This window comes from Bradyrhizobium sp., assembly GCF_035570375.1.
GTDB lineage: Bacteria > Pseudomonadota > Alphaproteobacteria > Rhizobiales > Xanthobacteraceae > Bradyrhizobium.
Genome location: NZ_DATMLW010000250.1, coordinates 1 through 56616, shown reverse-complemented (window position 1 = coordinate 56616; position 56616 = coordinate 1). Strand labels below are relative to the sequence as shown.

Sequence of the window (56616 nt, the reverse complement as noted above, 5' to 3'; positions counted from 1 at the left end):
ACAAGATCAAGGACGCTGGCGCGACGACGCAATGTGGCGAGCGGATCGATTTGTCAAAAGTGAAAGCACCGATCTACCTTTTGGCCTCGCGCGAGGACCATATCGTGCCGTGGCAGAGCGCGTTCCGCTCCAAGGACATCATCGGAAAAGAACCGCGGTTTGTTTTGGCGGCCAGCGGTCACGTCGCGGGCGTCATCAATCCGCCCGCCCGCAAGAAGCGCAGTTATTGGGTCAACGATGATCTGAAAGGTGTGGCCGAGGATTGGCTGGACAAGGCCGAAGAGAAGCCGGGAAGCTGGTGGCCCGATTGGGATCGCTGGATGAAACATCATTCCAGCGGCACGGTCGGCGCGCCATCGCATCCGGGCAACGACAACTATCAGGTGATCGAGCCCGCCCCCGGCCGCTACGTCAGGCAAAAATCCAATTGACCTGCTCTCGTCGTGGCCGTGCGTGAGGCTTGCGGACCGGACCTTGGCGCGAGTCCGCAAACTCATTCGAGTCGAATGCACGAAAGAATCGGGACGGGAGGCCGGCAGATGCGGCGGACAAGGCTTATTCGATCACCTCGTCGGCCCGTGCGAGGAGGGTGGGCGGCACCACGATGCCAAGCGTTTTCGCTGTCTTCAAATTGATCGCCATCTCGAATTTCGTCGGCTGCATGACCGGCAGATCGGCGGGCTTTTCGCCTTTGAGAATTCGCCCGGTGTAGGCGCCGGCCTTGCGGTAGGAATCCGTCAGGCTCGATCCATAGCTGATGAGTCCGCCCAGGACGACATTCTCGCGCCAACTATACATCGCCGGCGTGCCATGTTTCGCGACCAGTGCGACAATGCGAGATCGCTGGCTGTCGAAAAAAGGCTCACCCGCCACGATCAGGCCGTCGGCACTGGGCCATGAGGCGAAAATGCTCTCCAGTTCCGATTCCGTGCTCGCTTTGAGAACCTGCACTTCGATCCCCGCGGCGCGCGCCGCGGCCACGGCGGAGGCTACTTCAAGCTCGCCGCTCGGGTTGCTCGGGTTGACGAGATAGACGAGCGCCTTGATGGTGGGTACCAGCTCTTTCAAAAGCTCGACTTCCTTGGCGCCCAAGTCCGCCGTGAATGTGCTCATACCCGTGAGGTTGCCTCCAGGGCGCCCCAAGCTGGTGACAAGGCCGAGCCGAACCGGATCCGGTACCGCTGAAAACACCACAGGTATGGTTGAAGTTGCCGCCTTCGCAGCAAGTGCTGCAGGCGGTCCACCGGCTGCAAAAAGCACGGCGACACGCAAGGCGATAAGATCGGCCGCCAGCGTTGCGAGCCGCTCGTAGCGGCCTTCAGCCCAACGATAGTCGACCAGGACGTTTTCGCCAATGACGTATCCGCTTTCGCCGAGCCCCTCGCGAAATTTGGACACCACGGCCTCGGATTCACCGGGTGATCGGCTGCTCAAAAACCCGATGACCGGAAGGGTGGATTTCTGCGCGAATGCGGGTAGCCGCAGCGTGGCGGCGATTGCCAACCCCGCAATGAACTCGCGCCGTTTCATTGCCGCACCGTGTTGGAGTCACGGGGCATCGTAGCTTGTCATGCGAGAGCCGTTAAGGCCGATCCGATGTCGGCTTTCGATGCTGGCAGAAATGACGTGCGGCAGGCTCGCGTCAAAGGACAGGCGCAGCCCGAGCACCTGCGACAATCAGCCTTGTCGCGTTTGCATTACTTCACGCGGAAAGCGGACGCGCGAGGTGCCCCCAGCGTCCTAGTGCCACTGCACGGACTTGGTCACCGTCTGCCGGACTTCGGCGCCGCAATCCGAGCATTCAAAGATGAAATCAATCCTTGACATGTTCCAGTGCGGCTCGACGTCTCTGACGTACATCGGAAGCAATCCCATGCAGCCAGGGCAGATGACCGGAGCCGTCTCGACGATATGATGATGTTGAACGTAGGCTGGCATATCGGCTCTCCCCACAAGCAGAAGTGCGCTAGACCCAACCCCCAAATCGGAGCCTACCGCAGAGCACAAAAGGTGCCTCATTAACTCTGCCGAACGTTTGAGGAACGTCCTGCACAATATTTGTGCTTGTGACATATCAGTTACATTTCCACGGCCGGTGCCGGTATCGTGCTATAGGCGGAACTCGATTTCAGATGACGAAAACCATCACGGGGAAGGAAATCGAGGGATGACACTCCTGCAGCCAAGCGTCCCCGGCGATGTCGACGTCGCAACAAGGGCTGCGAGTGATTCGCTGCTGCAAGGTGCCGTTCGAAAGGCCGCGATCAGGTTCGTACCGCTTCTCACCATCGCGTACCTCTTCAACTATCTCGATCGCACAAGCCTTGGCTTTGCTGCACTGACCATGAACCAGCAGCTGGGGCTGACGGCGCATCAGTTTGGACTGGCCGCCGGCATTTTCTTCGTCGGCTATTCGCTGTTCGAAATACCGAGCAACCTGTTGCTCTATCGTGTCGGCGCGCGGCGATGGCTCGCCCGCATCATGATCAGTTGGGGCCTCGTGTCCGCGGCGACCGCGTTCGTGGTCGGGCCGAACAGTTTTTACGGCTTGCGTCTGCTACTCGGGATCGCGGAAGCCGGCTTCTTTCCCGGCGTGACGTTCTTCCTCGCCGCATGGTTTCCCGCCCAGTACCGCACGCGCATGCTGGCCTGGTTCCTGGTCGGCATTCCGCTGTCCTCGCTGATCGGCGGACCGGTGTGCGGCATGCTGCTCCAGATGGATGGAATCTGGGGCTTGAAGGGATGGCAATGGCTGTTTCTCTTGGTGAGCCTGCCCTGCGTTCCCCTCGGCTTTGCGACGCTGAAATTGCTTTCCGATCGTCCGCAAGCCGCTCTCTGGCTCACGGGCGAGGAGCGCGACGCGCTCGTCGGCGTGCTGGCTTCGGAAGTGCGGGAGCGCCCTCACACCTCGCTTTGGGCGGCGCTGAAGGATGCGCGCGTCCTGATCTGCACCGCGATCCAGTTCGGCTTTACGCTGGGATCCTACGGCATCGGCATCTGGCTGCCGCTGATGCTGAAGGAATATCACCTGACGAATCTTGCGATCGGCTGGATCACGGCGATCCCTTATCTCTTTGCATCCGTCGGCATGATCCTGTGGGCGCGCTATGTCGATGAGAAGGGCCGACGCATCGTCAATCTGGCGCTTGCGTGTCTGCTGGGTGGCCTGGGACTTCTGGCGCCGATCGTCTCCGGCTCGGTGACGGTGGCCGTGATCGGGTTCAGCCTCACGCTGATCGGCGTGACCGCGGCACGCGCGATCTTCTGGAGCATTCCGACGCGCTTCCTCACCGGCGTTGCCGCCGCGGGCGGGCTCGCCTTCATCAACAGCATTGCGACCGTCGGCGGCTTTGTCGGACCTTTCATGATGGGCTGGCTGAAGGAGTTTTCAGGCTCCTATGTCGTCGGACTGCTTGCGCTCGCCGCCATCATGGTGGCGGCGATGGTGGCCTCACTGTCGCTGAAGCTCTTCATTACGCAGGAGTGAAGCGGAATTCCTCGAAGACGTGTCGGGATCGATCGTCATCACAGCGGCTTGCCGCTGTCCAATGACGGGAGGCCCGAGCTCTGCCGTTCCCTGGTTTCGTAATATTCGGCCGAGAATTTGATGGACCAGCGCGAGAAGAATGAACGGAATTTCCGGGTGGGTTTTTCGACGCCGAGATGTTCGGCCATATGCGCCGAGCGCAACCACCTCACCGCCGATGCAAGGCCGGCGGTGCGCTCGAGCCGCTCAATCGCCGCGACGCCGGCGGTCTCCACCTGCCGATAGCGGAATCCGACCTTCTGGATCACATACACGGACTTGATGGCTTCATAGCCGCTGATGACCCGCTGAACGAGCGGATGTTTTTTGGCCTGTGGCCAGGCTGCGGGGTACACCGGCAGTACCAAAAGCTTGCTCTTGGCGATGATCGTCGCCAGCGGATGCAACAGTTGCGTCCACGCCGGCCAGGACGTCACCTTGGCAAGCAATACCGCGTGCATTGCGGTCGCGGCCGCAAAGGAGATCGGCAGCCAAAGCACCGCACCGAGGATGACGAGCAACGCGGTGTTCGGCGTGAGATGCCGGCATTTTCGGAACACCCACGCCATGCCGCTTTCAAAGGCACGATGCACCGCCTGTTCGAACGCTCGATAGCTGATCTTCCGCCGCAACCAGGACCAGTTCCTGCGGATCGACATCCGCCACAGCCGACGTTTGCTCTCGGAAAGCGGAAGGAAGAGCAATGCTCCGCTCATGACGATGACGGCGACATTGCCAAGGACCCTGATTGCGAACAGTGGAAGCCAGACGATCTGCATGGCCAAAGGGAAGGCATAGTCGAGCAGCCGCATCAGGATCCAAAGGATGAATCGCAGGGTCTTGCTTGCGGCGAGCACGACAAGAACAAGCGGGATGATGATCACATCATCGACTGCGCCGCGGAAGCGGCTGTCCTCGCTCCATGCCGGCTCATGATCATCGGTCACGGCGCAACGTTCCAGGCTGATGGCAGAGTATCGTGCCGGCTCAACCTAGCACAATGTGAGGGCGAGCGGGCGATCTCGCGCAGGGCGAAAGACCACGAAGGCGCTTGCGCGTTGCCGCTGACGATCGGTCAAATCCGGAAGCTAACTTCAGTGTCAGAATCTGTCGCCTTTTTCATTTGAAATCACCGGCTTGTCTGGTCTCCTACCTGGCTCTCGTCCTGCGACGGGACTCGTCGCTGCAATTCGATGAAGGAGGAATTAGGATGGACCGCAAGCTCCTGAACTGCCTGGCTGCCGGGGCGCTCGGCACGGCACTTGCTCTCGCCGCACCGGCTTTCGCCCGAGGCGGATTTGGCGGGGGCATGGGAGGAATGCACGGTGGCGGCATGGGCGGCATGGGAAGGGCAATGCCGGTCGGCGCAATGGGCGGAGGAATGCGCTTTAGCGCGGCAAGCCCGCAGTTCAACGGCGCGCGCTTTGCGAATGCGCGCTTTGCAAATGCGGCAATCTCGCCTCGTTTCGCAAGCTCCGCATTCCATCACGGCTTCCATCACCGCTTCTTCCATCACCGCTTCAATCGCTTTGCGTTCTTTGGCGGACCCTTCGTCTACGCCGCCTACGATAGCTGCTGGAGCCAGGTGTGGACGGCCTACGGACCACAGTGGGTCAATGTCTGCGCGAACTACGGGTACTAACCGCCCGTGATGGTCGCGATCGCTCGCGATCTCCGACACGATTGAAGGGGTGAGAGTGGTCGCGATCATCACGCGCATTTGCGAATCGGCTTACGCGGCTTCGAACTAGTGTGGCGGTTCAGAAGTCCGTATCATTGCAGCTCGCGGGTTCGTCATACGGACTTCTGAACCAAAAGCCACACTAGAATCACAGATTTGCAGTGTCCCTTCGGTTCCGAAGTTCGTTAAACGAGTACGCCGCACAATGATACGAACTTCGGAATCGGGACACTAGTATTACTCGATGATGCAAGCTGATCGATTTGCGATTTCGGCCGGACGAACTCGCCTCGGCCGGTGGTTCGGAGACTGAAGGCCATGATGGGAGGTCATCGTCGTATTCTCGTAGTCGAGGACGACCCGGAAACCGCCGGTCAGCTCATGGAACAGCTCGTGACGAGCGGTTACCGGGTCGATCTGGCCACAACAGGCAATGAAGCGCTGAGCCGGGGAACGACGAGTGACTATGCCGTGATCACGATCGATCGCATGCTGCCGGACATCGACGGAATTACCGTCATGCGTCGATTGCGCGATCGCGGCGTCGGCGCGCCATTCCTGATCATCAGCGCACTGGGAGAGGTCGACGACAGGGTGCGCGGTCTGCGCGCCGGCGGCGACGACTATCTGGTGAAACCTTTTTCTTTCGTCGAACTTCTGGCCCGGCTCGAGGCGCTTGGACGACGCAGCGACACCATTGCCAAGGAGACCATTTTGCGCGTCGGCGATCTTTCGATCGACCTGATCTCGCGGTCGGCCAGCCGGCATGGCAAGGAAATCACGCTGCTTCCCAGGGAGTTCCAGCTCTTGGAATACCTTGCGCGCAACGAAGGCCGGGTCGTATCCCGGGCGATGTTGCTGCAGCATGTCTGGGATCTTCACTTCGATCCATCGACCAACATCATCGACGTCTATGTCGGGCGCGTGCGGCGGAAGGTCGACGAACAGCAGGCTTATCCGTTGATTCACACAGTTCGCGGCGTCGGGTATTGTCTCCGTGCTCCTGGCTAAGACTTTAGCGTCCTCGACCTTCAGGCTGGCGCTGATCGGAATCGCCGCCTTCGGGCTGATCGCGTCGACCATATTTCTCTACGTCTATTTCGCTACCGCCTCTTACGTGCGTGGCGGGTCGGATCGCGCGATCAGGAGCGAGTATTTGCTGCTTAGCAATGCCTATGAGCGATCGGGTCGCGATGGGACGATCGAACTTATTCGACAACGGATGGCCGACAAGACGCTTGCGGACCACATCTATGTTCTCGCCGATTCCTCTCGCGCCATTCTGGCCGGCAATCTCAGGCAGTGGCCGTCGGCGGTCGCCTCGTCCTCGGGCTGGACGGAATTTCGCGCCACAGGGTCGCCGGAGTTCACCCGGCCGCCACTGGTGCGCGGACTGCTCCTGACATTTCCAGGCGGCGATCGATTGCTGGTCGGGCGAGATATTGCCGACCTCGAGAGCTTTACCGCGTCGATCTGGACCGCGGCGATCTCGGCCGTCTCATTGATGTTTGCGATCGCGGCTGCGGCGAGCATCCTGGTGACCCATCGGACGGTGGGGCGAATTGAGCAGATCAACGCCACCAGCCGTGCCATCATGCTCAGCGGACCAGACAAGCGTATTCCGCTTCGCGGCAGCGATGACGAATGGGATCGCGTGGCGGAGAACCTCAATTTGATGCTTGACCGCATCGAAACCCTGATGGGGGAAGTCAAGCAGGTGAGCGACAACGTTGCGCACGACCTGCGGACGCCGCTGACGCGAATGCGCGGCCGGCTCGAGAAGGCCTATCACAGCCGGCGAAGCGCCGAGCTTGATCAATCGCTGATCGGCGACACGATCACCGATCTTGATGCCGTGCTGCGGATATTTTCGTCGATCACGCGGATCGCCCAAATCGAGGCCCAGGCAAGAAAGGGCGGGTTTCGCAATGTCAACCTGGTCGAAATCGCAGGCGAGGTGGTCGAACTGTACGACGCCGCGGCCGAACAGAACGGCACTCGTCTCTCGCTTTCCGGCGATCGCGAAGTGCTGGTGACCGGCGATCGCGATCTGCTGTTCGACGCCATCGCCAATCTGGTCGACAATGCCATCAAGCATGGCCGCCCCGGAGGGCACGTCGTCGTGACCAGCGAATACGCCGATCGCTGCCCGGTGATCTCGATCGCCGATGACGGACCTGGAATTCCCGCCGACCAGCACGAACAGGTTTTCAAGCGATTCTATCGGCTCGAGCAAAGCCGGTACGCTTCGGGAAACGGTCTCGGACTGAGCCTGGTCGCAGCCGTTGCCCGTCTTCACGGCGCGCGGATCGAAATGCTCGACAACTCGCCCGGTCTGCGCTGCAGGCTCTGGTTTTCGGTGCCAGGCTGCCAGCAGGTCAAGTGAATGGGGCTGTCGCATCGTCTATCCGCTCAGGCCGAATGTGCCTCCGCCTGCCGGAGAGCCGCTTAGACCGGCTCGTGCTTGCGCAGATCGCGCAAATGATCGAAGCGGTCCGCCTGAAGGTCGGCTTCCCGGCTTTCGATGGCGGGGAGGGCGGCTTCGGCCAGGATTTCCTCGGTGACGTCCTCCACGGTGGAATCGGCGATCTCGTGGATGAAGCTGATATGGCCGTATTCGCCGGAGGCGATGCGCGAGACGACTTCGCGCCGTGTCACTTCAGGATCGACGATGGCCTCGCGCCCGCGCCGGCCATAATCGATCATCACGACGAAATACTGCATGCCTTGTCCAATACTCCGCACCGGGTGTGGTCGCCGGCCAGGAGGTATTGTTTCGGAAAATCAGAAAAAGGTCAATTGTTTATTTCTGAAAATCAGAAACAAATTGAGCAAAAGACCTTCCTCAACCGGGGCGGGCACGCGAATCGTTGACGAAAAAGCCGTGGTCATTTAGCGCCAGGCTTGCCATCCCGCGGGCCGCCGTGACCTCGCACCGTCTTGCGCGAGCGGGCGGCGGTTCTCGCGCGCAGCCGTTCGATCTGGCCTCGCGGCAGCGTGACGCAGATCTCGCCGATCCATTCCAGCTTCACGCCCGTGATCGGCTTGGCGTTGAAGCTTGTCAGGTTGACCACGTTCGCGGCATTGCCCCGTTCGACGGTTTTCAGATAACGCTCCCCGCTTTTCAGGCGGACCGCGGCCTCTTCGCCATAAAAGCTCGACAACGGGTAGCGCTGATCGCGATAGACCACGATAACGTCGCCGTTTTCGTATTTCGGCAGCATCGAATCGCCGACCACCTCGAATGCGACGGTTTCCTCCGCGATCGGGAAAGGGAGCTCGATTTCGCCGAGCCCTTCCGGCGGCACCTGCTCGTGTTCCGGCCCGATCGCCGCGCCCGCGCCGACCCGGCCCATGATCGGCACGGCATTGAGCTCGAGATAATCGATGATCGGCTGGATCTCCGAAGCCTTGATCAGGCGGGCCTCGGCCAGGATCTCGGAAACCGCGCCGGGGCGAACGCCCATCGCGGCCGCAAGAGCGCCCTTGGTCTTGCCCGGCTTCTGCAGTCCTCGCTCGATCATCCTGACATCCAGCATGGCGCTTCTCTCTCCGAATGTTGAAAACATAGCAATTCCGATTATCCGAAATCAAGCTTGACTTTCATTTCGGAATATCCGAAATATCTGGAAACAACCACAGGGTGTTTCGGAACGTCGAATGCAATCAAACTGGGCGGAGCAGCACTCGCAGGCGTTGCGTGAATATCTTCAGAAGGGGATGACCTATTCGGAAGCGGCAAGGGCGATCAACGGGCGCTTCAACACTTCCTACAGCCGTAATGCCGCGATCGGTCGCGCCAAGCGCATGGGGATCTCCGGCGCAGGCCAGCCCGATCGTGCCGGAAGAGCGAAAAAGCCCCGGCCACCAAGCCTTGGGCGGCTGTTCAAGAAGCGCGCGGGTCTTCTTAAGGCCCCCCGGCGGCTGGTGAAGGTTTTGGCGCGCGCCGCGGCCCTGAATCTGCGCTGCGTCGCCATCGTGCCGCGCCACCTTTCCCTCCTCGACCTTGAGAACGGTGATTGCCGCTATCCCTATGGCGGCGATGCGGAGGGGGAGGCGATCACCTTCTGCGGCCATCCGCGTCGCGACGGTTCGAGCTACTGCGTTTCGCACTTTCATCTGACCAGCGGCCCTCCGACGGCGTCTGAACGCAGCGCGGGCAGGGTCCTTTTGCGCCTGGTGGAGGCGGCATGACACGGAAGGCTGCGAACACCTTCGAGAGGATGAGGGTGCTTCCGCTTCGGCTGCGCCTCGCGCATCTCACGGCGTTGATCCGGCGGGAGGGATGCGGCTCGGCGCGGGCCGAGGCGCTGGCCGTGCGGCTGCGCGATCAATTGGCGGCTTTGGCCGAAGACGAAAACCGCGCCGTATGAAACGCCCCTGGATGCCTCTTTATGTCGGCGATTATCTCGGTGACACCGGCCACCTCACCACGGCGCAGCACGGGGCCTATCTGCTGTTGATGATGCATTACTGGCGCAAGGGCGAGTTGCCCTACGACGACCGCCAGCTTTCGAAAATCACAAAACTGCCGCTGAAAACCTGGTGCGAGTACCGGCCGACCCTGCAGGATTTCTTTCACAGCGGGTGGAAGCACAAGCGGATCGACGCCGAACTCGAACGGATGATGCGGGTTTCGGAAAAACGCGCGATCGCCGGGCAAAAGGGCGGCCTCGGTTCGGCGTTGGCGCGCATGAAGCTCGAAAACGCCTCGCGCTCCCGCTCGCTGCCGGTGCGAGCAATTGCTTCGCAGGGCTTGAGCGAAGCGCAAGGAAGCGCCGACCACTCACACCCACACTCACATTCGAATCCTTACCTGAGCGAAGCCGATTCGCTCGCTGCCAGGCCGCCCACAGGGAAAGCGGAAAAGACCGCGATTGCCGTCAGCGCGGAGCTTGCAGCCTATCTCGCAAAACAAACGGGTTGAGCCGGCCGGGCAGGAAGAACCGAAAACGACCTTCGTACCATTCCCGCTTTTGCAAAAAGGAGTGCTCCATCATGCCACGGGCCAAACGAAGCGAGGCGCAAAGATCTGCCAGAATTCATAACCGCAAGGCGCAGGATCTGCCGCTGAACGCGGAAGTGGCCGAAGTCGAAGTGGATGACCCGCTTGCGCTCGAACCGGGCGAGAAAATCGTCACGCTGCGCTCGATCCGCAACGATCCCCTCGCGCGGCTTCACAGCCACCACCAGATCGATGAGGCGCAGTTTCGGGGCGGACGCGCGTTTCAGGACGATTGGGAGAAGGCCGAGCGGGGCCCAAGAGCCGTCGACCCGACGCGGGAATATGTCGATGCCTCGCCGTCGCGCGAACCGATCACCGAACGCCAGCGCAGGGCGGTGCTGCGGCTCAACCGCGCGAGCCGCGAACTCGGCGCCGACGGTGCGGTGCTGGTGCATGAGGTTTTGATCCTCGGCCTGACCATGGAGAAAATTGCCGAGCGGCGCGGGCTCTCCGGCCAGCGCTGGATGGACTATCTCTCGAAAAGATTCCGCGAATGCCTGGATCGGCTGGCGCTGATGTACGGCTTTGCGACGCCGCGGAGATCGGGGGTGCGCGCCGGATGACGGCTGCGCGAAGTAAACCCGGCAATTCTTGTAGGCTCCAGCTTTACCACCGAGGTAATCGCCGCGCGTCGGTCGAAAGGCAAAGATCACATTCATCGCCCATTTGATTGAAGGATCGAAGCCATGAATCGACGTACCGTTCTGAGATCAGCCATCGGAGCCGGACTGCTCGCGGGTGGCACCCCGAAAGCGCGCGGCGCGCAAGAGGCATCCGCGCAACCAGTTTCCATGGAAGCAAGGGCGCGCGGGGGCGATTTCATCGACACTGCCGATGGCGTCAAGATCGCCTTTGCCGATTGGGGAAAGGGTCGCCCGGTTGTGTTCGTTCATGCCTGGGCGCTCCCTTCGCCGATGTGGGATTACCAGGTCGGCGCGCTCGCGCGAGAGGGCATGCGCTGCATCACCTATGACCGCCGTGGCCATGGCCGCTCGGGCAGGCCGAGGTCCGGTTATGATTGCGACACGCTCGCCGACGATCTATCGGCGTTATTGACTGAGCTTGATCTGAACGAGGTGACGCTGGTGAGCCATTCCTTCGGAAGCGCCGAGATCGTGCGCTACTTGACCCGCCACGGCGCAGGGCGCGTCGCCAAGATCGTTCTGATCGCGCCGGCGGCGCTCCCCTTCGTGATGAAGACGGAAGGTAATCCAGGCGGTGTTCCGGAAGAACAGCTTGAATTCTTCCGCGCTCGCGTTCTGCAGGTGGACTTTCCGAAATGGCTGGAGGACGGCAAGAAGGCATTCTTTCTGGACCACGCCTCGGCTTGTATGCAGGATTGGATCAAGGGCTTGATGCTGACGACGCCGCTGCCGGTTGCCATGGAGACCAACAGGCAGGTTACCTCGACCGACTTCCGCCGGGAGTTGCCCGGCATGACCGTCCCGACGCTGATCATTCATGGCGACAAGGACGCTTCAGCGCCGATCGAGTTGACCGGACGGCCGGCCACCGCGCTGATCCCGAACGCCGAACTCAGGGTCTATGAAGGCGCGCCGCATGGAATTTTTCTGACCCACAAGGATCGCCTCAACGCGGACCTCAAGGGTTTCATCATGGGTTAAAGGCGGAGGATCGCCGAATTCTCGCTTGCCTCAGCGCTGAGGCCCCATGAAGCGCTGCGCGAGCTCCGCGCACAGAATGTGATTGTGCAGATTGGCGACCCATTGCCGGCCGGAACTGGTCATGTTCAGATATCTTATTCCGTCCTCGATATGGGGCGAGACGCAGTTCCAGTAAAATGCCGGATATTTGTCGATGATGTCGGCTGGTGATGAATATCCGAGCTGACGGTTCATGCCGACCTCTTCGAACTCGCTGTATAGCGCGTTGGCCTTTCGCGGGTACATCGGATCGCCAAGCTGGCCGATGAGATCGGCAGCCTGGACCAGCTTTGGTTCGATGCAGCCGTTGAGCGATGGCGCGGTTGCGGCCGGGAAACGAGTCATCTCGATCGCGGCCGCGATCCGTGCCACGTCGAAGTGGGGCGATTTGGCGAGGCGCTCGGCGGCAAATATTTTCGAGCGATCGACGTGATAGGGCGAGAGCGCCGCATCAGAAGCGCCGCGGGGCAGGGTGATCTTGCCGCCGCTGGCATCCACCACGAATTCGTTCTCGGTGTCGCCGCTCAGGATGCCGCGCACGTAACCGATGTCATGAAGCAGACAGGAGACGATCAGATGCAGATAGTCCAAGGGTTCGATGCGCTGCGTCAGCGTCATTCCCGCAAGGATGTCACGTCCGACGATCGTGACCTGCAAGGTGTGTTCGTAATTGTGGTAGAGGGCGTCGCTTCTGGCCAGGCATTCAATCGTGCTGCGTGCGAATGAGCCCAGCCGCTCAGCCATCTCGTCGTGGGCCGGACCAAAGATGCCGCGAAAATCTTTGGCAATGAACTTGCCGAGTTTTTTGGCCGCAATGGCCGTGATCGTCTGCACCGGCCCCCTCCCAGACGGAAGATGTTATCACCTGCCAATAAAACGTGAAGCCTTCGGAGCTGTTTCGCCTCTGCCTCTCGGCGAACCGCGCCTTCAGTGCTCGCGATAGATCAGGGTAAGGATTGCTGACATTGGTCCAACCAGCGGCTTGCGGGAACGACAGCCGCGCCGTTCTTCGAACGGCTATGCCCCGGCCATGACAGGACCTGGCGGATTCGGCAATCGGTGGCGGATCAATTCCGGCTTGCGGCGGGGAGAAGGGCGGCAGCCGCTTCCAGCTGCCGCCGAACGTTTCAGCTGCCGGGCGGGCTGTAGGATGCGCGAAGCTTACTTGCCTTTTGTCGAACCTGTATGATCTCGTCCTGGGTGTACAGGCGCGTGAGCTTCACATTGTGGAGGGTGCCGGCTCCCACCACGATGCCCACGATCGCCGGTGCCGAACTGGGGTCGGGCACATCGAAGATGGTCAATACACCGGGGCCCTCGGCGGGCACGCTGTAGAACGAAACCAGCTTGCCGCCGGCCGACTCGATCAGTTTCCTGGCTGCTTCAGCGCGGTTGTTCGTGGGATTTTCCAAAAGACTGTTGATGGCTCGTGGCGTGTATTGTCCTGTCAGGCAAAAATGCATGGCGATCTCCTCGTGTTGGTGAGTTGTTCAATGAGGAAGCGCCCGCTTTTGACATCGTCGAAATGGGTTCGTCATCAGTTTTGGAAATAAATATAAAATAGAGAGAAAAGCCCGCCGTGGGCACGGACGCCGCCAATCTTTCGCGGGACTTCGGCACATCCCGAGGGGCGGCTCTTTGCTCAGCCTACATCAATCGCGCATGTTGCGGAAGCGCGCCGAGGTTGAGTCGCAAAATCGCCCGGTGCCGCCGGTTTGAAGCTTCTGCGTCACCAGCGGTTGCTGTACTCACGAACTTCGGAAGGCGGGTGCTAGTGTCCTGATTGCGAAGTTCGCATCATTTTGCGGTGATCTTGTTTGCCAACTTCGGAATCGAAAGGACACTAGTGGTCCCTTGATTCTAACATTCGCTCCCCATTGCGGCAGGCGCTTTTGCGAATGTTAGAATCAAGGGACCACTAGCAAATATAGGATTCTAGTGGAGTTTAGGATTTGACATTCGCTTAACGAGCTTGCGGCCCGGTGGGTAGCGAATGTCAAATCCACTCCATTAGTGTGGCTTTGGTTCAGAAGTCCGCATGACGAACTCGCGAGCTGCAATGATGCGGACTTCTGAACCGCCATGCTAGTCGGGAAAAGTACCGAAGATGTAAACCGCCGCGCGCAACAGATCGGGGCGTTCGCCGATGGCGGGGAACCATTTCAGGTAGATTTCGAGAATCTGCGGACTTGAATAGAGCTGCGAGAGTCCCTTGTTGACGGCCATGCGGAATGCCCAGTCGCCGCGGGGCAGGACGATGGCATAGGGTTCGTAGGAAAGGTTTTCGGGCAGCATCTTGTAAGCCGATGCGTCCGCAGTCAGGGCTCCGATCAAGAGAAGCTTGTCACTGGCAAAACCGTCGAACGCTCCGCTCTCAAGACCGGTCATTCCTTCTCGCCGGTCCTTGACCCGGATGAGCGAGGTCTGGAGCTGGCGACGCTGCAATTCCTTTGCAAGCGCGGCCTCGTTCGTGGTGCCCGCGATCACGGCAATGGTCTTGCCGCCAAGGTCGCCGACGCTGAAAATCCTGGAATTGGCGCGGACGACGAGGCCTGTATTCTCCATGAAGATGAAGCTCGAAAAATCCACCTTCTTCATTCGCTCGAAGGAAACGGTGGTCGAGCCGCACTCCATGTCGGCCGTCCCGTTCGCAACCGTCTCGATCCGGTTCTGGGTGTCCACGGGCACCCAGGTGATGGCGAGCCGGGCATTGAGTTGCTGCTCGAGAGACTGCACCACGAATTTGCAGAGGTCGACGGTATAGCCGTCGGGCTGGCCCTTCGCATTGACGAACGAAAAGGGATTGGCGTCGGATCGGTAGGCGAGCTTTACGGTCCCCCTTTCGCTGATCTGCTTCAGCCGCCCTTCCTCGCCTTGCGCCAAAGCCGGGCCGCACGCGCAGATCATTGCGACCAGGAACACAACAAGCCGACCCATGTGACTACTCCAAAAAAATCGATTTTTCTAAAATTGATTGTGCAAAAGACCAATGCTGCCGCCCTGGTTCGATATCGTCGAACCACGTCGCGACGAAGTCTAGCAGGGCGTTTCCCGCATGTCCGCATTCGGAATGTGGTATGGTCCGAAATCAATTCGCGTAACTGCTCCGCAAAATGCGGGGAGATGCTGGCGTCGTCCGGGAGCAAATGAGGGAGGGGCCATGACCAACGCCGAGCAGGCTTTTCTTTTTGCCGGGGGTTTTTCCTGTCTTTTGGGCGCCGTGATCGCGACGCTCTATTTTGCCGACCGCTTGCGATCCGACCTCCTGGCTGGCCTCAACGGGCCCTTCGAACACCGTCATTTTCGGCGGCGGCGATAAGGCGCCGCAATGCGGCCGAAAGAATCGGCGAAGTGCCAATGATTTCCGCCAAGGATTGCGGGCGGGGCATTTTTTTTGAATTCGAACGGTAACAAGGGCCGTGGGGGAATCGTCACTACCATCAGGAGCCGTGCAGCGTTCCTTGATCCGCGCTGGAGGGAAGAGATTCATCATGACCGTCAGCCCCCGCCTGGCGTTTGGAATTTCAGCCGCCGCGTTCGCGCTTGGCCTTGCGCTCAACCTCGCTTTCGCGTCGGAAGCCTTCGCGAGCGATCCGATGTCCCAGGATATCGACTTCAGGAACAGCGCTGCGGGCCAGGGCGGCATCCGGCGGGACACCCCGGTCAGGGAGATTGTACGGCGGGACACCCGGAAGAAAGATGACGGGCTGAAGAGTTACGGCAGTTCGAAATAGCGGCCATCGAAGCCGCAAGCCGGAGCCGGGCCTTTTCGTATCTGGTTCGTGACTTTATCGCCGCAACCGATTGATGTGTTTAGGCCCGCGATGAGATGAGGCCGTCATTGCGAGGAGCATGAACTCCGACCCGCCGTGGCTCGGCTCGCGCGACCCGTTTGTTCGCAATACGCTATTGCGGTGGCCTCACGCGCCTGGGATCCTGGGCCTGCACCCTGGCTTGCGGCGGAGGCGTCCTCGCGCCCCTGCGAACCGCGGCGGCGGTCGCAGTCGGCGCGGACGCCACCGGCTTCGGATGCGGCTTGCGCTCGGGAGCGGTGAGGCGGGTGAGTTGCTCCTGGTTCGTCTTGATCTGCTCGGAGAGTTTGCCCGTTTGTTCCTGACTGACCCTGAGCCGCTCGGCGAACTCGGCGCGCGCAGCCTTGAGATCATCGGCGAGGTCGGCATTTTGGCGAATGACCTGCGCCTGCGTCGCCTTGAGATTTTCCGCGATGTCGGCACTGCGCCGGGCCAATTCCTGCGCAGCCTTCAGCTGGTCGGCGATTTCCTCTTTATCGCGGATCATCTGCGCCCGTTCCGTCTTGAGCTGATCAACCGCCTGCTGAACGTCGGCCAGTTCGCGCGGCATCGTTTGCGGCGGCACCGGACTGGGAGTGGCTTGATTGAGCTGAGCTTCGCGTTGGGGCGAGGTTTGAGGTGAGGGTTGCGGAAGCACTGGCTCCGTCTTGGCTGCGCCAACGGATGGGGCGGGTTGTTCCGGCAAATACCTTTTCGCTGCAGAAATGGTTGCGGTGAAGATGGGGTCAAGTGCTGCCAGCTCACTTGACTTCTGCCACGCCAAGGCGGCCGCAACGACTCCTGCCGACGCCAAAAGACCCAGCAAGCTCCATAGCACCGGCCGGCGACGCCTCCGACGTCTTGCGCGTGGCGACGGTTCGGCAGCGGGCGACGACGCGTCGGCACGGTGGCGGGCGGCTTCCTTCTCGATTTCCGACCTCGAAGTCGTCTCATCGGGAGGCACGAGCCGTTGTTCGGCCTGCCCGATCTCACGATGCGCCTGCTTGAGGGCAGCAATGGCGAGATCACGCAAATTATCTTGTTGCGGCGAGGCCGTCACACTCATGGGAGTCCCCTTTGCGGTTGCTTGCGCAAGAGAAGATCGCCGTTGCCCGATTTTCCGCGAAGAGCCGTCACAACGCCAACGGTCGGATTCTAGTGTCCCGAATCCGAAGTTCGCACGCTTTTGCAGCCCCCGTTTTTGCCAATCGGATTCGAAAGGACGCTAGCAGCTTGTTTATTCTAGTGTAGGCTTTGGTTCAGAAGCCGCATGACAGACTCGCGGCAGTAATGATGCGGACTTCGGAACCGCCACACTAGCATTGGCTTGCTATCGCCGCGAACACTTTCGCCAATATCAGCTTCACGGCAAGACGCTGGCCTGAGGCGTTCTGAAATCGCAAGCCGTCGCGATGAATTCCGTAGCCTAATCGTCCCAGATGGGTTCAGCGTGACCGGCGTTGAAACAGCCGGGTCTCGCGGCCGTTGCGCGTGTTACGAAAACGGTTAGCAAGTCGAGGCTGAGCGCCCGATAGCCGCGAACGATCGCAATTCGGGGTCGGGTCGCAGGGTGCTTTCAGGTTCCCTCTGCCGGCGTCACCAAGGGGTCTGGCATCATCTAGCCAGCCGATTGCGCCGGCTGCTCACTCTCCAACAACCGACGACAATGTCCGGATCGTCACTCGGTTCCCGGCGAATCCTTCGCAGACCGGTGGCCCTCGGGACCGCGGCTGAAAACGCCGTAGTCGCTGGACTTGACGCCCGCGCTGCCTTCCACGCCAACCGCGGCCAAACCAAACTTCAACAGTTCCCTCACCGCTGCGGCTCTGGTCGGCATTCGATGCTTGAAGCGAAAATCATCGAGGGCAGCCAACTCTTCCGGAGAGAGCATCACCTGCAATCGTTCGCCACGCATTTCAGACACTGCGTACACCCCATCCTCAAATTCATTGAGTAATTTACTCAATCTATCAAGTCGAAGCATTTTGCCAAGTCCAAGCCAATTCTTCAACTTACAAAAAATAAGTTGGTTCCAGCGGTGATGGTTTCTGCTCAAAATTTGCAATATTATCAAGCAAAATCAATGATTTACTTAGGAACTGGAATGCACTAGTAAAAGTTTGTTGTCGGGGCGAAGGGCTTAATTCGCCATGACGGACAACATGAAAAGCAAAGTCGAATTGGTTGGGCAGGCCAAAGGCCAGCCGCTGCCCCGACGTCGCAGCTACGAGAAGGTCGTCGAGGACATTGAGAAATGGATCAACAGCAGCGGACTTCAAAAACCGACAGCAGGCCTCGACCCTTCTGCGATCTCGCGTTCCGCCAATGCTGGTTCCCGCCGCAGCTTCCTTGCCAAGGCTCGATGAAACCGGCGCTCAGGTAGAAAAAGGCCTGGAGAGTTTCGCAATGCCGATCCTGCGAATCTTGCAGAACTCTCCGTTGCACCCCGAGGACATCCGTCGCTTGGTCGCGGCCTATGAGAAAACACTCCAGGCCCTCGGACTGAAGGATCGCAGTGATCCAATCACCGAGATTGTTGCAAGGAAGATCATCGAAATCGGTCAAACCGGCCTTCGCGATCCCGAGCAGATTTCCCAGCGCGCGATCCAGGAGCTTGGGCCAGACGCCATCAAGAGCGAGGCCAGGGACACTCGCTCCAAGCGTGCAACTCTCGACAGCGAATAGCTGACGTCGTCACACGATACCGTCGTGGGCCGCGCACGGCGGCGCGCGGCCCCTTTCTACCCCCAGACGGAACCTTTACTATCCACCCTCCTTACCCGAGGGCGATATGGGGCAAGCGAGGAAAGGCCTTGGCAGAAAGGCGGGCCGCCGCAAGGCGGCGGTATCCCCTCGCCGCCGAGAAGCCGAATCCAAAACGCCGGGCCAATCGAAAAGCCGGGTCGTTCGGGCAGGTGCGGATAAAAATCAGAACGCAGAAGTTACCAGGCTTGCCAGGGAACTGAACGAAGCGCTGGCGCAGCAGTCCGCCAGTTCAGACGTGCTGGCGGTGATCAACTCTTCGCCGGGAAATCTGGCTCCCGTATTCGAGGCGATCGTCGACAAGGCGCTCAAGATTTGCGACGCCGGCTTCGGCGGATTGTGGATGGTCGAGGGCGAACTGGCTCGTCCCGCCGCAACCAGGAACGTGCCGAAAGCCTATAGCAAATTCCTCATGCGGCAGGCATTGCCGCTCACTGCGGCCTTCGGCAGCGGCATCGAGGACAAGCCCTTCAATCACGTCACCGATCTTTCCAAAACCGAATCCTATCGTCGGCGATTGTCGCTGACGGTCGCAAGCGTCGAGCTCGGCGGCATCCGCTCGTACCTTGCCGTTCCCTTGCGCGACGGCTGCGCGTTAACAGGCGTTCTCAGCGTCTATCGCAAGGAGGTGCGGCCGTTCAGCGCCCGGCAAATAGCGCTGCTGCAGGGCTTTGCGATGCAGGCCGAGATTGCCATGAAGAACGCGCGTCTTCTCAAGGAGACGCAGGAGGGGCTGAAGCGACAGACCGCCACTTCCGACATACTCAAGGTGATCGCGAACTCGCCTTCGAATGTGCAGCCGGTTTTCGAAGCCATGCTGGACAAGGCCATCTCGCTTTGCGGGGCCAAGTTCGGCAGCCTCTTTCTCTACGATGGCAAGGGATTCGCCGTCGCCGCCGATCAAAACTTGCCGCGGGAATACGCCAAAGCGGTACGTGGCCGATCGTTTTCGCCGGAAGCGAACGCCGGTTTTCGTTTCGTGGTCGAGAAAAAATCGACGCTTCACGTCCCAGACATGTTCGCTGACGCCTCTTACGCCCGGGGAGAGGCCGTGCGCAAGGCCGCGGTCGAGCTTGGTGGCGTGCGCAGTCTGATCGCGGTGCCGCTGCTGAAGAGAGGCAAGTTGATTGGCAACTTCTCGATTTACAAGAAGGATCCTGGCGGATTCGCAGAGAACCAGGTTGCGCTGGTTGAAAATTTTGCCAGTCAGGCCGTCATCGCCATCGAGAACGCGCGGCTGTTCAACGAGACGCGGGAAGCCTTGGCCCGGCAGACGGCGGCCGCCGATGTGCTGAGGATCATAAGCTCGTCGCCGCGCGATCTGGGGCCCGTATTCGAGGCCATGCTCGGCAACGCGATGCGAATTTGTGACGCGAAATTCGGTCACATCCTGCTCTACGACGGGGAGCGTTTTCACGCGACGCATTTGCACGATGTTCCCAAAGCCTACCGTGCGTTCTGGGATGAACACGGGCCGATACATCCCAGTCCGGATACCGGTCTTGGCCGGCTTGCGCGCACGAGACAGCTCATACATATCCCGGACCTCAAGGCTGATCCCGCTTACGCCGCAGGTGAGCCGTTGCGTATCGTTACGGTCGACCTGGCAGGAGCGCGATCCTTCCTCGCCGTTCCCATGCTCAAGGAGACCGGCTTGGTTGGTGCGATCGTAATCTACCGCCAGGAAGTGCAGCCATTCACTGACGACCAGATCGCGCTCGTTGAAAATTTTGCCAGCCAGGCCGTCATCGCCTTCGAGAACGCGCGCCTTTTCAACGAGACCCAGGAGGCGCTTGAGCGTCAGATCGCGACTGCCGAAGTGCTGAGGATCATCAGCTCGTCGCCGCGCGATCTGGAACCGGTGTTCACGGCGATACTGGAGAATGCTACGCGCCTCTGCGAAGCAAAATTCGGTCATTTGTTCCTTAGCGAGGAAGATGATTTTCGTGTGGTTGCACTGCAAAGTGCTGCGGCCAATTATCCCGATTGGCTGAAGCGGGGACAGAAACTGGCGCCCCTCGACAATCCGCACGGTCCGCTCGCCCAACTTGCTCGAAGCAAGAAGGTCGTTCACATCGCCGACCTCGCCGCTGAGCAGGCCTATATTGAGGGCAATGCGCGAATGGTTGCCCTCGTCGAATCCAGCGGTGCACGGACGTTTCTGGGCGTACCCATGTTCAAGGAAGGAGCACTGATCGGAGCGATTGCAATCTATCGTCAGGAAGTGAGGCCATTCACCGACGAGCAGATTGCGCTCGTTGAAAATTTTGCCAGCCAGGCCGTCATCGCCATTGAGAACGCGCGCCTCTTCAATGAGACCCAGGAATCGCTGCAGCAGCAAACCGCGACCGCCGATGTGCTCAAGGTGATCAGCCGCTCGGCGTTCGATCTCGACGCCGTGCTGGGGACATTGGTTGAGTCTGCGGCAAGGCTGTGCGGAGCCGAGCGCGGCATCCTTTTCCTTCGCAAGGGAAACGAATGTCACGTCGCCAACGTCTACGGCTTCTCACCGGAGCTCGAGGCCTTTGCCAGAGTACATCCAATTCCGATCGACGGTGCCAGCACCACCGCCCGTGCCGCGGCATCAGGCATTGCGGTTCAGACCGTGGACCTTCTTGCCGATCCGTCCCTGAACGAGGTTGCGCGTCAATACCAGAAACTTGGCGGTCACCGAACCAATCTTGGTGTCCCGCTGAAACGAAACGGCGAGATCATCGGTGTCTTCACGTTGACCCGACAGATTGTGCGCGCCTTCACCGACAAGCAGATCGAGCTGGTGCAGACCTTCGCCGATCAGGCCGTCATCGCCATCGAGAACGTCCGTTTGTTCGACGAGGTGCAGGCACGCACGCGTGATCTGGAGGAATCGCTGCAGCACCAAACGGCGACCGCCGAGGTGCTCAAGGTCATCAGCCGCTCGGCGTTCGATCTGCAGACCGTGCTCGATACGCTGGTAGAATCTGCAGTGACGCTGTCGGGCGCCCGTACCGGCACCATTTTTCAAAAGCGCGGCGATCTTTATCACCTCACGGCCGATTACGGCTATTCGCCCGAGATGCAGGAGTACGGACGTGCCCACCCCCTTGCTCCAGGCCTGGACAGCAACGTGGGTCGCACGTCCCTGACCGCAGCCGTCGTGCAGATTCCTGACGTGCTTGCAGACCCGCATTGGAAGGCGCATGGCTACCAGCGTGTCGGCAATTTTCGCGCGATGCTGGGAATTCCCATCATCCGCGAGGGAACCGTTGAGGGTGTCTTCTCGCTGGCGAAGCCGGAAACTGGCATGTTCGGGCCGCGTCAGGTCGAGCTGGTGCAGACTTTCGCCGACCAGGCATCGATCGCGATCGAGAACGCGCGCCTGTTCGATGAAGTGCAGGCGAAGACGCGTGATCTTTCCGAATCGCTGCAGCAGCAAACGGCGACCGCCGAGGTGCTCAAGGTCATCACCCGCTCGACGTTCAACCTGCAGGCCGTTCTCGATACGCTGGTCGAATCGGCGACACGGCTTTGCGACGCCCAGGACGCCCTTATTTTTCTGCCCGAGGGCAATGTCTACCGCGCAGCGGCGCGCTTCGGCTTTACACCTGAATATCATGCGTACATTGGATCGAATCCCATACGGATCGATCGAGGCAGCGTGGTGGGTCGGACCGTGATCGACAAGCAACTCGTTCACATTTCCGATGTGCTCGCCGATCCCGACTATTCAAGGTTCGATGCGCAAAAGATTGCCGGCTATCGCGCGGTCCTTGGCGCCCCCATGCTGCGGGAAGGAAATGTGGTCGGAGTGATCTTCCTGACGCGGACCAGGCCGGAGCCTTTCACCGAGAAGCAGATCGAGTTGGTCAAGACGTTTGCGGATCAGGCGATCATCGCGATCGAGAATACGCGCCTGTTCGACGAGGTGCAGGCGAAGACGCGCGATCTCGAGGAATCGCTGCGGCAGCAGACGGCAACGGCCGACGTGCTGAAGATCATCAGCCGCTCTGCCTTCGATTTGCAAAGGGTATTGAGTACGTTGACGGAATCAGCGGCAAGACTATGCGATGCCGATTATTCGTGGTTATTCCAACGCGACGGCGAGTTCTTCCGCTTTGTAGCCAGTTTCGGCGAATCCCCGGAAGTCCACGCGCAGCTGAGAAGTTATTTTCGGCCTCTACGTGTTCCAGTCGATCGAAGCAGTGTTACCGGACGCACTGCGCTGGAGGGCCGTGTAATCCACATCCCCGACGTGCTGGCAGACCCGGAATATACCTGGAGCGAAGCACAAAAAATTGGTGGTTACCGGGCCGCGTTGGGAGCACCGTTGCTGCGAGAAGGGAACGTCGTCGGCGTGTTCTTCGTCGCCAATAAGCTGCCGCAGCCTTTCACGGCAAAGCAAATCGAATTAGTGACTACCTTTGCCGACCAGGCCGTGATCGCGATCGAAAATGCCAGGCTGTTCGACGAGGTGCAGGCCAAGACCCGCGATCTGACAGAGTCGCTGCAGCAGCAGACGGCGACCGCCGAGGTGCTCAAGGTTATCAGCTCCTCGTCAGGCGACCTCAAACCGGTATTTGATTCCATCCTTGCGAACGCGACGCAGATCTGCGACGCCAGGTTCGGCATCCTGTTCCTGTCGGAAGGCGACGTGGTCCGCGTGGTTGCGACGCACAGCGTGACGGCAGAATATGCCGAGGCCCGCCGGCGCGAACCGATTATCGTTCCAGGCGAGGGAACGACGTTGCAGCTCGCTTCAAGCACAAGACGGCCGGTCCAGATCGCCGATATTCGAGCCGAGCCTGCCTATCTCAATGACCCCCGGCGGTTTGCCATTCTCGATCTCGCGGGTGCCCGCACCATCATGGGTGTGCCGATCGTCATGGAAGACAAGCTGGTGGGTATCATCAATATCTACCGCACCGAGGTCCGGCCGTTCACCGACAAGCAGGTCGAGCTTGTCAAGAACTTTGCCGCCCAGGCCGTTATCGCGATTGAAAACTCCCGCCTCCTCAGCGAGCTGCGCGAATCTCTCCAGCGGCAGACCGCAACGGCCGACGTGCTGAAAACCATCAGCCGCTCCACCTTCGATTTGCCGGCCGTCCTGCACGCGCTGGTCCAAACCGCGGCACAGCTCTGCGATGCCGACAAGGGCACCATTACCCGGCAGAAGGATGGCGCGTTCTACCGCGCCGAGTCCTGCGGCTTTTCGGACGACTTCATGAACTATGTGCGCGACGTCCCCGTTGTCGTCGATCGGCACACCGCGACGGGGCGCGCCCTGCTCGAGGGCGTCGTCATCCACATCCCCGACGTCGAGAAAGATCTGGAATATAGTTTCGGTGACGGTCCGAGGCTCGGCGACTATCGCGCGCTGCTCGGGGTACCGATGTTGCGCGAAGGCGTGCCGATCGGCGTCATCACCTTGACCCGGACCGAGCCGCGCGGCTTTACCGACAAGCAAATCGAGCTGGCCGCAACTTTCGCGGACCAGGCCGCGATCGCGATTCAGAATGTCCGGCTGTTCAATGAGACCAGGGAGGCACTGGAGCGGCAGACAGCCACTGCCGAAATCCTTCAGGTGATCGCCAGTTCGCCCTCCGACGTGCAGCCTGTGTTCGATGCAATCGCCACAAGGGCCAACAGCCTGATCGGAGGCTTCTCCAGCACCGTCTTCCGCTTTAGCGATGGCATGGCTCACCTGAAGGCGTTTACGCCGACGACGCCGAAAGCAGATGAGGTCCTCAAATCGACTTTCCCGCGCCCGGTCGCGGATTTTCAGCCGTTTCAAATGGCGCAGGCCGGCAAGGTCACGCAAATTCCCGACACCGAAGCTCCAACATACGAGCTCAAGGAAATTGCGCGGGCGCGCGGCTATCGCAGCATGTTGTTTGCGCCGCTGATGAACAAGGATGTGTCGATCGGCTTTATCGCGGTCACGCGCGTTCAACCGGGCAATTTCTCGGAGCATCACGTGCAGCTGCTGCGGACTTTTGCCGACCAGGCCGTGATCGCGATCGAGAACGCACGGCTGTTCGACGAGGTCCAGGCTCGCACGCGCGAGCTTGCCAAATCCCTGGACGACCTGCGCGCCGCGCAGGACCGCCTGGTGCAGACCGAGAAGCTGGCTTCGCTCGGCCAGCTCACCGCTGGCATCGCGCACGAGATCAAGAATCCGCTCAACTTCGTCAACAATTTCTCGGCGCTCTCGGCCGAATTGGTCGACGAGATGGACGGCGTACTCGAAGCGGCCAGGCTCGAGGACGAGAAACGCACCGAACTCGACGAGATTCGCAAGCTTCTCAAGAGCAATCTCGAAAAGGTCGTGCAGCACGGCAAGCGCGCCGACTCGATCGTCAAGAACATGCTGTTGCACTCGCGTTCAGGTTCGGGCGAACGGCGGCCGGTCGAGATCAACGCCATCATCGACGAGAGCCTGAACCTTGCCTATCACGGCGCGCGCGCCGAAAAGCAGGGCTTCAACATCACGCTGGAACGTGATTTCGATCCCTCGGCCGGGATCGCCGACGTATATCCGCAGGAGATCACGCGAGTGCTTTTGAACCTGGTCTCGAACGGGTTTTACGCCGCAACCAAGCGCGCGATTGAGGCCGGCAATGGTTTCGAACCGAGGCTGAAGGCCGCGACAAAGAGTCTCGGAGACATGGTCGAGATACGCATCCGCGATAACGGCACGGGAATTCCGCCTGATATCAGGGAGAAAATCTTCAACCCGTTTTTCACGACCAAGCCGGCCGGCGAGGGCACCGGGCTTGGCCTGTCGATGAGTCATGATATCGTGGTCAAGCAGCACGGCGGTACGATCGACATTGCGACGGAGCCCGGTGCATTTACCGAATTCATCATTACATTGCCGCGCACGATGATTCAGCCAGGGGCAGGGGAGCCAAAAAATTGAGCACGTACATTCTCGTGGTCGACGACGAGCCCGATATCGAAAGTCTGTTTCGCCAGCAATTCCGCCGCGACGTGCGTTCGGGGCGTTTCATCATGGAATTCGCCGCTTCCGCGCCGGAGGCGCTGGAGCGGGCCAAGGCCATTAGCGATCCTTCGCTGATCCTGATCCTGTCGGACATCAACATGCCCGGTATGAGCGGCCTGGAAATGCTGCCCAAGGTGAAGGCGGCGCGGCCCAACGTGCCGGTGATCATGATCACGGCTTACGGCGATGAGGCGACGAGGAAGAAGGCGATGGCGCTGGGTGCGGCCGGGCTCTTGACCAAGCCAATCGATTTCGGCTGCCTGCGCCAGGAAATCGACCAGCGGCTGGCACGCGCGGCGTAGTCCACTCACTTGGCACTTGGCCCTGACGACAAATGGCTCCGAAGCTTTTTGGCTCCGGAGCCATCACTACACCTCAGACTCAGTTGCCGGTCGGCAACGCGATCGTGACGCCTTCCTTTGCGAGCTGATCCCTGATGAACTGGAACCTCTCGTAGTTGGTCAGCGTCACCGGCCCGGAATAGGATGAGCTCTGCACCTTGCGCGGCGGGTATTTTACATAGGTCTTCATCAGTTCCTTGATCGCGTCGCTGATCGTTATCATCACCCAGGTACGCTCTGTGTAATTGTTCATGAAGATGTCATAGCGTTCCTGCGGGTCCTGCCAAAGGTCGAAGACCTGCGGCACCGTAGCGACGTAGCTTTCTGCGCCCTTCCAGCCAAGGTTGGAGTCGACGGCAAGGCCGCCCGTCTTCACGCCGTCATCGCCGCGCAAATTGAACACGGCCTTGTAATTGCCGGAACGCGCCGCACCCGGCGTCAATTCGTTCTCTGTGAAATAGAACCAATTCTTGCGTGCCGACTTGCCGGTGCCGAACAGGATTGGCGACATGTCGTAGCTGTCGAAGATGATCGGCTGACCGGTGCGGTCGTTTTCCGGCAGCTTCACGCCTGCAAGGGACGCAAAAGTGGCCATGTAATCCAAACCGCCGACGATGTCTGAATTCCTGGAGCCGGCCTTGATACCGGGACCCCAGGCGAGCGACGGAACACGGTTGCCGCCTTCGCGCACTGTGCCCTTGGTGCCGCGGAATGGCGTGTAGCCGGCGTCAGGATAGACGTCCTGCCAGGCGCCGTTATCGGTGGTCCAGAACACGTAGGTGTTCTTGTCGAGTCCGAGTGCGCGAATCTTGTCCAGGATCCGGCCAATCCGCGTGTCGTTCTCGACGACGGAGTCGGCATATTTGCTCTTCGAAAGCGACTTATATTGGAATTCCGGAGCGGGCATGTTCGGTTGGTGCACCTTCATGAAGTTGACGCTCATGAAGAACGGCTGACCCGACTTGCCATTGCGGTCGAGATATTCGAGCGCGGCCTTCTCGACGTAGCTGTCGAAAAACGGAATTCCGACGACGCCCGGTCCGCCGTTGACGACGGGCGTGTCGACATATTGACCGTTGATCTTGAAATCCTCTTTCGCGGGCTGTCCGGCATTGCCGGACAATGCGCCCTTTGTCACGCGCTGGAACATGGCCCGCAATTCGGGATCCATGTCCGGAAACCAGGTCGGATCGGCGTAAGTGTAGGCATTGAGGTGATAGAGACCGGCATATTTCATCTCGTCATAGCCCTGCGCATTAGGAAGCGCGTAGTCGGCCTCGCCGAGATGCCATTTGCCGGTGAAGAATGTCTTGTAACCGCCGGTCTTGAGAACCGAAGCCAGCGTCCACTCAGCCGCCGGCAAGCCGCCGCCTTCACCCTGGAAAGCGACGGTGGTCATGCCACTTCGGTTCGGAATTCGTCCGGTCTGCATCGCTGCGCGCCCGGGAGTGCAGCTCGGCTGCGCGTAGAATGAGAAGAACTGCATTCCCTCGGCGGCCAGGCGGTCGAGGTTGGGCGTCGCCATGCCACGGTTCTCGCCGCCGCCATAGGCGCCCGCATCGCCATATCCGAAATCGTCGGAGACGATCATGACGATGTTGGGTTTCGATGGTTGCTGTTCCGCGAGTGCAGGGAGCGCGGTCACGGCCAAGACGACCACGGACGCGCACAAACGCGGCTTCCAGGATTTCATGAATGTTACTCCGGTGCGAGGACTCGGGCTGCCCCGAAATATTCGAACATCGACGCTCGGATCGATTTTGACCTATATCAACGCACCGATCTCGCTGGCGCGAGGCGCTAGCTTGCTGTGCGGCCAAAAATCTCGTCCGCTGGCGCCGGCAGCGTCATCTTGAAGTTTTCATCGATGATTTCCCGCAGCTCGTCGGCGCTTGCGATGGCGCGCTCGGCCATGATCTCGCCGTCGCGGGCCTCGACGACAAACCGGCGATTGATCAATTTGTAGCGTCGGTCGCCGGCCAGTCTCTCCATCACCAGCATGTTGGTAAAAGGCACATTCGGACTGGTCGAGGTGAACCAGCTGCCGAGTTCGTAGTCGGCCGCAATTTGCGGCTGCAGGTCGAAGACGTACATGATCCGCCAATCTGCCGCGCGTCTTGCGGCGAGCGAGAACAGGCCATCCGACCGGCTCAGCCGGTAGGTGCCCATCGCGGTCTGCTGATTGACATCGCTCTCGAGCCGCAATGGAGCGTCGAGCAGGCAAGCGCCAAAGCCGACATCGGCGAGGTAGGGACCTTCCGGAAGATCGACCTTGAGCATCATGTGTACCTTCGGCCCGAGCGGGCTTTCGGGCGGCGAATTCCAGCGCACGCGCCCACCGAGCCCCGTGACCGCAAAGCCGATCGCCTCCAGCGCGGCCTTGAACAGCGCATTCTGCTCGAAACAATATCCACCGCGGTGGCTATCGACCAGCTTTGCTTGCAGGGACGCAAGATCAAGCCTGACCGGACGGCCCAGCAGCGGGTCGATGCCTTCAAACGGGATGGCGGAGAGGTGCGCGGCTTGAAGGGCCGCCAATGTTTTCAAACCGGGTTCGATTCCCTTGTCATAACCGATGCGCTTCAGGTATTTGTTCAATCTGAATTCGCCCGACATTATTGCCCCATAGCCAGCGACAGCGAATTACTATTTCATGGACGGGGTTTCGAAGCCAGCACGACGCCTGACGGCACCTCGTCGGCTTTGGGCGGATCATGGGCGCCGCGCAGAGGCGACGTGGGATAAATCAAGACCTGGATGCATTTCAGCGAGGCCACGCTGACCTTTCCGCAAGCGCTCGTGCTGCGCTATTCCCGGCTCGAGCCCGAGGAGCGAATTTGAAGTTCCATCGGTATCGCGGCAATGCTCGTGATAGGAACTTCAAATTCATAGCCGCTACTCAAATCAACAAGTTGCCAGAGCTCCCTTGATTTCCGAAGTTCGCATCAGACGTCGCCGCGATGCGAACTTCGGAATCGGAGCTCTAGTCGAGGGAGACGCGAATGACGCCCGATTGCATCATGCCGAGTGCGCGTGCCGCGTTGAGCGACAGATCGATGACCCTGCCGCGAATGAACGGCCCGCGGTCGTTGACGCGGCATTGAATCGAGCGGCTGCCGTAGCTCACCGTGACGATGCTTCCAAACGGCCTCGTGCGGTGAGCGCAGGTCATTCCGTTGCCACGAGCGCTGTAGTAGGAAGCACCGGATTCGGCCTGAGCGGATGAGATGGGAAGAAGGGGAAGGGCGGCAATCGATAGATACAAAAGTTTTCGATACATGGGTCCTCGCTGACACGTGACCCTGCCCATGGGCGTAGCATGCCACGAAATTTGTCGGCAGCTGGGCCGAATCTGGGCTTTTGTCGAATGTGACTCACATGGGTTAGGTGCGGGTGCGCGAATGTGAAGCGTAACGGTAGCTCGTTCCGGCTCCGTGATGCCGCGCCCGTTGCGGGGTGTCCATTCGTCTTCATTGTCTTGATTTTTCGGAGTCGTGCGTTGTTCTGCCTTCGGCCGTGCGGCGGATGACCTCGGTGGAAGCCGTGGTCGGATTGTTCTGCATTGCCGCCGTGATCGCGGGGCCCTGATCGTCGATGCGCACGCGGCGAAACGTCGCTCCTCGGTGCCGGGCGAGCGCGGCGCTTCGTTGAGCACTTCAGGATTTCGATCGGACGAATTCTCTAAGGAAGCACCGTCATCGATGTCAGGTCGCTCGCTGCCGTACCGGGCGACAACGACGCCAGACTGATGACGATCAAGAACACGACGAGGAGTGCCACGCCGGCGAGCACCATCGTCGTGCCGTCATGGGTGAGTTTTTTTGCGATGATTGATGTGATGAAATTGAGCAAAATTCACGGTCACGTCCTCCGTTGACAAGGCCATGAGAATCTCGAAGCCGGAAAGCAATGATTTCGTCAGTTGTAAATTGCTGATTGACGCTGCAAAACAATCTGAACGCGATGACAAGCGGTGATGTTTTTACGAAATCGCGAAAACAAATCGCGCTGCCGTTCTCGCGATGTCATCGCTCGATGCAGAAATCATCTGCCTCGTGCGGCAGGCGCACGGAAGATGGCATCACAACGTTTCATTTTTATTGCAGTTGTGAGTTAGCAAATCGCATGCCAAAGGGCCGTCATTGAAATGATTTGCGTTTTGCATTTTCGAAGGCGTCAATAGAAGCCATCGATCAAACCTTGGGCAGGTCAGCCTGCGCGCAATCCCCGCATCGCCGACAGATGCGGCCGAAAATGCAAAGACGCGCCTCGCCACCGACGCGCGGTGGAACCCTTCTCCATCGCGCTCGCAATGCAGATGGATTGGGAATACCATGCAAAAGCCGGAATTTTCCCGGACGATCCTGTCGGCGGCCATTGACTAACATGCGGCACGCCACACGTTGAAAATACGGCCGACAATGAAGTTGGTCGGAGCAGAGGAGATGTAATGACTCCACCTGCAAATCGTGCCGCAGTGATCGCTGCTGCATATGCCCGGGCACCAGCGTAGCGGCTAACCCACGGACACGTTCCGAGAGCGGCCTATGGTCCTCATCAGTAGGGCATGGATCAGCTTGGCCTCTCTCGGTGCGGGCGGCGCGACTTTCTTGCTGACGGATCGGCGATTGACGTCGTCGCGGCCTTCGTTGCCGATTTTTATTTCGGAACGAGCTTTTCTCGTTGCGCTCCGCCGCACCGCCGAGTTTTTCTCTGTATGATCACCGCTGCAAGTCTACTCGGACGAAAAGTTCGAGAACGATCGGAGCGGTGATGGGTATCGAGACCGAATTGAAGTTCCGCGTGCCGCAACGCGGGCTTCAAACTCTGCGCAGCCGGAAAATTCCCGGCAGCACCATGGGCGAAAGCTCGGAGAACGATCTCCGCTCGATCTATTTCGACACCCCCAGGCTCAAACTGAAGCGCCGCGGCCTTTCCTTGCGGGTGCGGAAGGCCGGCGGCAAGCATGTTCAAACGATCAAGGCGGACGCGCCTGCCAGTTTTGGCCGCGGTGAATGGGAGACGGAGGTCAATGACGGTTTTCCCGACCTTCGCAAGGTCAAGGGTACGCCGCTGAAGCAGATCGGCGCAAAGAAGCTGCGCCGCAAGTTGAAGCCCATCTTTGAAACTTCCGTTCATCGCACCGTCGTGCCTGTTCGCACCGGGGGAAGCGAAATCGAGCTCGCCATCGACCGTGGAAACATCAAGGCCGGGCGGCGCTCAAGCAGAATAGAGGAGGTCGAGCTCGAACTGAAGCGCGGCCGGCCAGCCGACCTCTTCCGCTTGGCAAAGACGATGGAGAGGCGATCGGAAGCCGAACTCTATCTGCGAACCAAGTCTGAACGAGGCTACGAGCTGGCGCAAGGCAACGAGGGCCAGGTGGTTTTTGCAGAGACTATCGAGCTCGGCAAAGGCGTGGCTGCGGGCGAAGCATTCCGGACGATCGCGCGCTCGTGCGTGCGCCATTTCGCCGATAACGCGGATGCCGTGCGCGCTTGCGATCCGGAAGGCGTCCATCAGATGAGAGTGGGATTGCGTCGGCTGCGTGCGGCAATCTCGATTTTCGCGAGCCTCCTGCCTGACCGCCGGACCGAAAGGATAAGGACGGAACTGAAATGGTTGACGGACGAACTCGCGCCAGCGCGCGAGATCGATGTCTTCGTCAAACAGGAGATAAAGCCCCTCGGCAGTGGCGTCGTGCCGAGAAGGGCCAGCAAGGCGCTCGAAGAACAGTTTGCCGCCAAACGCGATTCCGCGTTCGCTCGCGCCCGGAGGACCGTCGATTCAGCGCGCTTCCGCGCCCTCTTGCTCGACGTGCTGACCTGGATCGAGGGCTCGCATGACCATTCGGCCGATCAGGCGGGCGCGGCTGCCACCAGGTTCGCAACCGATGTTCTGCGTCGACAGGTCAGGAAGGTCCTCAAACAGGGAAAGCATCTTGCAAAGCTTTCCGCACGCGGGCGGCACAAGGTTCGGATCAGGGTCAAGAAGATCAGATACGCCGTCGAATTTTTCGAAAGCCTTTTTCCGAAGCGTCGTCGAAAGGCCCTTGCACGCCTGTCACGGCGCTTGCGCAGGATCCAGGACGCGTTGGGATCGCTCAACGATTTGATCGCCCACCGCCAGATGGCCGCGGCGGCTGCGCTGCACGCGCCGCGACGAAACAGGCGAGCCCGCGCCTTTGCCTCGGGCGTCATTGTAGGCAGGGAGGAAGAGGCGGCAAAGCCGCTGATGAAAGTGGCGATCAGGGAAGTAGGCAAGCTTCGACATGCCGGCAGATTCTTGTGACGCTTCGCCCAAGGATTGGGACAGACGATCGTCCGGCGGCCGGTGCGTCAGCCGTCTTCCGCGATCAATCGTTGCCGCTTAAGCTTCGAAAATCCGGTCTGACCTCGGCGTGGCGGCCCCGAGAGGGCCCCGCTGTCACAATTTTTGGGTCGCCAGCTGAAACGCGATGTGACAGAATTAATTCAGTTAGATGTCAGTTTGGTTACGCGCGGGAATTGTACCATGAGTTCGCAATGGCGTGCGCGCCCAGCTTCGCTGGCCTGGTCAAATCCGGTTGCCCGCTGGTGGGCGCTTTTGACCTCGGTTAGCGGTGCAAACATCGCGGCCTGGTTGCTGCTTTACAGCCAGTTTCACCAACAACCAGCTGGAAGCCTTGCCGGCCTGCCCGGCTTCACGCTCGTCTGGCGCCAGACCATCACGCCCTCCAGCGCGCCCGGCCTCGAACTCATGCTGTTGCTCTGCGCGGCCTATGTTTTCGGCTGCGCGTTCCGCTCGTTCCTTCCGCGCGCCGACGTTCAGCGCATCTGCCTGTTCGATACCTGGCTGTCGAGCGTCGCCGTCGGCCGGTCGGTGGCGACGGTGGCCGAGGTTTGTTTCGCCGCGCAGTGGGCGATTCTTCTTTATCAGCTCGGCAGGCTGACCGTATCGGACACCACCTTGAACGCGGCTCTGGTGATCGTGCCGTTGATCCTCATCGCCGAGTGTTTCTCGTGGTACGCAGTGCTGACCACCAATTATTTCTTCAATGCGATCGAAAATTCGATATGGGCAGTTGCCTTCGTCGTGGTTGGAGCAGGTCTCGGCCGCTTGTTGCCGGAGTTCGATGGCGTGGTTCGCGTGATCCTCATCGCGGCGATGACGGGCATCGCCTTCTATTTGGCGTTTCTGGTGACCGTGGACGTGCCGATGTATCTCAGCCGCTGGCGGGCCGATACGGCCAGCGGTAGCAGGCGGCTGCGGCCGATTGAAGGCCTGCGCGATGTGGCGACGCGCTGGGTCGTGACCCACGACATTGCCCATTGGAAAGACGAGATTGCCTGGATGTCGCTTTATTTCAGCATGGCAGTCTGGGCCAGCCTGGCGCTGTGCGTCTTTTACGCGCTGATCCGACTTCCTGTATAGCGTCTCCGAAGGCGTTGCCGCTCATGAAATCGTGCAGCGGAACAGCACCTCGATGGTGGCGATCGTCAGCACGATGGCGATCGCCGTCAACACCACTGCGCGCGGCGTGAACGCGGGGTCGGGCCCGGGTTCGGCGATCGGAGAGGCAACCTCGATCAACTCGATCCAGCGCGCGAGCGCAGGGTATTGTGACCGATCGACTTCCACCCAGCGATCCAACCACCGCGTCTGCGCGATCTCCTCATGCGCCGTCTTCGGTGACGGCTGATGCCGCGCGCGTTGACCGATCGTCGTGCCGGGTTTGATGATCTGAAAAGCCCTGGGTGTCGGCACGGTGTCCCAGCAATGTTCGCGTGGATGCAAATAAAGATGCAGCGAAGGAAAATGCTGACGCGCTTCAATCCTCGTCATGCAGGATTGCGAAGCTTCCGTTGATGTCGTCAGCGCCAGCAGGACAAAGGCCAAAACAGCAGTCACTGCGAAAGGCATCTCTTGCTCCATTCGGATACAGTCGTGCCTCCGCCGAGGTATCGCAGTGGTAACCCCTACAGATTGACGAATTGCAAATGCACACCGTTCTCATGGGCAACAGCGGTGTCCAGTTGATGCAATCCCCTGCGTTCAAAATGGAATACGGAAATCAGCGACGGATGATTTTGGGGGTGCACGATTTAAGTGATGCTGCGTTGGCGCAATACAACCTTAAAGCAAGCGGTGATTTCCTGGCACGATCGCGGCATCAATGCGGCGCCTCAGCGCGCCCAAATTTCGGTCCAAAATCCGCCCTCCGACTCAGATCAAAGATGCCGACTGGCGCGCGTTCGACTACCAGAATAGGGGGATGAGCCATGGGACCCATACATCCGACACATGGCACGCAAGGACGCCTCGATGGAGCGCCGCTTGGACGTGACGACTACGCTGACAACGAGTACACCGACGAAGATGTCGTGTCGCTGCTTGAAGAGAATGCCCGGCTGCGCAAGCTTGTCGTCAAGCTCTCGGAACTCGTCCTGAGAAACGTCGTACAAGCAAAGTGACGGGTTGTCGCCGTCCAGTGACTTGATGCGAAGGTCTTGCCCCGCCGCCCGCCGGCGAGGCAATCCGTGCCCCTCTGCGCCGACGATCCAGCCCGCTTGGCGGGAGGTATTTTGCTACGTCGGGGGTGATTGATCGCGCGCCGGCTTGCGCCAAGGCGGACGGCATCCGTAGAGCCTCGATTTCGCCCGAGGCGGGCCTTTCACTCTGACGCCGTTTCCTGGTCTCTCATCGCCAGGCCAAGGACCCGGCACCGCCTTCGGCATTCACTGATAAAACACTGGTCGAAAATGGAAACCGACGCGCCGGCCGCGTGCTTTCCTGGCCGGCTCGCCTTGTGCTTGCGGAACGGATAAGACTAATTTCGTGGACAAAGAGAGCGCGGGCGAAGCTTTTCCATCCCCGCGGAACCAGGTCGGGGAAACGGATCATGTCATTCTTGGTGGATCGCCGAGGGCTCGTTCGCGCGTCCTTTGCCTTTGCCGCGGTGCGGCTTGCGGCAGTGGGCCTTGCAGCGCCGGCGTTGATCGGGCGGGCCGAAGCGGCAGTTCTGAAACTGAAGTTGTCCTCCTCGCAGGCCAACGATGCGAAATTTGCCAACGGGAGAGTTTTTTACGATAACCTCGTCAGGCAAATCGCCGCAAGTCCGCTCGCCGGGCAGGTCGAGGTTGCATTTTTCCCGGACAATCAGCTGGGGCAGGAGATCGACGTCATCAACTCGGTCAAGCTCGGCGTGATCGACATGATGGTTTCCGGCTCCTCGATTGCCGCCAATCTGGTGCCGCTGGTCGGTACCTATGACCTCGGTTACCTCTTTACGTCCTTCCCGCAGCAGACCAAGGCGTTCGACGCAGGAGCCGCCGCGCCGATCGAACAGGCGCTGCTCAAAGGCGCCAATATCCGCATCATTGCCTGGGCCTACAATTTCGGCTCGCGCTCGGTGCTGGCGCGCAAGGCGGTCAATACGCCGGATGATCTAACCGGCCTGAAGATCCGCACGCTGCCCAATCCCGTGATCACCGAATGCCTGCGCCTGATGGGAGCAGCCGCTACCCCAATGGCGTTCGGTGAGATCTACACGGCGTTGCAGGCCGGCGTGCTCGACGGGCTCGAACATGATCCGCCCACCATCGTCGCCTCGAAATTCTACGAGACGTCGAAATTCTATTCGCTCACCCAGCACAATTTCTCGCCGCTCGCGATCTACCTCTCCGAAACCACTTTCAACCGCATTCCTTCTGTCCAGCGCGAAGCCTTCATCGATGCGGCGAAGAAGGCTGCCGCCGATACCCGCGCGCACGGACTCAACGTCGAGAAGGAAGCCCTCGCCCAGCTCAAGGACAAGGGGGTTGCGGTGATCGACTGCGACCGCGAGGCATTCCGCAAGCGCGTTCTTCCGCAGACCGAAGCCTTCGTCAAGGCGCGCCCCGAGGCCAGGCAAGTGGTCGATTTGATCCGCGCCACCTCGACATAAGAATGCTTGACGCGGCTGAAAACTTGTCCGGTGCACCTGTCGGCGTCGGTCGGCAGGCGACAAGCGCATTGCTGATGATCACCGATATCGTTGCGGCAGGCCTCCTCGCCGCAGACCTTGCGGTCGTGATCTACTCGGTGCTGGCGCGCTCGCTTTTCAACGCGCCGGTCGAATGGGCCGACGACGTCGCGCGCGGGCTGATGGTGGCCTCAAGCTTTTTTGGCGCGGCGTCGGCGCTGGCGCGCGGCGAAAATCCCGGCGTGATTTTCTTCCGCTCGTTGTTGCCGCGGGCCTGGCAGGATGTCGTCGACGATCTCGGCGCGGCGCTGGTTTTGATCGTTTCAGCCTATGTCGCGTTTCACGCCATCGAGATGGGCTGGCTTACCTCCGGCCAGACCACGGGCTCCGGCTTGCCGCTCGAACTCACCTTCTATCCGATGGGACTGGGTGCGGCCTGCATGACGGCGTTCGCCGCCGAAATCTTTCTCGACCGCGGTTGGCAGCGTGTGCTGCGTGCGGCGGCCATCCTGGCCGCAGTCGCCGGCGTCTTTCTTGCTGGCAGCGCGCGGGTTCCGGACGCCATGCCGTCTTCCGGCACGCTGATGCTGGTGGGCTTTGCCTTGACCCTCGCCGGCGGACTGCCGATCGGTTTTGCGCTGGCGCTCGCCGCGCTGATCTTCATTCTCGTCGAGGGCACTCTTCCCGGCGTGATCTTCGCCCAACAAATGGCGCGCGGAATCGACAATTTCGTGCTGCTCGCGATTCCCTTCTTCATCCTGGTCGGCTACCTGATGGAAGCCAACGGCATGTCGGCGCGGCTGATCGAATGGCTGCAACGCCTTGTGGGAAGGATGCGCGGCGGCCTAAACGTCGTGATGGTCACGGCGATGGTGCTGTTCTCCGGCATCTCCGGCTCGAAAATGGCCGATGTCGCAGCCGTGGGCGCGGTGCTGGTTCCGGCTTCGCGCAAATCCGGACAGAACCCGGGTTCGACAGTGGCGCTGCTCGCCGCGTCCGCCGTGATGGCGGAGACCATCCCGCCTTGCATCAATCTCATCATCCTGGGCTTTGTCGCCAATCTTTCGATCGGCGGACTGTTCGCGGCCGGCCTGTTGCCGGCCGCGCTGATGGCATCCGCATTGATCGCGGTGTCGATCCTGTTCGGCAGGCGCGATGCGGCTACGCCTGCGGCCGAGCTCTCGCGCGCGCAGGTGAGACGCATGTGGCTGGGCGCCGGCGTGTCGCTCGGCCTGATCGCCATGATCTTCATCGGCTTCAAATCGGGCTTTGCCACCGCGACCGAAATATCCGCCTTCGCCTCGCTCTATGCCATCGCGGTCGGTTCGGTGGTGTTTGGTGAACTGACGCCGCGCGAGGCCGCGCGCAGCTTCGTTCAGGCGGCCGCGCGCTCCGGTCTCGTGCTCTTCATCGTTGCTTCCGCGCAGTCGCTGGCTTTCGTCTTGACATTGCAGCAGGTGCCGCATGCGGTCGCGGAGTTCATGGTGGGGCTGTCGCACCAGGGCGGCATCTCATTGTTCATGCTTTTGTCGATCGCGATCCTGATCGTGATGGGCTCGGTGCTGGAGGGTGCGGCGGCGCTGATCATATTCGGGCCGCTGCTGGTTCCGGTGGCCGGCCAGCTTGGCATTGCGCCGTTGCATTATGGCGTGGTGCTGGTGATCGCGATGGGCATTGGGCTATTTGCCCCGCCGCTCGGGCTCGGCCTCTATGGCGCCTGCCTGATCGGCAAGGTGCCGGTCGAACAGACGGTGCGGCCCATGATCGGCTATCTCGGCCTACTGCTCGTTTGTCTGTTGGTCATCGCCTTCGTGCCCGAGATCTCGACCTTCCTGCCGAAGCTGATGGGCTATTGAAAAATTTGGCATCCAAGAAACGGTCTGTCGAACCATGAAAATCCTCCTCACCCACACGCCTCACATGCGCGACAATTATTATGGCGCTCGCGCGCTTTCCGGGCTGCGGTCGCTCGGCGAGGTCGTGCTGCACCAGGGCCATGAGACGCTGGAAGGCGCGACGCTGATATCGGCCGCGCGGAATTGCGACCTCATCGTCGCCGATCGCGCCACCGCGGTGCCGGCGCCGATCTTTGACGGGCTTTCATCGTTGAGGGCGGTGTTGCGCTGCGCGGTCGATATTCGCAACATCGACGTTGTCGCCGCATCATCGCGCGGTGTGCTGGTTACGCGCGCCAAACCCGGCTTCGTCGAGTCCGTCACCGAACTGGTGCTCGGCTTCCTTGTCGATCTCAATCGCGGCATTTCCCGCGCGAGCGCGGCCTATCAGGCCGGCGAGGTGCCGATCGCAAGGATGGGGCGGCAGCTTGCGGGCACCACGATCGGCATCATCGGCTATGGTGCGATCGGCCGCGCGCTGGCTCCGCTCGTGGCCAACCTCGGCATGCGCGTCTTGATCAGCGATCCGCATGTCACCGTGGAGAACCCGAACTTCCGCCAGGTCGATCTGCCGACCTTGCTGGCTGGCTCCGATCACTTGGTCTGCCTTGCGATCGCCAATGAAGCGACGGAAAATCTGATCAATGCCGAGGCTTTCGCGCGGATGCGGCGCGATGCGGTGTTCATCAATGTCTCGCGCGGCAACCTCGTCGATGAAGCAGCCCTTGCTTCCGCGATCTCGGAAGGACGCATCGCCGGCGCCGCGATCGATGTCGGGCGGGCGCCGGATCAAATGCCGACGCCTGCGATTGCGAAGCTCGAAGGCGTCATCGCCACGCCTCATATCGGGGGCCTGACACCGCCGGCGATCGAGGCGCAGGCGCTGCACACCGTGGAGCAGGTCAGTGCGCTGGTCTCGGGCGCGGTGCCCGACGGTGCCGTCAACGAGCAGAGCTGGACCCGGCGGATCTGATTTTTCGACAGTCGAAGCGAATCGGTTATGGATGTTCTGTGGTTCGAGAGTAAGTGATGTCCCTTGCCGATTACGCGTCGGGACCGTTCCCGGTCCTTGCCAAGCTTGCTGGTCTGTTGCGCTATACCGCTTCGGCGATTTTTCGTTTGTCCGCGCATCTCCGCCGCGCGAAGCCAGCCGAAAAATCTCCGGCCAGCGATTTTGACCGCGCCCCTCCCGCCATCGTCGAGCATTCGCCGAACGACAAGGTCGTCGCCGCGCTGGAAACCGACCCGCGCGGGAAGCGGGAGCTTCTGATTCGGCGGCGTTGGGCCGAGACCGGCATGAGGATGTGGAGCGCAAGGGTTCACGGCGCCGGAGACGCGCCGTTGAACATCCAGGGCAGCGTGGAGTTGCTGCCGCCAGAGCCGGGCGAGACCGTGCGCCGCTACGACAAGCTCGAATTTCGTCTGCTCGGTGGGCGGATCGTTTGCGAAGGCGTCGTGGTCGATCCGCCAAAGCGCACAAGCTAGCTGCCAACAATCCAGCGCGCGCGACTCGCCGGCGTGAGCGTCCTGCGATCTCCCGCGCGTCGCGTGAATCATATTAGATCATGATGCGATTAAGTGGAATCGCATCATGATCTCATCTCTCTGTTTGAGCGTGATCTTTTCGGAAAACCGGTTTCCACTTTTCGGCTCTCGCGTCAGCAATCGACCGCACTGCGGTGCCTGGCGAGCCAACGTGTATAAAACTGTCACACACCCGCAGGGTACGTTCTTACCCACTTTGATATGGGTCAATCTGCACTTCACACCGTGGTTCCATCCTGCTCCTGGAGGAGCAGGTCGGAATGAAACGATGGAGTGCACGATGATCGAGAGGTCGAGACATTACGGAGTTGCGGCGTTGATTGCCATCGCCGCACTGACCGGCGTTGTTACAGGCGCCAGCGCACAAAATCAAAAGCCGAACATTCTTGTCATCATGGGCGACGATGTCGGCTGGTTCAATATCGGCGCGTATCACCGGGGTATCATGGCCGGCCGGACGCCTAACCTCGATCAGTTGGCTTCCGAAGGAATGATGTTCACCGACTATTACGCTGAAGCGAGCTGCACGGCCGGCCGTGCCAACTTCATTACTGGCGAACTGCCGATCCGCACCGGCCTGACAACGGTCGGTCAAGCTGGTTCTCCTATTGGCATGCCGGATGAAGCGCCGACCATCGCTACCGTGCTGAAATCGATGGGCTACGCGACAGGGCAGTTTGGCAAGAACCATTTAGGCGACCGGAACCAATTCCTCCCAACGGTCCACGGCTTCGACGAATTCTTCGGTTATCTCTATCACTTGGATGGAATGGAGGACCCCTGTCACCGCAATTATCCGCCGGCGTTAAAAGCGACGGTGGGTCCGCGCAACATGCTTCACACCTGGGCGACGGACAAGGACGACCCAACGGAACAGCCGCGCTGGGGCAAGGTCGGGAAACAGAGAATTGAAGATGCTGGCGAACTCTGCCCGAAGCGCATGGAGACGGTTGACGACGAAATACTAGCGAATGCGTTCAAGTTCCTCGACAAGGCGAGACAGGACGGCAAGCCGTTCTTCCTCTGGCTCAACCCCACGCGCATGCATGTCTTCACGCATCTCTCCGAGAAGTACGAGAACTTGCGCACGCCTGAGAACGGTTGGACCATTGAGGAAGCCGGGATGGCGCAACTCGACGACATCGTTGGCTCGATCATGAAGTACCTGAAGGACAATGGGCTCGACAACAACACCATCCTCGTCTTTACCACCGACAATGGCGCCGAGAATTTCTCGTGGCCGGATGGCGGTCAGACCCCGTTTGCCGGCGCCAAGGGAATGGCGCTTGAGGGCGGCTTCCGCTCACCGGCGATCATCCGCTGGCCCGGCAAGGTACCAGCTGGCAAGGTGGAAAATGGGATCATGTCCGGCCTCGACTGGTTCCCGACATTTGTGGCCGCCGCCGGCAACCCGAACATCGTTGAAGAACTCAAGAAAGGCAAACAAATCGGCGACCGCACCTTTAAGGTTCACCTCGACGGCTACGATCAGACAGACGTTATCACCGGCAAGGGGCCGTCGAAACGCCACGAAGTCTACTATTTCACTGAAACCACGCTCGCCGCGGTGCGTATCAACGACTTCAAATACAGACTGACCGATCAGCCGAATGGCTGGTTCGGTGGCACCGTCAAGGTCGATTGGCCAATCCTTGTCAACTTGCGTCTTGATCCCTTCGAGCGCACGGGCCTGAACCAGTCGCTGTTCGCGAAGGACTGGTGGGGCACCGAGTTCTGGCGGTTCGTTTTCCTTCAGCAGGAGATGGGAAGGGAGGCACAAACCTTTTTTGAATTCCCACCCATGCAGAAGGGCGGCAGCTTCAATCTGGCTGCCGTCAAGGAGGAGCTGGATAAGAAGATGGCGGCCCACGCGGCGCAATAAAAAGGCCGCGTCGCAACACGAGGCACGCCGCGCTGTCCGTCTCTTTCGATGGGCGGTACAGTGTGGGCGCGCGACGCCGCCGCACAGTGCCAAATGAAGCGCCAATGTCGCTTCTTGGCCCGAGGCGGACCTCCCGCGATGTCGGCTCAATGCGCCGCAAGCGCCGGCGCGCTGGGTGGCGGCTTGCGGGCGTGAAGGGCCTGCTCGAAGCCGAAGGCCAGCTCAATCAAACGTCCCTCGCTCCAGGGTCTTCCCAGAATATCCATTCCGACCGGCACGCCCAGCGGGGCATTTGCGGTCGGCGGCGAGAACCCGGCCGGCACGGTGATGGCCGGAAATCCGGTGACGGAAGCAAGAATGCCGTTGCGGTCGGCCTGATTGGGTTCGCTCAACGGCACGACCAGCCGTCGCTGCAGCGGGTAGACGATCGCATCCAGCCCGTGCTCGGCGAAAACCGACATCAGCGCCTGCCGCGTACGCTGGTTTCGCAACAGCCGCTCCTTGTAGTCCGGCTCCTCCATGCCGTTGGTGAACGCTTCCGCGCTCAACAAAAATTTCTCCAGCGAAGGCTTGTGAACCTTGGCGGATGCGATGATCTCGGAAAGTGTCTTTGCCGGGGCATTGGGCGAGATAGGCGTTGATCAGCGTCTTGAACTCGTATTTCTGCACGTCGTTTTCGGGACCGAGCTTGTTGGCATCGAGTGCCGGCGCATCGACGTCGACCACCTCGGCGCCTGCGTTCTTCAACGCGGCGATCGCCGCCGCCATCACGGCGTTGACGTCCTGATGTTCGGAAGCGTTGCCGTACATCGCCTTCAAGACCCCGATCCGCGCGCCGCGCAAACCGCCGGCCTTCAGGAACTGGACATAACCGGCCGGCGTGTTGCCGATGCTCCATGCGGTGGCGGGATCATTCGGATCGTAGCCAGCCATCACCTCGAGAAGCCGCGCGGCGTCGGCGACATTGCGAGCGATCGGCCCGATCGCGTCCTGGGTCTCGGAAACCGGCATGATCCCGGAGCGGCTCAACAGACCTTTGGTCGGGCGAATGCCGACCAGCGCATTGGCGGAAGCAGGCGAGCGGATCGAGTTCACGGTGTCACTGCCTGTGCCGGCGAGCGCGAGGTTGGCGGCCACCGCCACGCCCGTTCCGCCGCTCGAACCTCCGGGCGTTCGCGTCAGGTCATAAGCGTCGAGCGTCTGGCCACCGAGAGAGCTGACGGTCGTTCCGGCGAGAGCGAATTCGTGCATGTTGGACTTGCCGAGAATGATCGCGCCGGCCTTGCGCAATCTCGCGACCACGAAGGCATCGGCTGGCGGCTGCATTCCCTCAAGCGCGGCTGAACCTCCCGTGGTCGGCAGATCGGCGGTGTTGTAATTGTCCTTGAGCACCAGCGGCGCACAAAAGAGCGGCCCCATTGCCGCTCCGGCCGCTCGTTCCGCGTCAAGCCGGTCAGCCTCGGCCAGCGCTTTCGGGTTGAGCGTCAGGATCGCATTGAGCGCGGGTCCCTTGCGATCGTAGGCGGCGATGCGGTCGAGATAGGCCTGGACGATCTGGCGGCAGGTCGTGGCCTTGCCTTGCAGGGCCTCTTGAACGCCCGCGATCGTCGTCTCCTCGATTGCAAAGCTTTGAGCCTCGACCCTGGACGTGATCATGAACACCGCCACTGCAAACATACATGCAAAATTCTTCATTACCGATCCCACCGCGGCCAAACGCTATCGAACCTCGAATAGCGATTCGCTCTTCCGGGGGCAACACATACAGCCTTTCGCGTTTGAATTTCGACGAATAGGATTGACGCCTTCGCGGGGCGCGCGCGGCAGGCCTGCTCGCCATCGCTGAAAACGCGGGGAATTGGGATAAAGGCTTTTTCGAAACTGCAGGCCTGAGCGCAGAATCCTTCCTGCTTGCATCGATCGCCATCTTCGACAAGGCACGCGCTTATGAAGAACTCTGCCTTCCGCTCCGATGCTCCGGTCACGCGCGTCACCGCGCACGCGCTCCACGTCGGGGACCGGATCAACACGGCAGGCTTCGAGAAGGATGCACTCTCCGCCGTTCCGCTCGCGATCCGGACCGGCACGGACGGCATCGCGGTCATGTTCCGTTTCGGCGTCGTGGTGTTTTTTGGAACGTCTGGACAAGAGGAGGCGGCCTTCATGGAAAGGCTGTCGCCGCGCATCGGCGGCAGGTTGACGCCTGTCGAGGAGGAAACTGCGACCCTCGAAGTCGCAAGCGAGACCAGCGACCAGGTGGCGGCGGGCGGGCCGATCCAGGTCCGCGACATGTCACTGGCAAGGCTTCTCGTCGCTTCCGATGTCCTGGCCAAGAGCGTCGTGCTCGCCCATGACGAGCGCGAAGTGGCCAAGGTGTTCGAAATCATCGATCCCTTCGTGCGCGAACTGGCGAGTTCCGGAAAGGTGCGACGAAACCGGCGCGGCATATTGAAGCTGATCGGCGATGCGCTGTTGCTGCAGCATAACGTCTCCGGCCGCGTCGCGATTGCCGAGAAGCCCGATGCGCTGTGGGACCGTCCGGATCTGGAACGCCTCTATGCGCGCCTGGAAGACGAATACGAACTTGAACAACGGGTCGAAACCTTCAACCGCAAGCTTGCGGTGGTCGCGGAAACCGCAAATACCTTTGCCGACATGATCGACACGAGGCGGTCATTGCGCCTGGAAATCATCGTCGTGCTGCTGATTGCTTTCGAGATCGTCATCACCTTCTATCAGATCTTTGCGGCACGCGGGCATTGAACGGGGTCGCGATGTCCGGCGTTTACGTTAGAATGGAGTCGCGTGCAAGGCGCGGGGTTATCAGATGGTGACGCGGATCCTGTTCAGCGTGGCGCTGGTCGCCGTTCTCTTCGTCTTCTGGCTGATCATGAGCAAACCGGGTTGCCTCGCCGGCGAAGCCGCATCCCTTGGTCCGCGTCTCGAATGGACGTGCCTGCCCCGATAGGTGGTCAAGGGCGGATCGCCGCGCAACCTTGCGCTGCCTCACTCCCGACCGGCGCCGTCTTTGGGCCTTAAGGCCTTGAAATTGTGAAGTTCGACTTCTCGTCAGGCGGGCCGTCACCATTGTTTCTCGGCTTCGTCCCGAAAATGCGCCAAGCCTTGACATTTTCGGCCACATTCGGGCGAGACGTTAGCCCGATGAAAACCATCACGGTCATCACCATCCTGGCGCTGCTCACGATCTCCGGAGCGGTGATCTCGGACCAGATCCTGACCCGCACGGAGCATCCTGCACAAGCTACCAATTGAAATCGTCTGGGGGGACGACAAACATGCTTTCACTGGATCAGTTTCTGCGTTTCGTCAGCGTCCCGGCCCTGTTCGCGGCCTTGCTGGTCGCCTCCCAGGTTTCCGGCGCCGGGGTCTTCCACTAGTGCGGTGAATTTGAAGTTCCTATCAGTATTGCTGCAATCTCATCACAGGAACTTCAAATTCAAAAACCGCACTAGAAACATTAACTTGCCAGTGCTCCTTCGATTCCGAAGTTCGCATCAGAGGTCGCTGCGAATATTTGCGAACTTCGGAAATCGGAGCACTAGACGCGGCTTCAATCTTCGAGCGAGTGGCACAATCCGGCGGTTCCTGAAAACTGCCGGTCGCAAGGCTGCGTCTGCCCGGCCGTATCGCGGAATTCTTCCTGATTTTTTCCGATGGTTTCTCCTTTATTTACGGGAGGGGCGAAATTCCTTTATCCAAACTGCCCAAAAACTGACGATCAGTCGTTTGCTCAACTTTAGATCGGTGTTGGTAGCGTTCTGCGCTGGATAACGGCAACCCATCTGCGAGATGGTAGTCCATCGAGTGACACCTGGCCTTGCCCCGCCGAATCCGTTCGGCGGGGTTTTGAGTTCATTAAGGAAGAAGGTGCGAGGTCGGCCGCTTCCTGCTGACCGAACGGCGCAAAAGGCGGGCGCCGGGTTGCGTCGAAGTGAATAAGATTGCACGGATGCGGTTTACCCAACCTTAGATCACGACCGGTAGGGTCGGTCACGTTGGACAACTCTTCAAACATTCTCAATAGGAGGCGGATTTGCAGCGTATTTTGATCAAGTTCTTGTCAGACGAATCGGGTGCAACGGCCATCGAATACGGCCTGATTGCCGCCGGTATCTCCCTTGCGATCATCGCGGTCGTGAACGGTCTCGGCACGAACCTCAACACCAAGTTCGATTCGGTCAACACCCAGTTGAAATAACATCCCGTCCCCTTCTTGAGGGGGAATCCAACGTGATGAACCAGGGCGACACTGGCTTAGCCCGCCGGACATGTTCCGGCGGGTTTATTTTTGACGCTGCGGGTCGACCCCAATCGATGCATTGGCATTGTCAACCAGCCACAGCTCAAGCGTCGCCGTAAAAGCGGTCGCGAGCCCGGTACTGAACGGGTAACGGGACATGCAAACCCGACAAGCCAGCACGAGGTCATGGTCAGGGTCGCAGAGCTCGACCATGCCCCGAACAGTCACGCCAGTTCGGTGATTGACAGGAGCAGATCTACGCCGTTTGATCTCGAAGTTTCTGTTTCGGATCAGCACGTCGCTGAAATAAACTCCCGCCCTTGGTGACACAAGGGACGCTGTGTGACACGTGGCAACCACCCCGGCATCGTCCGGCGGGGTTTTGCTTATGAGCCGCGCTGGTTCGGGGGCTATTTCTTCTCGGGCGCATGCGCCGCCGGCTTGACGGGGGCAGCGTCATAGACCAGCCACAACTCGAGCGCGGAAAAGAACGCGACCGTGACGCCGACGCCGATGCTGTAATGCATCGCACGTGTATGGGCAAAGCCCAACAGCCAGGGTGAAACGATCAGCCAGATTCCGAGAAGCAGATTGGCCCATTCCTGCCAGCTGGCGTATGCGAATATCGCCGCCAGTGACATTAGCGCGATCGCCGCGCCGCTTGCCCTGAGGTCGACGACCGCAGTTCCACTGGCGCGCGCGCCAAGAACCACGGCGAAACGAACAGGAATATCGCAAGGAAAAGGTTGTAGAGATCCAGGACGGACTCGTTACGCCATTTGCGCATGCAACACCTCCCGGTGAAAACGGCGAGACGCAGTGTGCTTATCCGGACGAACGAACGAGTTCGAACCGGGTTCCGCAATACCAGAGGCGAACGCGGCTAGACTTTGGAACGATGGTCCGGCTGGGAGGTGGTCCATCCACGATCGTGATCGTGTAAAGGTGGCGCCCTTGGAAACCATGTCGGAAAACCAGAAAGCTTTCGCCGGGCTCTTTCTGCTGATCGTGGCAGTGATGGCGCTGCTGTTCATCGCTGCCGGCACGTTTCGCTATTGGCAGGCCTGGATCTTTCTGGCCTTCTACTTTGTCCCGGCGCTGGCGATCACCCTCTATCTGATGGTGATGGATCCGAAGCTGCTGGCGCGGCGGATGCGGGGAGGACCCACCGCCGAGAGGCTGACGGCGCAGAAGATCATCATGTCGATCGTGTCGGCCGGCTTCATCGCCTTGCTCGCCGTTCCCGCGCTCGATCACCGTTTTGCCTGGTCGCAGATGCCTGCGGCGGTCGCCCTTGCCGGGGATGCACTCATGGCGATCGGCTGGCTTGTGATCTTCGTCGTGTTTCGCGAGAACAGTTTTTCGTCGGCCACCATCGAAATCGCTGATGACCAGAAGGTCGTCTCTACCGGTCCTTATGCTTGGGTGCGCCATCCGATGTATGCCGGCGCGCTCCTCATGTTGCTCGGAATGCCGGTCGCGCTCGGGTCGTGGTGGGGCGTGCTGGTCCTCCTCGCCATGCTGCCCGCGCTGATCTGGCGCGTGTTCGACGAGGAAAAACTCCTGACGGAAAATCTGCCCGGTTATACCGAATACAGGCAAAAGGTGCGCTTTCGTCTGATCCCCGGCGTCTGGTGAAAGGGGTCCTTACGGTCCTTACGCTCCGGCGATCGCGTTTCCAGCGTGATGCCTCGGCGTGAAAACGGACAAACCGGCTTCGCTTGCCCAAAGGCCGGACCGAGCCGGCTGCTTGTGCCCGCCTTCACCCATTTCAGGCCTTGACGGTTGAGGACTTCATCAGTTGAGATGAAGTCATGGTTCGGGGCTCTTCCATCGCGCTTGTTCTGCTGATGGCCGCATCGCCGGCTTCCGGCGAGACGGTAAATTTCGAGACCAGCGCGGCGAAACTGAGCGAAAGCTGCGGCAAGGATATCGACGAAAACTGTTACGGCGTCTCTTTCGATGCGCCTCGGTTGAGGGAGTGCCTGGCCCGGGCCCAGGATTCGGTTTCGCAGCAATGCAGGACCGACTACGTCAAGGTTTTTGACGCGATCCAGAAGCGAGTGGCGGCGCGCGCCGCCGTCTCGAGAACCTGCGAGCGCGACAAGCAGAAATTCTGCGCGGCCGAGGCGCAGGGCGGATTGAGCGACGTCCTCGTCTGCCTGTCGAAGGTTCCGCGTGGGGTCAGCTGGGGCTGCAAGCAGGCCATCAGCGAGGCGGGGTATCGCTGATGCCGGCAAGCGGGAAGGGCAGGGGGCAAATTGCGCTGTTGGCGCTTGGCATGATGTTCGCGACGCCTTACCCCGTGCTGTTCGCAGAACCGGCTGCCACGACCGACGATATGGTGAAAGAGCTTTCCGGCCTGGAAGCGGGCGCGGACATCGACGTTCCCGCCTTGCGTCAGCAGGTGGTCGAGCGCGTCAAGTCGAAGGCGAACCCGGTGGCGCTGAAGCGGCCGCCGGTTGCGCCCCAGCTTGCCAGGCTGCCGCATCTCAACCTCGACATCACGTTCAATCCGGATTCGCCGGTGATCCGGCCGGACTCCTATCGCACGCTGGGGCGCGTTGCGGACGCCCTTGCCGATCCCAGGCTGTCCTCCTTCGGCTTTTTGATCGTCGGCCATACCGATTCGTCCGGAAGACGGGAGGAGAACCTTACGCTGAGCCAAAGACGAGCCGACTCATTCCGCGACGTGCTGGTGACGACGTTCAAGATCTCGTCCAAGCGCATTCAGTCGATCGGGCTGGGCGAAGAGCAGCTTCTGGATGCCGATCGTCCGAAGGCGCCGGTCAACCAGCAGGTCCAGATCGTAACTGTCCGCAAATTGCCTTGATCCCTGATCGGCGCGGCGATTCCGACGCAAAACCGACTTCCACGTCTGCGATCTCGCGGCTAGCGCCGCATAATCCACAACAATCGAAGCGGCGGACGTCGTCGAGTGGAGACAAACCCGCACTTCGCGTTAGATTCCCCTTGAGTCGTCACGGGGGACTCGATGACACACCCTTTACTTCTCAATCCTTTTCATTCGAAGCAGGAATCGGTCGAGAAGGCCGACCCGCAGGCGATGCTGTCGACGCGGTCCACGCCGGTCTGTTCCAACTGCCGCTCCGATGACATCATCTCGCATGCGACCGCGCAGTGGAGCAACGAAAAGCAGGAGTGGGAACTCGCCAACACCTTCGCTCAGCCTGCGCACTGCAACAGTTGCAACGCAACCTGCGAGATCGTCTGGCTGCCGCTGAACTAGTGTGGCGGTTCAGAACTCCGCATCATTGTTGCTGCGCGTCCGTCATGCGGACTTCTGAACCAAAGCCACACTAGAAACAATAACTTGCTAGTGTCCTTTCGATTCCGAAGTTCGCAAACAAGATCACCGCAAAATGATGCGAACTTGGGAATCAGGACACTAGGGCATGGACTCATCAAGACGCAGCCACAGCCTGTGACGCAGGTTGGACACGCCCGATCGTTTACCCGAGAGCCCCCGCGGCTTATTGGCAGCATGGGTTTGATGGCTGCCCATTCGAATTCGGCGAGTTCGAAGCGCATGAACCTCGCTCAATTCCGCCATGAGGTCAGCTTCATATTTCGTCAGCCGTAAACTGGCGGCCGCTTTTTACTCCACGGCTCGGCCCGCTCGATCTGGGCGGCAAGCTGGAGCAGCAAGTGCTCTTCGCCGAAGCGGCCGACAAATTGTACGCCGATTGGCAAGCTCGACTTCGACCAGGCGAGTGGCAGGCTGATCGCCGGCTGGCCGGTCACGTTTTGCCCCCCCGTAAAGGGAACGTAGCCCAGGATCGGTGCAAGACCTTTCATTACATCAGTCTCATCGAGGTCCACCGCACCGATTTCCAGTGGCGGTCGCCCCAGCACAGGCGTGATCCAGGCGTCGTAGGGCTGTTGCCACCTGGCGACTTGTCGCGAGCTAGCCTGCAAGCTCGCCCAGCAAAGTTGGTATTGTGCTGCGGTAATGGTCTTGCCGAATTGATAGAAGCCCCAAGTCAGGCCCTCGAAATCCTCGCGTGCGGGCGTCTTGCCCAACGTTCTCGCAAAAAATTCGACCACCATCGCGAGGCCCGCGGCCCAGATCACGATGAAATTCATGCGGAAATTGGCGGCTTCTTCCGCCGGCTGCTCGGGCCTGCCTTCCTCGACCTCATGCCCAAGTTTCGCGCAAAGCCTTGCCGCGGCTTCGGTCGCCGCCTTGCATTCGGAATCAACTTCGCCATCGAGGGCCCGGGTCGTGAACGCTATGCGGAGCTTTTTGGGCTCCCTTTTCGTGGCTTCAAGATATGAGCCGGGGGAAGGCGGGGCGGCGTAAGGATCGCCGATCTCCGGACCGGCAGTGGCGTCAAGCGCAGCCGCCGTGTCGCGTACGGTGCGGCTCACCACATGCTCGGCAACGAGGCCGCCCATGACGTCACCGATCACGGGGCCTAGCGGATTGCGCCCGCGCGTTGGCTTGAGGCCTACGAGGCCGCAACACGAGGCAGGTATGCGGATCGAACCGCCGCCGTCATTGGCGTGCGCGAGCGGCACAATGCCGGCTGCCACGGCGGCAGCCGATCCGCCGGAGGAGCCGCCGGTCGAATGACTGAGATTCCACGGATTGCGTGCCGGGCCGTAAAGCCTCGGCTCGGTAATTGGCAGGGCGCCGAATTCCGGCACATTGGTTTTGCCCAGCGGAATGAGACCAGCCGTCTGAAAGCGGACTACCAACGTTGAATCGAAAGGCGAAGGTACGGCCGGCACGAAGCGAGAGCCGTCCCGGTTCGGCCAGCCCTTCTTGAATCCGAGGATGTCCTTGAGAAGCATCGGTACGCCTGCGAAAGGACCGGAGAGGTCCGTGTTCGCCATTGCGCTAGCCTCGTCATAGGCCTTAAAGACGACGGCGTTGAGTTGCGGATTATGCCGCTCGATGCGCTCTAACGCAGCCTCGACGAGTTCGGCGGGCTTGATCTCTTTCTTCTTCACGAGCTCGGCAAGTCCGAGGCCGTCATAGTTCGAATATTCAGCAAAACCCATGCTCGCCTCCACGCGCGGAAAAGACGGCATGTAAGGTTATGCTGTTTCGCAATTGGTGCCAATCCCGCTTCTAAGCCGTCGGGATTGCTGAATTGATGGCCCGCCATTCAGCGGTGGCGCTCAAGTTCGGTTGTGGCCGTTCGCGACGTGTTGCGCCGCCACACGATCCCGGTCGCTTGTGAGCAAAGCAGACATGACGCCATCATGTCACGCCACCAATTTTACGGGTACACGGCCCGAGGCGCGAAGGATCGCAATCACCGTTGCCCTCGCGGCGCCCCCTGTGTTCTCATAATTGCCCCAGCGCCGCTGTGCTCCTGCCTCCCTTCCGTCAAACCGGTATAGTCTCGTGCACCAGCCGTCGGAGTAGACGGCTCGGTCGAGACAGCATGCATCACAGCCCAACACCTGCGGAAAATGATTGGATGAGAACGGAAGAGATTTCGTCTGGAGGATTTGCGTATTCAGATGCCAGATTTGATCCTCATTTTGGCAGTCGGCCAATAGAGCGCTCCCCCCGCAGAAAGCAACAGGTAGCGCGGGACGGGCCGTCGATTGGCAGGCGAATGTTCCGCTTCGTTACCAGGTTCACAATTGCGGTTCTCATCGGCGTCGGCGCCACGCTTTCCTGGCAGTCCTATGGTGATGTAGCCGGGGAGATGCTGGCGGCGCGCGCTCCGACGCTGGCCTGGTTAGTGTCCATTTCGACGTCGAAGCCGCCAATCGCGGCTACGACTTCCACCAGCCAGACGCAGCATGAGCCCTTGGCGCCCTACCTCGACGCCGTGCGACTCAGCATAGCCCAACTCGCTGCCATGCAGGACCAAATGGCCCAGAGACTTATTGCACTACAGGCCGTCGAGGAGGATATCAGACAGAAGATATCGCTAATGCCTCCGTTTTCGGCTTCGGCTTCGGCGTCGCAGGCCGCCGTCAGTCCGCAGCAGAAACCGGCGCAACCCAGGGCACCGTCTCCAGCTGTGCAGCCACCATCGGTGCCTCGCCCGCCTTCTGCCGGACCAGTCGTGCTCTCGCGATGATCCCTGGGCTCGCCAGACTCTAGACCAGACCCTGCGCCTGAAGGCTTCTTGCGGCCTCGACGATGGTGTCGCGCACCGGCCGCGTGGTCCAACCGAGCATTCGTCTGGCCTTGTCCGACGAAACCAACCGGCGCTTTCCCAGCTCGAACAGGCGGGAGCGCAGGACCGGATCGAACAGCGCGAAGATGCGAACGATGAAATTTGGAATTGACACCGATGGCACGTTGCGCGCCGCCTCGCCAAGCTCGGCCTTGAGCATCCGCGCGATATCCTTCATCCAGAAGAAGCCGGAAGAGGCAATGAAGCGTTGGCCGCTCACGCCGGGAGCCGTCATCGCCAACAGATGCAATCTTGCGGTGTCGCGCACGTCGACGAGACAGAAGCCGATATGCGGCAACGCCGGCACCGAGCGGTCGAGAAGTTTCCTGATCGCCTCCAGCGAAGGCGAGAAATCCGCCGAAAGCGCCGGCCCCAGGACCAAAGCGGGATTGACGGTGACGAGTTCGAGCGCACCGCCCTCGGTCTTCTGCCAGGTCCACGCCGCGCGCTCGGCGATTGTCTTGGACCGTTCATAGGCGGTGGTGTCCTTCAGATTGGTGGCGTCCGTCCAGTCGCTTTCCGTGAACGGCTCGCTGCGCGCGCCTCGCCCATAGGCGATCGCGGCCACCGAGGAAGTCATCACCACGCGCCTGACGCCGCAATCACGCGCGGCCTTGAGCACCCGAATCGCTCCGTCGCGCGCAGGCCGGACGACCGCTCCGTCATTCTTCGGATTGGTCGAAACCGGGGAGGCGATGTGCAGGACATAGTCGGCGCCGGCAAGCGCTCTCCAGCCGGCGTCGGAGGCAAGATCGGCGGGTGCGAATTCGATGGTGTCGGCGTTCGGCGCGATCTTGCCGATGGCCGCTCGCACCTCGTCAGCACGGGCAGGATCCCTCAGAGTTGCGCGAACGCGCCAGCCATCGCCAAGCAACTCGGCGATGCAATACGCCGCGATGTAACCGGACCCGCCGGTCACGGCGACGAGGCCGCGCCTGTCCGCTGATGTCGTCATGGCATCCGCCAACGATCCTCATCGGGAGGACAGTGACACCGTCTGCGAAATGGAATGGACATCGTCCGTGCAACCGTTTTTCCCGCCCGGCGACAAGCAGCGCTAGTATTGGCTGCGGTCCATGACCGGCGCCGGCTTTTCCAGTTGCGCCTGTTGCGCGAGCCTTGCGGCCTCGCGAGCCTCCTCAATGGCCTGGCGCACCTCCTTGGCGCTGGCGAGTGCCTTGCGAATATTCTTGTCTTCCGACGTGTTGTCGAAGGTAATCAGCCGGTTGCAGTGCTGACAATTGACCTGAAATCCGTTGCGGACCTTCTGCGCGCGCTCGCGGAAAAACTGCGAGCATTTCGTGCATTTGATCTTTATCTTCTCGTCGATCATGAAATGCCCCTGAATTGAAAATGCCACCTAGTGTGGCGGTTCAGAAGTCCGCATCATTGCAGCTCGCGAGTTCGTCATGCGCACTTCTGAACCAAAGCCACACTAGAAAACGATGACTTACTAGTGTCCTTTCGATTCCGAAGTTGGCAAACGAGGCCGCCACAAAATTATGCGAACTTCGGAATCGGGACACTAGCGGAAAAGCGCATTCTGCTTCCGAAGATTTAAGCGCCTGTTGAAGGTTTGCCTAAAAATCTAACAAGACGGTCGGCGACGAAATCGAACTTCCTTCACATGCCGGTAGCGAATCCTTAAGCATGAACTCCTTCCGCTGAAAGCTAGGGTACCTAAAAACCATTTCAACATCATTGGAGCGATAGATTGCCAGCAACATGATGCCTATCCACGGGGGTCAAGGCCCTGATGAATTGCAAGAGCGGCATCGGGACTGGAACATGCACGCACTCGACAACAACCCGGGCGTCCTGCTGGCAGCGCTGGAGCGGGCGAACGAAGCGATCCTGATCGTCGACGACGACCTCCGTGTGAACCACTTCAATGCGGCGGCAGAGCTCATCTGGGGAATAAATCGCGCAGAGGTTCTCGGGCGCCATGCGAGCTGTCTCGGATTGGATGACCTGCACGAGATGCAGGGCACAGCCGCCGGCGCAAATGAATCGGGTGGAGAAAACGCGAAGCCGGCGTGCGACCGCGAGCTGACGATCCGGCGCAAGGATGGCAGCAGGGTTCGCGCCATGCTGTCGCTTGCGCAGATCGAGGCCGCAGGTGAAAGCCGCACCATCGCTTTCGTTCGCGACATTACCGATGAAGCCGAGCTGCGCGAAAGGCTGGCGCTGGTCACTTTGATCGCCGACGGCACCAACCGCGCGGTCCTCATCACCGACCGGAAGCTGAAGATTATCTACGGCAATGCCGCCTTTTCGGGGATGTTCGGCTATTCGCCCGAACAAGCGCGGGGCCGGCAGGCCTATCAGCTGTTGGCCGGCCGGCATACGGGAAAGAGGGCGCTCGCAAGATTGCGCCGCGTGGTGATGGAGGAGGGGCGCGGCGGCGAGGAGGAAATTCTCGGCTACGACAGCAACGGCGACGAGATCTGGATCTCCGCCAATGTGAGGGCGTTCCGCGACCGGAGCGGCCGCATCAAATATGTTTGCGCCATTTTGAGCGACGTCACCGAAACCAGGCAGTTGCGCTCGCTGCAGCAATTGATCCTGAGCGCGCTCGCCGACGAACTTCCGATCACGGCGATCGCCGATCAACTTTGCCGCCGGGTGGAGGAACTCGCGCCCGACGTCGTCGCTTCCGTGCTCCACATCGATGCCGGCGGGCACATTCATCCGCTCGGCGCGCCGAGCCTTCCGGAAGATTATTCGAAAGCGCTCGATGGCGTGGCGATCGGGCCGAATGTCGGCTCCTGCGGGTCCGCAGCCTATTTCGGCAAGCCGATGCTGGCGACCGACATCGACGCCGATCCGCGCTGGCAGCCGTACAAGGCCCGGCCGCTTGAAGTCGGTCTGCGCGCCTGCTGGTCGACGCCGATCAAGGCCAAGGACGGTCGCGTGATCGGCACGTTTGCGTTCTATTTCAGCGAATGCCGGGGCCCAAGCCGCTGGCATCAGCGCATTGTCGAGGCCTGTTTGCATCTTGGTTCGCTCGCAATCGAACGCCAGGAAGCGCGTGCCCAGATCGCGCAGCTTGCCTATTACGACGTGCTCACGGGGCTGCCCAACCGGTCGCATCTGCGCGACCTCATCTCGGAGGCGATCGAGGCATGTGCCGCCGGCAGTCACGTGGCGCTGGCGTTTCTCGATCTCGACAATTTCAAGGACGTCAACGATACGCTCGGCCATTCGGCCGGCGATGAATTGCTGGTCAAGTTCGCCCAGCGTCTGCGCGCAAAGATCCAGCCGGGCGACATCCTGGGGCGCCTGGGCGGCGACGAATTCGTGCTGATCCTGCCGAACCGCGACGCAAACGAGGCTGCGCTGGTGGCCTCAAACATTACGGAATCGCTGGACACGCCGATCAAGATTGCTACCCGCCAGGTACCGATGTCGGCCAGCATCGGCATCAGCATCTATCCGGACAGCGCCACCGACATCGACACGCTGATACAGCAGGCCGACGCAGCGATGTACCAGGCCAAGCGCGCGGGCCGCTCAACCTATCGCCTGTTCAGCGCGGAGATGAGAGGGCTCGCCAAGGAACGGCTGGTGTTGAGCGGGGCACTGCGCAGCGCGATTGCGAGCGGTGGCCTGCACCTGCGTTACCAGCCGCAAATCCGCACCGCCGATGGCGCGATCCATGGCGTCGAGGCGCTGGCGCGCTGGAACGACCCCGTGCTCGGCGAGGTTTCTCCGGCAAAATTCATTCCGCTTGCCGAAGAGAACGGATTGATCGAGCAGATCGGCCTGTGGTCGATACGCGAGGCATGCCGGCAAATGGCGGAATGGCGCGAATCGGGGCTCGATATCCCCTGTGTCTCGGTCAATCTCTCGCCGATCAATTTCCAGAACGGAAATCTGGCGGCGGCGGTCGCCGAGATGCTCACCGATCATGGACTGCCGCCGGAAATGCTGATGCTCGAGATCACCGAGGGCGTCGTCCTCAACGAGCGCGCGGTAGCGATCGAAACCATGAATGCCCTGCGCAAGCTCGGCGTCGGGCTGTCGCTCGACGATTTCGGCACCGGCTATTCGAGTTTGAGCCGGCTTGCGCAATTGCCGATCCGCGAACTCAAGATCGACCGCAGCTTCATGCGCGATATCGAGAGCGATCGCGGCGCGCGGGCGATCGTGACCACGGTGGTGAGCGCCGGCCAGAGCCTGCAGCTGATCGTCGTCGCCGAGGGCGTCGAAACCGACGGCCAGCGCGCACTTCTCACCCAACTCGGATGCGATGTCGTCCAGGGATTCCTCTATGCGCCGGCGCTGGCGCCGGCCGCGTTCGGACGCTGGCTGCTCGACCACAGCGCGGCTCGGGCGAAAATGCTGCTTGAGGATATCGGTCAGTGCCTGAGGCCACCGTCTCCGTCTCCCATCGCCTCGGGGGCCGGGCTCGCATAGCTTCCTGCCGAAACGTACCGAAAGCGGCATGCAAAGTAGTCGAGCGTCCTTCCTGGCACCCGCATGGGCGCAAGCAGGAGACGCGCTCTTTGAAAACTGATAACGCCGCAATTGGCCGCAAATGGCTTTGCGCAATGGTGCGCCGTGCAAAGCAACCCGGCCGCAAGTTTGATCATGTGCCAACACTTGAAGGCTTTAAGGACATCGGCAAATCAACTGCGGTGTCGAGTGGTCCTGGCGATGCCTACTATTCCGACGCCAGCATTCTCGACGCCAAGGACAAAGAGCAGCAATAACTCACTAAAGGCATTTGGGGTTATGAGATCGGCGAACTCACTGTCATTCGCAGGGCTGAAGTGGAAAAGGTGAAACAGTTCATCACTCGGCTCAATGACCGTGCAAGGCCCGCATACGCACGCTACGTCGTAGACCCCGTGCCAAATCCGAGTGTGTAGCTCCCAATGGCATTACGTTAAAGTCAAAGTCTTGAGGAGCAAACGCTGCGTCGAGTAAGCCTCTTGCCCGCGCGAACGAGCTGATCGAACAGGACGGACTTGCTGCGATGCATGAGTCCGGAATTGGCCCCTCGCGTCATTTCGCTACGATGCAGAACTCGGTCGCTTCTCTAATCGGCCGTTTGAGGTCAAGCACTTTCAGACTATCCGCCACTGCAATGTCGATGTCGCTCACGGGCTCGCGCTTCTCTTCGGAATCGGCACCAGGGCCCTTCCATCATGGGATCCGAGGACGAGGT

Annotated in this window: 53 protein-coding genes and 3 pseudogenes (1 of these 56 only partly in view); 35 read left to right on the top strand and 21 right to left on the bottom strand. The window is 60.4% G+C overall.

Features of this window, described 5'->3' with window-relative positions:
* Positions 1-431 carry the final stretch of a class I poly(R)-hydroxyalkanoic acid synthase gene (locus VNX23_RS27555; protein WP_325634724.1) on the top strand. The gene continues 1282 nt to the left of window position 1, outside the view, so the window shows 431 of its 1713 coding nt (coding positions 1283-1713); its start codon lies off the left edge, out of view; its stop codon occupies positions 429-431.
* 124 nt (positions 432-555) lie between these two features.
* Here the strand turns inward: VNX23_RS27555 and VNX23_RS27550 are convergent, their stop codons facing one another.
* Entirely contained in the window at positions 556-1530 is a 975-nt protein-coding gene (locus VNX23_RS27550) for an ABC transporter substrate-binding protein (protein ID WP_325634723.1), read from the bottom strand.
* A gap of 210 nt (positions 1531-1740) precedes the next feature.
* The gene (locus VNX23_RS27545) at positions 1741-1938 is read right to left on the bottom strand and encodes a hypothetical protein (protein ID WP_325634722.1); all 198 of its coding nucleotides are present in this window, start codon (positions 1936-1938) and stop codon (positions 1741-1743) included.
* A gap of 229 nt (positions 1939-2167) precedes the next feature.
* Between VNX23_RS27545 and VNX23_RS27540 the strand changes: the two genes are divergently transcribed.
* The gene (locus VNX23_RS27540; RefSeq protein ID WP_325634721.1) at positions 2168-3487 is read left to right on the top strand and encodes an MFS transporter; all 1320 of its coding nucleotides are present in this window, start codon (positions 2168-2170) and stop codon (positions 3485-3487) included.
* Between the two features lie 38 nt (positions 3488-3525).
* On the opposite strand, the gene VNX23_RS27535 is transcribed toward VNX23_RS27540, so the two are convergent.
* Positions 3526-4473 carry a hypothetical protein gene (locus VNX23_RS27535; protein ID WP_325634720.1) on the bottom strand — a complete coding sequence of 316 codons (948 nt, stop codon included), beginning with the start codon at positions 4471-4473 and terminating at the stop codon, positions 3526-3528.
* A 263-nt stretch (positions 4474-4736) separates the two neighbouring features.
* Here VNX23_RS27535 and VNX23_RS27530 point away from each other — a divergent pair, with 263 nt between their 5' ends.
* The 3 genes from VNX23_RS27530 (at position 4737) to VNX23_RS27520 (ending at position 7593) form a co-directional block, all read left to right on the top strand.
* Entirely contained in the window at positions 4737-5168 is a 432-nt protein-coding gene (locus VNX23_RS27530) for a hypothetical protein (protein ID WP_325634719.1), read from the top strand.
* Positions 5169-5525: 357 nt separating this feature from the next.
* On the top strand, positions 5526-6218 hold the full coding sequence (locus VNX23_RS27525) for a response regulator transcription factor (RefSeq protein ID WP_325634718.1): 693 nt from the start codon (positions 5526-5528) through the stop codon (positions 6216-6218).
* The gene (locus tag VNX23_RS27520) at positions 6205-7593 is read left to right on the top strand and encodes a sensor histidine kinase (RefSeq protein WP_325634717.1); all 1389 of its coding nucleotides are present in this window, start codon (positions 6205-6207) and stop codon (positions 7591-7593) included. The genes VNX23_RS27525 and VNX23_RS27520 overlap by 14 nt, the downstream gene beginning before the upstream one ends.
* Before the next feature lie 62 nt (positions 7594-7655).
* Here VNX23_RS27520 and VNX23_RS27515 read toward each other — a convergent pair whose 3' ends face one another.
* Together VNX23_RS27515 and VNX23_RS27510 are read right to left on the bottom strand one after the other, a co-directional pair.
* Positions 7656-7931 carry a hypothetical protein gene (locus tag VNX23_RS27515; RefSeq protein ID WP_325634716.1) on the bottom strand — a complete coding sequence of 92 codons (276 nt, stop codon included), beginning with the start codon at positions 7929-7931 and terminating at the stop codon, positions 7656-7658.
* A 164-nt stretch (positions 7932-8095) separates the two neighbouring features.
* Entirely contained in the window at positions 8096-8746 is a 651-nt protein-coding gene (locus VNX23_RS27510; RefSeq protein ID WP_325634715.1) for a S24 family peptidase, read from the bottom strand.
* 121 nt (positions 8747-8867) lie between these two features.
* On the opposite strand from VNX23_RS27510, the gene VNX23_RS27505 reads away from it, so the two are divergent.
* The 5 genes from VNX23_RS27505 (at position 8868) to VNX23_RS27485 (ending at position 11837) form a co-directional block, all read left to right on the top strand.
* Positions 8868-9401, top strand: a complete 534-nt coding sequence (locus VNX23_RS27505; protein ID WP_325634714.1) for a GcrA family cell cycle regulator — start codon at positions 8868-8870, stop codon at positions 9399-9401.
* Positions 9398-9580, top strand: a complete 183-nt coding sequence (locus tag VNX23_RS27500) for a hypothetical protein (protein ID WP_325634713.1) — start codon at positions 9398-9400, stop codon at positions 9578-9580. The genes VNX23_RS27505 and VNX23_RS27500 overlap by 4 nt, the downstream gene beginning before the upstream one ends.
* Positions 9577-10134, top strand: coding sequence for a YdaU family protein (locus VNX23_RS27495; protein WP_325634712.1), 558 nt, complete (start codon positions 9577-9579; stop codon positions 10132-10134). The genes VNX23_RS27500 and VNX23_RS27495 overlap by 4 nt, the downstream gene beginning before the upstream one ends.
* 71 nt (positions 10135-10205) lie before the next feature.
* Complete coding sequence (locus VNX23_RS27490; RefSeq protein WP_325634711.1) at positions 10206-10775, top strand: DUF6456 domain-containing protein; 570 nt, start codon at positions 10206-10208, stop codon at positions 10773-10775.
* 123 nt (positions 10776-10898) lie between these two features.
* The gene (locus VNX23_RS27485; protein WP_325634710.1) at positions 10899-11837 is read left to right on the top strand and encodes an alpha/beta hydrolase; all 939 of its coding nucleotides are present in this window, start codon (positions 10899-10901) and stop codon (positions 11835-11837) included.
* Between the two features lie 30 nt (positions 11838-11867).
* Here VNX23_RS27485 and VNX23_RS27480 read toward each other — a convergent pair whose 3' ends face one another.
* The 3 genes from VNX23_RS27480 to VNX23_RS27470 form a co-directional block, all read right to left on the bottom strand.
* Entirely contained in the window at positions 11868-12710 is an 843-nt protein-coding gene (locus VNX23_RS27480) for an HD domain-containing protein (protein WP_325634709.1), read from the bottom strand.
* A gap of 293 nt (positions 12711-13003) precedes the next feature.
* Complete coding sequence (locus VNX23_RS27475) at positions 13004-13339, bottom strand: GYD domain-containing protein (protein ID WP_325634708.1); 336 nt, start codon at positions 13337-13339, stop codon at positions 13004-13006.
* Positions 13340-13961: 622 nt separating this feature from the next.
* Positions 13962-14813, bottom strand: a complete 852-nt coding sequence (locus tag VNX23_RS27470; protein WP_325634707.1) for an amino acid ABC transporter substrate-binding protein — start codon at positions 14811-14813, stop codon at positions 13962-13964.
* 223 nt (positions 14814-15036) lie between these two features.
* On the opposite strand from VNX23_RS27470, the gene VNX23_RS27465 reads away from it, so the two are divergent.
* Entirely contained in the window at positions 15037-15195 is a 159-nt protein-coding gene (locus tag VNX23_RS27465) for a hypothetical protein (RefSeq protein WP_325634706.1), read from the top strand.
* A 172-nt stretch (positions 15196-15367) separates the two neighbouring features.
* Positions 15368-15610: a hypothetical protein gene (locus tag VNX23_RS27460; RefSeq protein ID WP_325634705.1), complete on the top strand. Its 243-nt coding sequence runs from the start codon at positions 15368-15370 to the stop codon at positions 15608-15610.
* 172 nt (positions 15611-15782) lie between these two features.
* Here VNX23_RS27460 and VNX23_RS27455 read toward each other — a convergent pair whose 3' ends face one another.
* Both VNX23_RS27455 and VNX23_RS27450 read right to left on the bottom strand, forming a co-directional pair.
* Positions 15783-16733, bottom strand: a complete 951-nt coding sequence (locus tag VNX23_RS27455) for a hypothetical protein (protein WP_325634704.1) — start codon at positions 16731-16733, stop codon at positions 15783-15785.
* Between the two features lie 612 nt (positions 16734-17345).
* Positions 17346-17591, bottom strand: a complete 246-nt coding sequence (locus VNX23_RS27450) for a hypothetical protein (RefSeq protein ID WP_325634729.1) — start codon at positions 17589-17591, stop codon at positions 17346-17348.
* A 226-nt stretch (positions 17592-17817) separates the two neighbouring features.
* Here VNX23_RS27450 and VNX23_RS27445 point away from each other — a divergent pair, with 226 nt between their 5' ends.
* The 4 genes from VNX23_RS27445 to VNX23_RS27430 all read left to right on the top strand — a co-directional run bounded on the left by VNX23_RS27445 (position 17818) and on the right by VNX23_RS27430 (position 25714).
* Positions 17818-18033, top strand: coding sequence for a hypothetical protein (locus VNX23_RS27445; RefSeq protein WP_325634703.1), 216 nt, complete (start codon positions 17818-17820; stop codon positions 18031-18033).
* Between the two features lie 40 nt (positions 18034-18073).
* Positions 18074-18352 (top strand): hypothetical protein, encoded by a 279-nt coding sequence (locus VNX23_RS27440; RefSeq protein WP_325634702.1) that lies wholly within the window; start codon positions 18074-18076, stop codon positions 18350-18352.
* Positions 18353-18458: 106 nt separating this feature from the next.
* The gene (locus VNX23_RS27435; RefSeq protein ID WP_325634701.1) at positions 18459-25328 is read left to right on the top strand and encodes a GAF domain-containing protein; all 6870 of its coding nucleotides are present in this window, start codon (positions 18459-18461) and stop codon (positions 25326-25328) included.
* Positions 25325-25714, top strand: coding sequence for a response regulator (locus tag VNX23_RS27430; protein WP_325634700.1), 390 nt, complete (start codon positions 25325-25327; stop codon positions 25712-25714). Before VNX23_RS27435 ends, VNX23_RS27430 begins: the two co-directional genes overlap by 4 nt.
* A gap of 79 nt (positions 25715-25793) precedes the next feature.
* Here VNX23_RS27430 and VNX23_RS27425 read toward each other — a convergent pair whose 3' ends face one another.
* Positions 25794-27446, bottom strand: coding sequence for an arylsulfatase (locus tag VNX23_RS27425; RefSeq protein ID WP_414643093.1), 1653 nt, complete (start codon positions 27444-27446; stop codon positions 25794-25796).
* A gap of 107 nt (positions 27447-27553) precedes the next feature.
* A complete protein-coding gene (locus VNX23_RS27420; RefSeq protein ID WP_325634699.1) occupies positions 27554-28369 on the bottom strand; it encodes an arylamine N-acetyltransferase in 816 nt (271 codons plus the stop codon).
* Between the two features lie 138 nt (positions 28370-28507).
* Between VNX23_RS27420 and VNX23_RS27415 the strand changes: the two are divergent.
* A pseudogene (locus VNX23_RS27415) lies at positions 28508-28588 on the top strand (glutathione S-transferase); the annotation flags it as partial.
* A 148-nt stretch (positions 28589-28736) separates the two neighbouring features.
* On the opposite strand, the gene VNX23_RS27410 reads toward VNX23_RS27415, so the two are convergent.
* Entirely contained in the window at positions 28737-29033 is a 297-nt protein-coding gene (locus VNX23_RS27410) for a septal ring lytic transglycosylase RlpA family protein (RefSeq protein WP_325634698.1), read from the bottom strand.
* 401 nt (positions 29034-29434) lie between these two features.
* Complete coding sequence (locus VNX23_RS27405) at positions 29435-29605, bottom strand: hypothetical protein (protein WP_325634697.1); 171 nt, start codon at positions 29603-29605, stop codon at positions 29435-29437.
* Between the two features lie 921 nt (positions 29606-30526).
* On the opposite strand from VNX23_RS27405, the gene VNX23_RS27400 reads away from it, so the two are divergent.
* Together VNX23_RS27400 and VNX23_RS27395 are read left to right on the top strand one after the other, a co-directional pair.
* On the top strand, positions 30527-32041 hold the full coding sequence (locus VNX23_RS27400) for a CHAD domain-containing protein (protein WP_325634696.1): 1515 nt from the start codon (positions 30527-30529) through the stop codon (positions 32039-32041).
* Between the two features lie 222 nt (positions 32042-32263).
* The gene (locus tag VNX23_RS27395) at positions 32264-33163 is read left to right on the top strand and encodes a hypothetical protein (protein WP_325634727.1); all 900 of its coding nucleotides are present in this window, start codon (positions 32264-32266) and stop codon (positions 33161-33163) included.
* A 21-nt stretch (positions 33164-33184) separates the two neighbouring features.
* Here VNX23_RS27395 and VNX23_RS27390 read toward each other — a convergent pair whose 3' ends face one another.
* The gene (locus VNX23_RS27390; protein ID WP_325634695.1) at positions 33185-33652 is read right to left on the bottom strand and encodes a hypothetical protein; all 468 of its coding nucleotides are present in this window, start codon (positions 33650-33652) and stop codon (positions 33185-33187) included.
* A 359-nt stretch (positions 33653-34011) separates the two neighbouring features.
* On the opposite strand from VNX23_RS27390, the gene VNX23_RS27385 reads away from it, so the two are divergent.
* The 6 genes from VNX23_RS27385 (at position 34012) to VNX23_RS27360 (ending at position 41015) form a co-directional block, all read left to right on the top strand.
* The gene (locus tag VNX23_RS27385; protein WP_325634694.1) at positions 34012-34203 is read left to right on the top strand and encodes a hypothetical protein; all 192 of its coding nucleotides are present in this window, start codon (positions 34012-34014) and stop codon (positions 34201-34203) included.
* Between the two features lie 428 nt (positions 34204-34631).
* Positions 34632-35675, top strand: a complete 1044-nt coding sequence (locus VNX23_RS27380; protein WP_325634693.1) for a TRAP transporter substrate-binding protein — start codon at positions 34632-34634, stop codon at positions 35673-35675.
* A gap of 2 nt (positions 35676-35677) precedes the next feature.
* Positions 35678-37549, top strand: a complete 1872-nt coding sequence (locus VNX23_RS27375) for a TRAP transporter large permease subunit (protein WP_325634692.1) — start codon at positions 35678-35680, stop codon at positions 37547-37549.
* A 34-nt stretch (positions 37550-37583) separates the two neighbouring features.
* Positions 37584-38561 carry an NAD(P)-dependent oxidoreductase gene (locus tag VNX23_RS27370; protein ID WP_325634691.1) on the top strand — a complete coding sequence of 326 codons (978 nt, stop codon included), beginning with the start codon at positions 37584-37586 and terminating at the stop codon, positions 38559-38561.
* A gap of 56 nt (positions 38562-38617) precedes the next feature.
* Positions 38618-39073 carry a hypothetical protein gene (locus VNX23_RS31165; protein WP_414643092.1) on the top strand — a complete coding sequence of 152 codons (456 nt, stop codon included), beginning with the start codon at positions 38618-38620 and terminating at the stop codon, positions 39071-39073.
* 340 nt (positions 39074-39413) lie between these two features.
* The gene (locus VNX23_RS27360) at positions 39414-41015 is read left to right on the top strand and encodes an arylsulfatase (RefSeq protein ID WP_325634690.1); all 1602 of its coding nucleotides are present in this window, start codon (positions 39414-39416) and stop codon (positions 41013-41015) included.
* 146 nt (positions 41016-41161) lie between these two features.
* Here the strand turns inward: VNX23_RS27360 and VNX23_RS31160 are convergent, their stop codons facing one another.
* Entirely contained in the window at positions 41162-41536 is a 375-nt protein-coding gene (locus VNX23_RS31160; protein ID WP_414643091.1) for an amidase family protein, read from the bottom strand.
* Positions 41537-41723: 187 nt separating this feature from the next.
* Positions 41724-42671, bottom strand: a pseudogene (locus tag VNX23_RS27355) (amidase family protein); the annotation flags it as partial.
* A gap of 291 nt (positions 42672-42962) precedes the next feature.
* On the opposite strand from VNX23_RS27355, the gene VNX23_RS27350 reads away from it, so the two are divergent.
* The 3 genes from VNX23_RS27350 to VNX23_RS27340 all read left to right on the top strand — a co-directional run bounded on the left by VNX23_RS27350 (position 42963) and on the right by VNX23_RS27340 (position 45234).
* Positions 42963-43778, top strand: a complete 816-nt coding sequence (locus tag VNX23_RS27350; RefSeq protein WP_325634688.1) for an RMD1 family protein — start codon at positions 42963-42965, stop codon at positions 43776-43778.
* Between the two features lie 64 nt (positions 43779-43842).
* Positions 43843-43983, top strand: a complete 141-nt coding sequence (locus VNX23_RS27345; RefSeq protein ID WP_325634687.1) for a hypothetical protein — start codon at positions 43843-43845, stop codon at positions 43981-43983.
* 1086 nt (positions 43984-45069) lie between these two features.
* Positions 45070-45234 (top strand): Flp family type IVb pilin, encoded by a 165-nt coding sequence (locus tag VNX23_RS27340; RefSeq protein ID WP_325634686.1) that lies wholly within the window; start codon positions 45070-45072, stop codon positions 45232-45234.
* Between the two features lie 452 nt (positions 45235-45686).
* On the opposite strand, the gene VNX23_RS27335 is transcribed toward VNX23_RS27340, so the two are convergent.
* Complete coding sequence (locus VNX23_RS27335; RefSeq protein WP_325634685.1) at positions 45687-45989, bottom strand: SPW repeat protein; 303 nt, start codon at positions 45987-45989, stop codon at positions 45687-45689.
* A 232-nt stretch (positions 45990-46221) separates the two neighbouring features.
* Here VNX23_RS27335 and VNX23_RS27330 point away from each other — a divergent pair, with 232 nt between their 5' ends.
* From VNX23_RS27330 to VNX23_RS27315, 4 genes are all read left to right on the top strand, one after another.
* The gene (locus tag VNX23_RS27330) at positions 46222-46914 is read left to right on the top strand and encodes an isoprenylcysteine carboxylmethyltransferase family protein (RefSeq protein WP_325634684.1); all 693 of its coding nucleotides are present in this window, start codon (positions 46222-46224) and stop codon (positions 46912-46914) included.
* A 176-nt stretch (positions 46915-47090) separates the two neighbouring features.
* Positions 47091-47507 carry a hypothetical protein gene (locus tag VNX23_RS27325; RefSeq protein ID WP_325634683.1) on the top strand — a complete coding sequence of 139 codons (417 nt, stop codon included), beginning with the start codon at positions 47091-47093 and terminating at the stop codon, positions 47505-47507.
* On the top strand, positions 47507-48109 hold the full coding sequence (locus tag VNX23_RS27320; RefSeq protein WP_325634682.1) for an OmpA family protein: 603 nt from the start codon (positions 47507-47509) through the stop codon (positions 48107-48109). Before VNX23_RS27325 ends, VNX23_RS27320 begins: the two co-directional genes overlap by 1 nt.
* Positions 48110-48271: 162 nt before the next feature.
* On the top strand, positions 48272-48526 hold the full coding sequence (locus VNX23_RS27315) for a hypothetical protein (protein ID WP_325634681.1): 255 nt from the start codon (positions 48272-48274) through the stop codon (positions 48524-48526).
* A 344-nt stretch (positions 48527-48870) separates the two neighbouring features.
* Here the strand turns inward: VNX23_RS27315 and VNX23_RS27305 are convergent, their stop codons facing one another.
* The gene (locus tag VNX23_RS27305) at positions 48871-50304 is read right to left on the bottom strand and encodes an amidase (RefSeq protein ID WP_325634680.1); all 1434 of its coding nucleotides are present in this window, start codon (positions 50302-50304) and stop codon (positions 48871-48873) included.
* Between the two features lie 566 nt (positions 50305-50870).
* Between VNX23_RS27305 and VNX23_RS27300 the strand changes: the two genes are divergently transcribed.
* Positions 50871-51344 (top strand): hypothetical protein, encoded by a 474-nt coding sequence (locus tag VNX23_RS27300; RefSeq protein ID WP_325634679.1) that lies wholly within the window; start codon positions 50871-50873, stop codon positions 51342-51344.
* Positions 51345-51363: 19 nt separating this feature from the next.
* Here the strand turns inward: VNX23_RS27300 and VNX23_RS27295 are convergent, their stop codons facing one another.
* Together VNX23_RS27295 and VNX23_RS27290 are read right to left on the bottom strand one after the other, a co-directional pair.
* Complete coding sequence (locus tag VNX23_RS27295; RefSeq protein ID WP_325634678.1) at positions 51364-52398, bottom strand: aldehyde reductase; 1035 nt, start codon at positions 52396-52398, stop codon at positions 51364-51366.
* 102 nt (positions 52399-52500) lie between these two features.
* Entirely contained in the window at positions 52501-52776 is a 276-nt protein-coding gene (locus VNX23_RS27290) for a hypothetical protein (protein ID WP_325634677.1), read from the bottom strand.
* Between the two features lie 455 nt (positions 52777-53231).
* Here VNX23_RS27290 and VNX23_RS27285 point away from each other — a divergent pair, with 455 nt between their 5' ends.
* Together VNX23_RS27285 and VNX23_RS27280 are read left to right on the top strand one after the other, a co-directional pair.
* Entirely contained in the window at positions 53232-55862 is a 2631-nt protein-coding gene (locus VNX23_RS27285) for an EAL domain-containing protein (RefSeq protein ID WP_325634676.1), read from the top strand.
* Positions 55808-56317: pseudogene (locus tag VNX23_RS27280) on the top strand (VapE domain-containing protein). Before VNX23_RS27285 ends, VNX23_RS27280 begins: the two are co-directional and overlap by 55 nt.
* The last annotated feature ends 299 nt before the right edge of the window (positions 56318-56616 follow it).

What these genes read in the sequence shown, in the direction of transcription:
- VNX23_RS27550 (WP_325634723.1), bottom strand. Translation starts at nt 1,530, where the DNA reads ATGAAACGGCGCGAGTTCATTGCGGGGTTGGCAATCGCCGCCACGCTG.
- VNX23_RS27545 (WP_325634722.1), bottom strand. Translation starts at nt 1,938, where the DNA reads ATGCCAGCCTACGTTCAACATCATCATATCGTCGAGACGGCTCCGGTC.
- VNX23_RS27540 (WP_325634721.1), top strand. Translation starts at nt 2,168, where the DNA reads ATGACACTCCTGCAGCCAAGCGTCCCCGGCGATGTCGACGTCGCAACA.
- VNX23_RS27530 (WP_325634719.1), top strand. Translation starts at nt 4,737, where the DNA reads ATGGACCGCAAGCTCCTGAACTGCCTGGCTGCCGGGGCGCTCGGCACG.
- VNX23_RS27525 (WP_325634718.1), top strand. Translation starts at nt 5,526, where the DNA reads ATGATGGGAGGTCATCGTCGTATTCTCGTAGTCGAGGACGACCCGGAA.
- VNX23_RS27515 (WP_325634716.1), bottom strand. Translation starts at nt 7,931, where the DNA reads ATGCAGTATTTCGTCGTGATGATCGATTATGGCCGGCGCGGGCGCGAG.
- VNX23_RS27510 (WP_325634715.1), bottom strand. Translation starts at nt 8,746, where the DNA reads ATGCTGGATGTCAGGATGATCGAGCGAGGACTGCAGAAGCCGGGCAAG.
- VNX23_RS27505 (WP_325634714.1), top strand. Translation starts at nt 8,868, where the DNA reads ATGCAATCAAACTGGGCGGAGCAGCACTCGCAGGCGTTGCGTGAATAT.
- VNX23_RS27500 (WP_325634713.1), top strand. Translation starts at nt 9,398, where the DNA reads ATGACACGGAAGGCTGCGAACACCTTCGAGAGGATGAGGGTGCTTCCG.
- VNX23_RS27495 (WP_325634712.1), top strand. Translation starts at nt 9,577, where the DNA reads ATGAAACGCCCCTGGATGCCTCTTTATGTCGGCGATTATCTCGGTGAC.
- VNX23_RS27490 (WP_325634711.1), top strand. Translation starts at nt 10,206, where the DNA reads ATGCCACGGGCCAAACGAAGCGAGGCGCAAAGATCTGCCAGAATTCAT.
- VNX23_RS27485 (WP_325634710.1), top strand. Translation starts at nt 10,899, where the DNA reads ATGAATCGACGTACCGTTCTGAGATCAGCCATCGGAGCCGGACTGCTC.
- VNX23_RS27475 (WP_325634708.1), bottom strand. Translation starts at nt 13,339, where the DNA reads ATGCATTTTTGCCTGACAGGACAATACACGCCACGAGCCATCAACAGT.
- VNX23_RS27470 (WP_325634707.1), bottom strand. Translation starts at nt 14,813, where the DNA reads ATGGGTCGGCTTGTTGTGTTCCTGGTCGCAATGATCTGCGCGTGCGGC.
- VNX23_RS27465 (WP_325634706.1), top strand. Translation starts at nt 15,037, where the DNA reads ATGACCAACGCCGAGCAGGCTTTTCTTTTTGCCGGGGGTTTTTCCTGT.
- VNX23_RS27460 (WP_325634705.1), top strand. Translation starts at nt 15,368, where the DNA reads ATGACCGTCAGCCCCCGCCTGGCGTTTGGAATTTCAGCCGCCGCGTTC.
- VNX23_RS27455 (WP_325634704.1), bottom strand. Translation starts at nt 16,733, where the DNA reads ATGAGTGTGACGGCCTCGCCGCAACAAGATAATTTGCGTGATCTCGCC.
- VNX23_RS27445 (WP_325634703.1), top strand. Translation starts at nt 17,818, where the DNA reads ATGACGGACAACATGAAAAGCAAAGTCGAATTGGTTGGGCAGGCCAAA.
- VNX23_RS27440 (WP_325634702.1), top strand. Translation starts at nt 18,074, where the DNA reads ATGCCGATCCTGCGAATCTTGCAGAACTCTCCGTTGCACCCCGAGGAC.
- VNX23_RS27435 (WP_325634701.1), top strand. Translation starts at nt 18,459, where the DNA reads ATGGGGCAAGCGAGGAAAGGCCTTGGCAGAAAGGCGGGCCGCCGCAAG.
- VNX23_RS27425 (WP_414643093.1), bottom strand. Translation starts at nt 27,446, where the DNA reads ATGAAATCCTGGAAGCCGCGTTTGTGCGCGTCCGTGGTCGTCTTGGCC.
- VNX23_RS27420 (WP_325634699.1), bottom strand. Translation starts at nt 28,369, where the DNA reads ATGTCGGGCGAATTCAGATTGAACAAATACCTGAAGCGCATCGGTTAT.
- VNX23_RS27410 (WP_325634698.1), bottom strand. Translation starts at nt 29,033, where the DNA reads ATGTATCGAAAACTTTTGTATCTATCGATTGCCGCCCTTCCCCTTCTT.
- VNX23_RS27400 (WP_325634696.1), top strand. Translation starts at nt 30,527, where the DNA reads ATGGGTATCGAGACCGAATTGAAGTTCCGCGTGCCGCAACGCGGGCTT.
- VNX23_RS27395 (WP_325634727.1), top strand. Translation starts at nt 32,264, where the DNA reads ATGAGTTCGCAATGGCGTGCGCGCCCAGCTTCGCTGGCCTGGTCAAAT.
- VNX23_RS27390 (WP_325634695.1), bottom strand. Translation starts at nt 33,652, where the DNA reads ATGCCTTTCGCAGTGACTGCTGTTTTGGCCTTTGTCCTGCTGGCGCTG.
- VNX23_RS27385 (WP_325634694.1), top strand. Translation starts at nt 34,012, where the DNA reads ATGGGACCCATACATCCGACACATGGCACGCAAGGACGCCTCGATGGA.
- VNX23_RS27380 (WP_325634693.1), top strand. Translation starts at nt 34,632, where the DNA reads ATGTCATTCTTGGTGGATCGCCGAGGGCTCGTTCGCGCGTCCTTTGCC.
- VNX23_RS27375 (WP_325634692.1), top strand. Translation starts at nt 35,678, where the DNA reads ATGCTTGACGCGGCTGAAAACTTGTCCGGTGCACCTGTCGGCGTCGGT.
- VNX23_RS27370 (WP_325634691.1), top strand. Translation starts at nt 37,584, where the DNA reads ATGAAAATCCTCCTCACCCACACGCCTCACATGCGCGACAATTATTAT.
- VNX23_RS31165 (WP_414643092.1), top strand. Translation starts at nt 38,618, where the DNA reads ATGTCCCTTGCCGATTACGCGTCGGGACCGTTCCCGGTCCTTGCCAAG.
- VNX23_RS27360 (WP_325634690.1), top strand. Translation starts at nt 39,414, where the DNA reads ATGATCGAGAGGTCGAGACATTACGGAGTTGCGGCGTTGATTGCCATC.
- VNX23_RS31160 (WP_414643091.1), bottom strand. Translation starts at nt 41,536, where the DNA reads ATGGAGGAGCCGGACTACAAGGAGCGGCTGTTGCGAAACCAGCGTACG.
- VNX23_RS27350 (WP_325634688.1), top strand. Translation starts at nt 42,963, where the DNA reads ATGAAGAACTCTGCCTTCCGCTCCGATGCTCCGGTCACGCGCGTCACC.
- VNX23_RS27345 (WP_325634687.1), top strand. Translation starts at nt 43,843, where the DNA reads ATGGTGACGCGGATCCTGTTCAGCGTGGCGCTGGTCGCCGTTCTCTTC.
- VNX23_RS27325 (WP_325634683.1), top strand. Translation starts at nt 47,091, where the DNA reads ATGGTTCGGGGCTCTTCCATCGCGCTTGTTCTGCTGATGGCCGCATCG.
- VNX23_RS27320 (WP_325634682.1), top strand. Translation starts at nt 47,507, where the DNA reads ATGCCGGCAAGCGGGAAGGGCAGGGGGCAAATTGCGCTGTTGGCGCTT.
- VNX23_RS27315 (WP_325634681.1), top strand. Translation starts at nt 48,272, where the DNA reads ATGACACACCCTTTACTTCTCAATCCTTTTCATTCGAAGCAGGAATCG.
- VNX23_RS27305 (WP_325634680.1), bottom strand. Translation starts at nt 50,304, where the DNA reads ATGGGTTTTGCTGAATATTCGAACTATGACGGCCTCGGACTTGCCGAG.
- VNX23_RS27300 (WP_325634679.1), top strand. Translation starts at nt 50,871, where the DNA reads ATGTTCCGCTTCGTTACCAGGTTCACAATTGCGGTTCTCATCGGCGTC.
- VNX23_RS27295 (WP_325634678.1), bottom strand. Translation starts at nt 52,398, where the DNA reads ATGACGACATCAGCGGACAGGCGCGGCCTCGTCGCCGTGACCGGCGGG.
- VNX23_RS27290 (WP_325634677.1), bottom strand. Translation starts at nt 52,776, where the DNA reads ATGATCGACGAGAAGATAAAGATCAAATGCACGAAATGCTCGCAGTTT.
- VNX23_RS27285 (WP_325634676.1), top strand. Translation starts at nt 53,232, where the DNA reads ATGCACGCACTCGACAACAACCCGGGCGTCCTGCTGGCAGCGCTGGAG.